50 protein-coding genes (2 of these 50 running past the window's edge) are annotated in these 57,335 nt (G+C 70.6%); 25 read left to right on the top strand and 25 right to left on the bottom strand.

Annotated elements, in window-relative coordinates:
- The 4 genes from ACN26Z_RS04825 to ACN26Z_RS04810 all read left to right on the top strand — a co-directional run.
- Positions 1-671 carry the 3' portion of a bacteriorhodopsin gene (locus ACN26Z_RS04825; RefSeq protein ID WP_421460028.1) on the top strand. It extends 25 nt beyond the left edge of the window, so the window shows 671 of its 696 coding nt (coding positions 26-696); its start codon lies beyond the left edge, outside the window; it ends in the stop codon at positions 669-671.
- On the top strand, positions 668-1,678 hold the full coding sequence (locus tag ACN26Z_RS04820) for a Brp/Blh family beta-carotene 15,15'-dioxygenase (RefSeq protein ID WP_421460027.1): 1,011 nt from the start codon (positions 668-670) through the stop codon (positions 1,676-1,678). Before ACN26Z_RS04825 ends, ACN26Z_RS04820 begins: the two co-directional genes overlap by 4 nt.
- 183 nt (positions 1,679-1,861) lie before the next feature.
- Complete coding sequence (locus ACN26Z_RS04815; protein ID WP_421460026.1) at positions 1,862-2,269, top strand: four-helix bundle copper-binding protein; 408 nt, start codon at positions 1,862-1,864, stop codon at positions 2,267-2,269.
- 84 nt (positions 2,270-2,353) lie between these two features.
- Positions 2,354-3,652 (top strand): NAD(P)/FAD-dependent oxidoreductase, encoded by a 1,299-nt coding sequence (locus tag ACN26Z_RS04810; protein ID WP_421460025.1) that lies wholly within the window; start codon positions 2,354-2,356, stop codon positions 3,650-3,652.
- Between the two features lie 57 nt (positions 3,653-3,709).
- Here the strand turns inward: ACN26Z_RS04810 and ACN26Z_RS04805 are convergent, their stop codons facing one another.
- Entirely contained in the window at positions 3,710-6,400 is a 2,691-nt protein-coding gene (locus ACN26Z_RS04805) for a LuxR C-terminal-related transcriptional regulator (RefSeq protein WP_421460022.1), read from the bottom strand.
- A gap of 139 nt (positions 6,401-6,539) precedes the next feature.
- Between ACN26Z_RS04805 and ACN26Z_RS04800 the strand changes: the two genes are divergently transcribed.
- The 6 genes from ACN26Z_RS04800 to ACN26Z_RS04775 all read left to right on the top strand — a co-directional run bounded on the left by ACN26Z_RS04800 (position 6,540) and on the right by ACN26Z_RS04775 (position 11,996).
- Positions 6,540-7,211, top strand: coding sequence for a hypothetical protein (locus ACN26Z_RS04800; RefSeq protein WP_421460020.1), 672 nt, complete (start codon positions 6,540-6,542; stop codon positions 7,209-7,211).
- Positions 7,212-7,269: 58 nt separating this feature from the next.
- On the top strand, positions 7,270-7,839 hold the full coding sequence (locus tag ACN26Z_RS04795; RefSeq protein ID WP_282240161.1) for an SdpA family antimicrobial peptide system protein: 570 nt from the start codon (positions 7,270-7,272) through the stop codon (positions 7,837-7,839).
- A complete protein-coding gene (locus ACN26Z_RS04790) occupies positions 7,833-8,855 on the top strand; it encodes a sporulation-delaying protein SdpB family protein (RefSeq protein WP_282240162.1) in 1,023 nt (340 codons plus the stop codon). Before ACN26Z_RS04795 ends, ACN26Z_RS04790 begins: the two co-directional genes overlap by 7 nt.
- 209 nt (positions 8,856-9,064) lie before the next feature.
- Positions 9,065-10,354, top strand: a complete 1,290-nt coding sequence (locus ACN26Z_RS04785) for a GAF domain-containing protein (protein WP_421460018.1) — start codon at positions 9,065-9,067, stop codon at positions 10,352-10,354.
- Between the two features lie 186 nt (positions 10,355-10,540).
- Positions 10,541-10,957 (top strand): hypothetical protein, encoded by a 417-nt coding sequence (locus ACN26Z_RS04780; RefSeq protein WP_093408461.1) that lies wholly within the window; start codon positions 10,541-10,543, stop codon positions 10,955-10,957.
- Between the two features lie 37 nt (positions 10,958-10,994).
- Entirely contained in the window at positions 10,995-11,996 is a 1,002-nt protein-coding gene (locus ACN26Z_RS04775) for a polyprenyl synthetase family protein (RefSeq protein ID WP_421460017.1), read from the top strand.
- A gap of 10 nt (positions 11,997-12,006) precedes the next feature.
- Here the strand turns inward: ACN26Z_RS04775 and ACN26Z_RS04770 are convergent, their stop codons facing one another.
- A complete protein-coding gene (locus ACN26Z_RS04770; RefSeq protein WP_198413226.1) occupies positions 12,007-13,071 on the bottom strand; it encodes a LacI family DNA-binding transcriptional regulator in 1,065 nt (354 codons plus the stop codon).
- Positions 13,072-13,558: 487 nt separating this feature from the next.
- Between ACN26Z_RS04770 and ACN26Z_RS04765 the strand changes: the two genes are divergently transcribed.
- On the top strand, positions 13,559-15,661 hold the full coding sequence (locus tag ACN26Z_RS04765) for a cellulase family glycosylhydrolase (RefSeq protein WP_421460015.1): 2,103 nt from the start codon (positions 13,559-13,561) through the stop codon (positions 15,659-15,661).
- Between the two features lie 59 nt (positions 15,662-15,720).
- On the opposite strand, the gene ACN26Z_RS04760 is transcribed toward ACN26Z_RS04765, so the two are convergent.
- From ACN26Z_RS04760 to ACN26Z_RS04750, 3 genes are read right to left on the bottom strand one after another with little or no spacing between them, the layout of a single operon-like run.
- Complete coding sequence (locus ACN26Z_RS04760) at positions 15,721-16,929, bottom strand: ABC transporter substrate-binding protein (protein WP_421460013.1); 1,209 nt, start codon at positions 16,927-16,929, stop codon at positions 15,721-15,723.
- Positions 16,926-17,330, bottom strand: a complete 405-nt coding sequence (locus ACN26Z_RS04755) for a roadblock/LC7 domain-containing protein (RefSeq protein ID WP_093408465.1) — start codon at positions 17,328-17,330, stop codon at positions 16,926-16,928. The genes ACN26Z_RS04760 and ACN26Z_RS04755 overlap by 4 nt, the downstream gene beginning before the upstream one ends.
- A 38-nt stretch (positions 17,331-17,368) precedes the next feature.
- Entirely contained in the window at positions 17,369-19,861 is a 2,493-nt protein-coding gene (locus ACN26Z_RS04750; protein WP_170863553.1) for a nitrate- and nitrite sensing domain-containing protein, read from the bottom strand.
- A gap of 323 nt (positions 19,862-20,184) precedes the next feature.
- On the opposite strand from ACN26Z_RS04750, the gene ACN26Z_RS04745 reads away from it, so the two are divergent.
- Positions 20,185-22,230, top strand: a complete 2,046-nt coding sequence (locus tag ACN26Z_RS04745) for a copper-translocating P-type ATPase (RefSeq protein ID WP_421460010.1) — start codon at positions 20,185-20,187, stop codon at positions 22,228-22,230.
- A gap of 85 nt (positions 22,231-22,315) precedes the next feature.
- Here the strand turns inward: ACN26Z_RS04745 and ACN26Z_RS04740 are convergent, their stop codons facing one another.
- From ACN26Z_RS04740 to ACN26Z_RS04710, 7 genes are all read right to left on the bottom strand, one after another.
- Positions 22,316-22,699: a hypothetical protein gene (locus tag ACN26Z_RS04740; protein ID WP_421460009.1), complete on the bottom strand. Its 384-nt coding sequence runs from the start codon at positions 22,697-22,699 to the stop codon at positions 22,316-22,318.
- 16 nt (positions 22,700-22,715) lie between these two features.
- Positions 22,716-25,187 (bottom strand): glycoside hydrolase domain-containing protein, encoded by a 2,472-nt coding sequence (locus ACN26Z_RS04735; protein ID WP_421460007.1) that lies wholly within the window; start codon positions 25,185-25,187, stop codon positions 22,716-22,718.
- An 89-nt stretch (positions 25,188-25,276) separates the two neighbouring features.
- A complete protein-coding gene (locus ACN26Z_RS04730; protein WP_421460006.1) occupies positions 25,277-26,413 on the bottom strand; it encodes an ABC transporter permease in 1,137 nt (378 codons plus the stop codon).
- A 92-nt stretch (positions 26,414-26,505) separates the two neighbouring features.
- Positions 26,506-27,171, bottom strand: coding sequence for an ABC transporter ATP-binding protein (locus ACN26Z_RS04725; protein WP_093408477.1), 666 nt, complete (start codon positions 27,169-27,171; stop codon positions 26,506-26,508).
- 3 nt (positions 27,172-27,174) lie between these two features.
- Entirely contained in the window at positions 27,175-28,362 is a 1,188-nt protein-coding gene (locus tag ACN26Z_RS04720; RefSeq protein ID WP_421460004.1) for a hypothetical protein, read from the bottom strand.
- Positions 28,359-29,288, bottom strand: a complete 930-nt coding sequence (locus tag ACN26Z_RS04715) for a hypothetical protein (RefSeq protein ID WP_282240173.1) — start codon at positions 29,286-29,288, stop codon at positions 28,359-28,361. Before ACN26Z_RS04715 ends, ACN26Z_RS04720 begins: the two co-directional genes overlap by 4 nt.
- Positions 29,289-29,350: 62 nt before the next feature.
- Positions 29,351-29,731 carry a hypothetical protein gene (locus ACN26Z_RS04710; RefSeq protein WP_093408485.1) on the bottom strand — a complete coding sequence of 127 codons (381 nt, stop codon included), beginning with the start codon at positions 29,729-29,731 and terminating at the stop codon, positions 29,351-29,353.
- 951 nt (positions 29,732-30,682) lie between these two features.
- On the opposite strand from ACN26Z_RS04710, the gene ACN26Z_RS04705 reads away from it, so the two are divergent.
- Genes ACN26Z_RS04705 through ACN26Z_RS04695 form a run of 3 tightly spaced genes read left to right on the top strand, consistent with a single transcriptional unit; the run spans position 30,683 to position 33,139 of the window.
- A complete protein-coding gene (locus tag ACN26Z_RS04705) occupies positions 30,683-31,276 on the top strand; it encodes a copper chaperone PCu(A)C (protein WP_421460002.1) in 594 nt (197 codons plus the stop codon).
- Positions 31,273-32,493, top strand: coding sequence for a Dyp-type peroxidase (locus ACN26Z_RS04700; protein ID WP_421460000.1), 1,221 nt, complete (start codon positions 31,273-31,275; stop codon positions 32,491-32,493). The genes ACN26Z_RS04705 and ACN26Z_RS04700 overlap by 4 nt, the downstream gene beginning before the upstream one ends.
- Positions 32,494-32,509: 16 nt before the next feature.
- The gene (locus tag ACN26Z_RS04695) at positions 32,510-33,139 is read left to right on the top strand and encodes a copper resistance CopC family protein (RefSeq protein WP_421459998.1); all 630 of its coding nucleotides are present in this window, start codon (positions 32,510-32,512) and stop codon (positions 33,137-33,139) included.
- 42 nt (positions 33,140-33,181) lie between these two features.
- On the opposite strand, the gene ACN26Z_RS04690 is transcribed toward ACN26Z_RS04695, so the two are convergent.
- The 3 genes from ACN26Z_RS04690 to ACN26Z_RS04680 all read right to left on the bottom strand — a co-directional run bounded on the left by ACN26Z_RS04690 (position 33,182) and on the right by ACN26Z_RS04680 (position 36,947).
- Positions 33,182-34,282, bottom strand: a complete 1,101-nt coding sequence (locus ACN26Z_RS04690; RefSeq protein ID WP_421459996.1) for an L-dopachrome tautomerase-related protein — start codon at positions 34,280-34,282, stop codon at positions 33,182-33,184.
- Between the two features lie 141 nt (positions 34,283-34,423).
- The gene (locus ACN26Z_RS04685) at positions 34,424-36,304 is read right to left on the bottom strand and encodes an ABC transporter ATP-binding protein (RefSeq protein WP_421464527.1); all 1,881 of its coding nucleotides are present in this window, start codon (positions 36,302-36,304) and stop codon (positions 34,424-34,426) included.
- 307 nt (positions 36,305-36,611) lie between these two features.
- The gene (locus ACN26Z_RS04680; protein ID WP_093408611.1) at positions 36,612-36,947 is read right to left on the bottom strand and encodes a YnfA family protein; all 336 of its coding nucleotides are present in this window, start codon (positions 36,945-36,947) and stop codon (positions 36,612-36,614) included.
- A gap of 193 nt (positions 36,948-37,140) precedes the next feature.
- On the opposite strand from ACN26Z_RS04680, the gene crcB reads away from it, so the two are divergent.
- Both crcB and ACN26Z_RS04670 read left to right on the top strand, forming a co-directional pair.
- Positions 37,141-37,623 (top strand): fluoride efflux transporter CrcB, encoded by a 483-nt coding sequence (gene crcB, locus ACN26Z_RS04675; protein ID WP_421459994.1) that lies wholly within the window; start codon positions 37,141-37,143, stop codon positions 37,621-37,623.
- The gene (locus ACN26Z_RS04670) at positions 37,620-37,994 is read left to right on the top strand and encodes a fluoride efflux transporter FluC (RefSeq protein WP_421459992.1); all 375 of its coding nucleotides are present in this window, start codon (positions 37,620-37,622) and stop codon (positions 37,992-37,994) included. Before crcB ends, ACN26Z_RS04670 begins: the two co-directional genes overlap by 4 nt.
- A gap of 45 nt (positions 37,995-38,039) precedes the next feature.
- Here ACN26Z_RS04670 and ACN26Z_RS04665 read toward each other — a convergent pair whose 3' ends face one another.
- On the bottom strand, positions 38,040-40,691 hold the full coding sequence (locus ACN26Z_RS04665; protein ID WP_421464525.1) for an HAD-IC family P-type ATPase: 2,652 nt from the start codon (positions 40,689-40,691) through the stop codon (positions 38,040-38,042).
- Between the two features lie 215 nt (positions 40,692-40,906).
- Positions 40,907-41,662 carry a potassium channel family protein gene (locus tag ACN26Z_RS04660; protein WP_282240180.1) on the bottom strand — a complete coding sequence of 252 codons (756 nt, stop codon included), beginning with the start codon at positions 41,660-41,662 and terminating at the stop codon, positions 40,907-40,909.
- A 311-nt stretch (positions 41,663-41,973) separates the two neighbouring features.
- Here ACN26Z_RS04660 and ACN26Z_RS04655 point away from each other — a divergent pair, with 311 nt between their 5' ends.
- From ACN26Z_RS04655 to ACN26Z_RS04645, 3 genes are all read left to right on the top strand, one after another.
- Positions 41,974-43,584: a potassium/proton antiporter gene (locus ACN26Z_RS04655; protein WP_282240181.1), complete on the top strand. Its 1,611-nt coding sequence runs from the start codon at positions 41,974-41,976 to the stop codon at positions 43,582-43,584.
- Positions 43,585-43,667: 83 nt separating this feature from the next.
- Complete coding sequence (locus ACN26Z_RS04650; RefSeq protein WP_421459989.1) at positions 43,668-44,609, top strand: ATP-binding cassette domain-containing protein; 942 nt, start codon at positions 43,668-43,670, stop codon at positions 44,607-44,609.
- The gene (locus tag ACN26Z_RS04645; protein ID WP_421459987.1) at positions 44,606-46,213 is read left to right on the top strand and encodes an ABC transporter permease; all 1,608 of its coding nucleotides are present in this window, start codon (positions 44,606-44,608) and stop codon (positions 46,211-46,213) included. Before ACN26Z_RS04650 ends, ACN26Z_RS04645 begins: the two co-directional genes overlap by 4 nt.
- A 223-nt stretch (positions 46,214-46,436) precedes the next feature.
- Here the strand turns inward: ACN26Z_RS04645 and ACN26Z_RS04640 are convergent, their stop codons facing one another.
- The 3 genes from ACN26Z_RS04640 to ACN26Z_RS04630 are packed head-to-tail and all read right to left on the bottom strand — an operon-like array spanning position 46,437 to position 49,121.
- Positions 46,437-47,534 (bottom strand): FUSC family protein, encoded by a 1,098-nt coding sequence (locus ACN26Z_RS04640; RefSeq protein ID WP_093408514.1) that lies wholly within the window; start codon positions 47,532-47,534, stop codon positions 46,437-46,439.
- Between the two features lie 4 nt (positions 47,535-47,538).
- Positions 47,539-47,904 (bottom strand): sensory rhodopsin transducer, encoded by a 366-nt coding sequence (locus ACN26Z_RS04635; protein WP_093408517.1) that lies wholly within the window; start codon positions 47,902-47,904, stop codon positions 47,539-47,541.
- Positions 47,904-49,121, bottom strand: coding sequence for a D-arabinono-1,4-lactone oxidase (locus ACN26Z_RS04630; protein ID WP_421459985.1), 1,218 nt, complete (start codon positions 49,119-49,121; stop codon positions 47,904-47,906). The genes ACN26Z_RS04635 and ACN26Z_RS04630 overlap by 1 nt, the downstream gene beginning before the upstream one ends.
- Before the next feature lie 122 nt (positions 49,122-49,243).
- Here ACN26Z_RS04630 and ACN26Z_RS04625 point away from each other — a divergent pair, with 122 nt between their 5' ends.
- Together ACN26Z_RS04625 and ACN26Z_RS04620 are read left to right on the top strand one after the other, a co-directional pair.
- Positions 49,244-49,870, top strand: coding sequence for a universal stress protein (locus ACN26Z_RS04625; protein ID WP_170863555.1), 627 nt, complete (start codon positions 49,244-49,246; stop codon positions 49,868-49,870).
- A gap of 109 nt (positions 49,871-49,979) precedes the next feature.
- On the top strand, positions 49,980-50,831 hold the full coding sequence (locus tag ACN26Z_RS04620; RefSeq protein WP_421459983.1) for a zf-HC2 domain-containing protein: 852 nt from the start codon (positions 49,980-49,982) through the stop codon (positions 50,829-50,831).
- Positions 50,832-50,837: 6 nt separating this feature from the next.
- Here the strand turns inward: ACN26Z_RS04620 and ACN26Z_RS04615 are convergent, their stop codons facing one another.
- Positions 50,838-51,413 carry a sigma-70 family RNA polymerase sigma factor gene (locus ACN26Z_RS04615; protein WP_282240186.1) on the bottom strand — a complete coding sequence of 192 codons (576 nt, stop codon included), beginning with the start codon at positions 51,411-51,413 and terminating at the stop codon, positions 50,838-50,840.
- A 129-nt stretch (positions 51,414-51,542) separates the two neighbouring features.
- Between ACN26Z_RS04615 and ACN26Z_RS04610 the strand changes: the two genes are divergently transcribed.
- Both ACN26Z_RS04610 and ACN26Z_RS04605 read left to right on the top strand, forming a co-directional pair.
- Positions 51,543-52,388 (top strand): MEDS domain-containing protein, encoded by an 846-nt coding sequence (locus ACN26Z_RS04610; RefSeq protein ID WP_282240187.1) that lies wholly within the window; start codon positions 51,543-51,545, stop codon positions 52,386-52,388.
- A complete protein-coding gene (locus ACN26Z_RS04605) occupies positions 52,385-53,344 on the top strand; it encodes an anti-sigma factor RsbA family regulatory protein (protein WP_421459981.1) in 960 nt (319 codons plus the stop codon). Before ACN26Z_RS04610 ends, ACN26Z_RS04605 begins: the two co-directional genes overlap by 4 nt.
- 57 nt (positions 53,345-53,401) lie before the next feature.
- On the opposite strand, the gene ACN26Z_RS04600 is transcribed toward ACN26Z_RS04605, so the two are convergent.
- From ACN26Z_RS04600 to ACN26Z_RS04585, 4 genes are all read right to left on the bottom strand, one after another.
- A complete protein-coding gene (locus ACN26Z_RS04600; RefSeq protein ID WP_093408532.1) occupies positions 53,402-53,575 on the bottom strand; it encodes a CsbD family protein in 174 nt (57 codons plus the stop codon).
- Positions 53,576-53,647: 72 nt separating this feature from the next.
- Positions 53,648-55,897 carry a heavy metal translocating P-type ATPase gene (locus ACN26Z_RS04595; protein WP_421459980.1) on the bottom strand — a complete coding sequence of 750 codons (2,250 nt, stop codon included), beginning with the start codon at positions 55,895-55,897 and terminating at the stop codon, positions 53,648-53,650.
- A gap of 11 nt (positions 55,898-55,908) precedes the next feature.
- Positions 55,909-56,901: a hypothetical protein gene (locus ACN26Z_RS04590; protein ID WP_282240190.1), complete on the bottom strand. Its 993-nt coding sequence runs from the start codon at positions 56,899-56,901 to the stop codon at positions 55,909-55,911.
- A 33-nt stretch (positions 56,902-56,934) separates the two neighbouring features.
- Positions 56,935-57,144, bottom strand: a complete 210-nt coding sequence (locus ACN26Z_RS04585; protein WP_093408540.1) for a heavy-metal-associated domain-containing protein — start codon at positions 57,142-57,144, stop codon at positions 56,935-56,937.
- 115 nt (positions 57,145-57,259) lie between these two features.
- Between ACN26Z_RS04585 and ACN26Z_RS04580 the strand changes: the two genes are divergently transcribed.
- A protein-coding gene (locus ACN26Z_RS04580; protein ID WP_093408543.1) for a metal-sensitive transcriptional regulator crosses the window boundary here: on the top strand, positions 57,260-57,335 show its beginning. Its footprint extends 221 nt past the window's final position; 76 of the gene's 297 nt are visible here — the first part of the coding sequence; the start codon lies at positions 57,260-57,262; its stop codon lies beyond the right edge, outside the window.

Raw genomic sequence — 57,335 nt, 5'->3', positions numbered from 1 at the left:
TCGCCGCCATGGCGGTCGGCGTCGTGCTCTTCCGCTACTGGCGGGCCAATCCCAAGGGCATCCCGCCGGTGGAGTACGCCATCGCCACGGCTATTCCGCTCTGGTCGGGATTCTGGTACCTGGTCATGGCGGTGGGCGGCGGTCGAATCGACGTCGCCGATCAGACGACGTGCTGGGCCAGGTACGCCGACTGGGTGGTCAGCACTCCGCTGCTGCTGATCGCCCTCTCGCTCACCGCGATGCACGCGTTGCCGCACAAGCGCTGGGGACTGGTACGCGCGCTCGTCGCCGCCGACATCATCATGATCACAAGCGGTTTCCTGGCTGATCTCATGGAGAGCCCGACCTGGCGATACGGCCTCTATCTCCTCGGGGTGGTGGCCCTGTTGGTGGTCTTCGGGCTGATCTGGGGGCCGCTGCGGGCCACCGCAGCCCGTCAACCGGCCCCCATGTCGAGGGTCTTCACGCAGGTGGCGCTCCTGCTCAGCGTGCTCTGGGTCGGCTACCCGCTGATCTGGATTCTGGGGCCGTCCGGGTTCGGGCTGTTCGGGGACACCACCGACACCGCCCTGTTCGTGGTCCTGCCGATCCTGTCCAAGGTCGTGTGGAGCGCGGTCGACCTGGCTCTGCTGCGGCGTCTGTCCGACCGCGGCCTGCTCACCGTCGCGTGACGCCAGCCTCCCGTCAGGTCGTCCGGCCGGTTCACCCTCCACCCGGCGACTGGCTGCTGCGCCGGGTCGGCCGTTCGGGCCCGATCGCACTGGCTGGGCTCACCTGTCTGGCCCTGCTGCTACCGGGGGTGGCGGCCTGGGCGGGAACCCTCCCGCTGCTCGTGGGCCTGCTGATCGGCCTTCCGCACGGCGCCGTCGATCACCTGGTACCGGCCTGGATCTCCGCCAAGGCACGGCCGCTGCGGCGCACCGTCGGGCTGCTGCTCGCGTACATCTTGACGGCCACCGCCACGGTTGCGCTGTTCCTCTGGGCGCCCGTCCCCGCCTTGACCGGATTCCTGATCCTCGCGGTGCTGCACTTCGGCACCGGTGACGTGGCGTACCACGCCGAGCGGGACGGGCGGCCACCGGTCCGTCCCGTGCTCGCCGTCCTGGCGTACGGCGGGCCGCCGGTGGTGCTGCCGATCGCGCTGTGGCCCGGTACGGTCGACCCGCTGCTGGACGCGGTTGCCCCGGGCGCCTCAGCCGCGTTCGCGCCGACCGGACGGCTGATCGCCTTGTCCGTCGTACTCCTGGCGGCCCTGGTGACCGGACTCCGCGACCTGGCCGCCCGCCGGGGTGGGGATGTGGCGACGCTCGGGGCCCTCGTCGCAGCCTTCGCGGTGGTGCCGCCGCCGCTGGCGTTCGGCGGGTACTTCGCGATGTGGCACTCCGCCCGGCATGTCGCCCGGTTGTTGCGCGCCGACCCGGGCAACCGCCACCACCTAGCGGCCGGACGGCTGGGCGGTCCGATCCGCCGGTTCACCCGGCAGGCGACGTTGCCCACCATCGCCGCCTTCGCCGGCCTGCTCGTCCTGGTATGTGTCGACGCATCGCCGACCTTCAGCCCGGCGGCCGCAGGTCCGTACCAGGAAGCCCCGTTACAGCTGGTCTTCGCGGTACTCGCCGGGCTCACCGTGCCGCACGCGGCAGTGGTCGCCCGGCTCGATGTACGGACGGCCCGGTGAGAAGTGCAGACGATGTCACTCGACGCGCATCGGGATTGGGGCGTCGACCGCCGGCGGGCGCGGGAGTTGGCTCACCCCGTCGAGGGTTTGCACCGGCCGAGCGGGGAAAGTTGACGAAACGGCAGTCGACACGGCGATCGGCTCATCCGAGCACCACCAGGAACCGACAGAGAGGAGTGCCCGATGCCGAGCACCACGATGCCCATGCTGGAGACGTACCCGAAGTCGATCAACCTGGACCGGACGAAGCTGGCGGCCACGATCGATGCCCTCAATGACTGCGCGCAGGCCTGCACCGCGTGCGCGGACGCCTGCCTCAGCGAGGACATGGTCGCCGAATTGACCAAGTGCGTCCGGACGAACCTGGACTGCGCCGACATCTGCGCGGCCACCGCCCGGGTGCTCTCCCGACACACCGGCTACGACGCCAACATCAGCCGCACCCTGCTGGAGGCGTGCGTCACGGCCTGCGCGTCGTGCGGGGACGAGTGCGCCGCGCATGCCGAGAAGCATGAGCACTGCCGGATCTGCGCCGACGCGTGTCGCGCCTGCGAGCGAGCCTGCCGCGACCTGCTGGCCATCATCAACTGAGGGGGTCGGGCGTTTCCCCCGGCACCACGGGGTTACCTCTTGAACGGGACGAGAAACGACAGCCGACCGTCGAGGGGACCCGTCATGGCCCGACCCAGGATCGTCATCATCGGCGCAGGATTCGCCGGTTTTCACGCCGCACGTCGCCTGACCCGCATCTCGCGCGGCGCCGCCGACGTGGTGTTGGTCAACCCGACCGACTATTTCCTCTACCTGCCGCTGCTGCCCGAGGTTTCCGGTGGGGTGCTCGACCCGCGTCGGGTCACCGTGCCGCTGGCCGACACCCTGCCCGGAGTGCAGGTGGTGCTCGGCGAGGTCGATGGCATCGACGTCGACGGCCGCGCCGTCTCCTACGTGGACCCCGAGGGGCGCACCGGCCGGTTGCCCTACCACCGCCTGGTCCTCGCCGCGGGCAGCGTCAACAAGCTGCTGCCGATCCCCGGCGTCGCCGACCACGCTCACGGCTTCCGCGGCATCCCCGAGGCGCTGCACCTACGGGAACGGCTGATCCAGCAACTTGAGATGGCCGACGCCACCGACGACCCGGCCGAGCGGGAGGCGCGCTGCACCTTTGTGGTCGTCGGCGCCGGCTACACCGGCACCGAGGTAGCCGCCCAGGGCCAACTCTTCACCGACGAGATGGTCCGCCGTCACCCGCGGCTCGACGGGGTCCGGCCGCGCTGGCTGCTGCTGGACACCGCCGACCGGGTCCTGCCCGGCCTCGCCGAACGCATGTCGGCCGTCGCCGGGCGCGTGCTGCGCCAGCGCGGGATCGAGGTGTGCCTGGGTACGTCCGTCACCGAGGCCACCGCCGACGGGGTCCATCTCTCCGACGGCCGGTTCGTGGCGTCTCGCACCCTGGTGTGGTGCGTCGGCGTACGACCCGACCCACTCGTCGAGGCCACCGGCCTGCCCACCACCAAGGGACGGATCACCGTGGACGAGCACCTGGCCGTGCCCGGTCATCCCGAGATCCTCGCCTGCGGCGACGCCGCCGCCGTGCCCGACCACGCCCGCCCCGGTGAGATCACCCCGATGACCGCCCAGCACGCCGTCCGGCAGGGCCGCCTCGCCGCCGACAACATCGCCGCCTCGTACGGTGTCGGCAGGCTTCGCCCGTACCGGCACCGCGACCTCGGCTTCGTGGTCGACCTCGGCGGCTGGCAGGCCACCGCGAATCCCTTGCACGTGCCGCTGTCCGGCCTGCCGGCCCGAGTCGTGGCGCGTGGCTACCACCTGCTGTCGCTACCCGCGAACCGCGCCCGCACCGCCGCCGACTGGATCTTCGCCGCGGTCGGTTCACGGCCAAGCGTCCAACTCAGCCTCGTGCCTGGCGCCGCCGTGCCGCTGGACACCGCGGCCCCGGAACTGATTCGCCGCTGATGCCGCCTGCGGCCACCGTGGCTCGTCACGTCGGCGGGCGGTCGACTGGGACAGGTGTCACCCGGTCCCCGGGGTGCCGCCCGGCGGCACCGCCCCACCCCCGTCGCGAAGCAGAGCGGCCAGGGCGGCCCGCGAGTTGACCCCCAGCTTGCGGTACACCCTGGTCAGGTGAGCCTCGACGGTCCGCTCGGTCACGTAGAGCCGCATCGCGACGGCGCGGTTGGTGAGGCCCTCGGCGACCAGGGCGGCGACCCGCCTCTCGGCCTGGGTGAGATCGGGTCCGGTGACCACGGCCCAGCGCCGCTGTCCGGCCCCGTGTCTGCGCTGGGCGTTCACCACCTGCTGACGTAGCCACGCGGAGGGCGTGCGTTCGGCGATCACCCGGGCGAGGTGAATGTGATTCCGGGCGGCACCGGATTCGCGTAAGGCGTCGAGACAGCCGGCCACTGCGAGGTGGGCCTCCCCGAGCGACAGGTCGGCCTGCCGATCGGTGAAGAGTCGGATGGAGTCCTGGGCGGCGGCCAGCGCGCCGACGGGGTCCCGGCGGGCGAGCAGCACCTGTGCGGTGGCCAGGCGTGCCTCGGCCCGCCGGATCTCCAGACCGAGCGCGGCGGCGGCGGCCTCAGCCCGCTGGGACCAGGCGTACGCCTCGTCGAGCAGGCCACCGGCGACCAGAAACTCGGCGTGCCCGGCGAGCCACTTGGGCTGAAGATCCCGTCGGCGGGGCTGTCCCCGGCCAGGCTGCACCAGCGTGCCGGTCAGGTGTCGCGCCTCGGTGTGCCGGCCCTGGGCGAACCGGATGTGGGACAGGACCGCCAGCGCGGTGTCGTGCAGCGCTGGTTCGTGCCGAGCCTCCTGAACGGCTTCCTCACCGACCGGGGCGGCGGCCTGCGGGCCGGCGCGCCAGAGCAGCGCCATCGCCCGGTAGGTCAACGCGATCGTCACCGCCTGCCGGGCACCGACCGAGCGTCCGGCCCGTTCCGCCTCGATCGCCACACTTATCGCTTCGTCGAGTCGACCGCTGCCGGCGGCGATCCGCGCCTGACCTGCGAGAAGTCCGGGCAGCACGTGCGCCTGGCCGTGTTCCCGGGCCAGCGCCACCGCCCGGGTGACGTGGCGCAGGGCGTCGGCCTTCTCCAGAACGACGCCCTGCACCCAGGCCAGCCATTCGGGGACATCGAGGCAGCCGGCGAGTGCGCGATCCGACATGGCGTCGACGAGTGCCTCGGCGGCGCGCAACTCGTCGGCGGCTATGTCGGTGGACCCATGTGCGGCAGCGCGGGCGGCGAGGGTGGTCCGGGCCACCGCCACCAACGGTGGGTCCGTCTCCGCTCCGATCGCCGCCTGGATTTCGGTGACCAGCGGGCCCAGCTCGCCCCACCGGCCGTCCCTGGCGGCGAGTCTGCCCTGCGCCACGGACAGCCGGGGTCGTAGCCGCCGCACCGTCGTGGTGTGCTCCCGCGCCAGCCTGGCCCGCACCGGGACGTTGGGTCCGAGCCGGTCTGCCAGTTCGGCGCGCAGGACAGTCGCGGCGAGCCGGGTGTCGGGACCAGGCAACGTGTCGAGTGACGCCTGCGCAAGACCGAGCGCATCGGTGAGATCGCCGGACGCGGCCGTTGCCCGGGCCCTGGTCAGCAGCGCGTCACCGAGCGCCACCGGATCGTCCGGCGGGGCCAGGGTGACCGCGAGGCGACTCAGCCGGGCCGCCAAGGGCGGGTCGAGGGTCACCAGCTCCCGGGCGATCTCATGGACACGGGCGAACCGGGAGGCGGTCGCGCCGGCCCGCAGCAGGTGCCAACCGCAGGTACGCGGGTCGGCGCGGCGCTGGCGCAGTGCCGCGTCGGCCCGCAGGTGCGCCCCGGCCCGCCAACCGGCGGGCGCATCCTGGTAGGCCGCAGCCCGGACCAGGGCGTGCCGCGGGCGCAGGATGATGTCGTCGGCCGCGTACCGGAGCAGATCCATGCGGACCAGCTGGTCCAGCGCCTCGACGGTCGCCGTGCACCGGAGCTGGCCGACCTCTGCCACCAAACCAGGGTCGGCCACCTCGCCGAGCACGGCCACGGTGTGCAGGATCCGCCGGGTCGGCTCGTCCGCCAGGTCGATCTCCGGGCCGAGGAGCCCTGCCAGGCAGCGGGACGAGCCGAGTTCCACGACCCGTTCGAGCACGACGATGCCGTCTGCGTCGACCAGTTCCGGGTGAGCGCCGAGGACGGCGAGCAGACCGGGCAGTCGTTCACCGGCGGCCGCCAGCGTCGCACGCCGGGTCGCCGGCAGTACGCGCGGAAGCAGCGCTTCCGCCGCCGCTTCGGGGAGCGCGCCCAGTGGCACGGCCAGTTGTCGTATCCCCGCGCCGGTGCCCGTGACCAGGCGGAGCAGGCCTCGGGGCGCCTGCCGCGGCCGGTAGGCGCAGAGCACCGCCAGCCGTCCGGGGGGTGGCGCGTCGACCAGCAGGTGCCGCAGGGCGGCCAGCGCCGGTTCGGCCCGGTGGGCGTCGTCGAGGACGGCGACGACGGGCCTGACCCGACTGAGCCGACCGAGCCGGGCGAGAGCTGCGGGCGTCCAGCGGTGGGCGGCCAGGTCGACATGGAACACGCTCGGCAGTTGACGGAGCAGGTGGGTCAGGAAGGCGGTCTTGCCGGCACCGGGATCACCGGTGATCTCGACGATCGTCGGCTGCCTCGGCACGAGCGCGGCCAGGCCGGTGCGGACCGCAGCGAACTCCTCGTCCCGACCCACCAACATGGACATTCGCTCACGATAGGTGATCCGGACGGGTGATCTACGTAAGGGCTTTCCCCAATGCTCCTGTCGGTACCGGCCCGCGAACATGTGCCGGGTCCCGCCGCCTGGCGGGACTCCCAGCACAGGCGAGGGTGAGGAGAACTGAGTGCCCAGAAATCGATGGCGCCGACTGATGGCGCCGGCGCTCGTGATGTCGTTGGTGGTGTCCGGGCTCGCGGGGCAGGGCGTGGCCAGCGCCCGACCGACCGAGGACCGGACCCCGGCAACCGCGGCGACGACGCCGACCGTGGGTACGACGGCGGACGGCGCGGCGCTGATGCGTGGTGTCTTCTTCCTGCAGGGCGAGGTGGGCCAGAAACTGGAGCGCCTGCCGTACGTCTTCATGGACGCCGAGAACCTGCGCAAGAACCGGTCTGCCGAGGCGGTGCAGGCGGTGACCCGGCTGATCGAGGAGGCCGAGGCGGACCGGCCCGGACTGCTCGCCAGCTTCTCCACCGGCATGCGCAGCGGCGATCCGTACCAGGTCGAGACCGCGCTTACCGAAGCCGGCTCGGCGTTGGAGGCGGCGTTGGGAGATCGGCCGATCCTGTTCAGCGATGAAGGTGAAGAGGGCACCGACACGGCGGTCATGGTGGAAACCACCATCGCGGTGGTGAACGTCGGAACCGTCGCGGTTTCCCTGGCCGTGGCGGTCACGGTGGCCGCCGTACTCGTCGTGGTGGCGCTCCTCGACAGCCGGGAGCGGCCCCTGGGCGGCCGCGACCTGGAGACCGAACGGCTCATGGCCCTGTTCGCCACCGAGCTGCGCACCATCTGAACCGGTGCGGGTGGGACTTCCGTGCCCACCCGCGCCCCTTCTTCCGTGAGGAGATGACATGGCGGACAACCGGAACCAGGTGGTCGTATCCCGCCGCCCGGTGTTCTGGATCGGGCTGCTGGTGGGCCTGGTCGCCCTGTTCGACCTGCAGACGTTCCTACCGGGCAACGCGGTCACGCTGCCCGGCCAGCAGCAGGCCGCCCCGGTGTTCCGGAAGCTACTGCCGCAGGGGTGGGCGTTCTTCACCAAGTCGCCCCGCTCCCCCGACCTCTCCGTGCACGCGATCCGCCCCGACGGTCGGTTGGACGACATCACCACCGACGCGTACGCCGAGCCGCGGTACGCCTTCGGGCTCGACCGGTCGGCCCGCGCGCAGGCCACCGAACTGGCCCTGGTGATTTCCCGGATCCCCGGATCGGTCTGGCAGCAGTGCCGGCAACCGACAGCTGCCTGCCTCGTCGAGGCGATGTCGACGTCGGCCACACCGGTCCGCAGCGGTGACGACACACCCTCGGTCTGCGGCCCGGTCGTCATCGCCCGTACCGAGCCGGTGCCGTGGGCGTACCGGGACCTGGTCGCCGGCGAGTTCCGGTACACCCACGTCGTTCGCTTGGAGGTGTCATGCTGACCAGCCGCCCGTCGAGCATTTCCGTTGCGGTGCCCTGGGGGTCCTGGCTGGGGCTCGCCCGTACGCTGCTCGCCACCGCGACCGCCGCGACACTTGTGTTCACTGACGCCGACACGCTGTTCACGCCACTTCTCGGCCGGGGACCCGGACCACACTGCACCGGCCTGTCCGACATCGGCGCCTTCTGTCTGGCCGGGCCGGAGCACGCGGACCTGGTGCGGTGGGCGTGTGTCGCGGTACTGCTGGTGGTGGCGAGCGGGTGGCGACCCCGGTTCACCGCCCTGCCGCACTGGTGGATCGCCTTCAGCGTGAGCACCAGCGTGTCCATCCCGGACGGCGGCGAGCAGGTCAACCAGGTACTCACCCTGCTGCTGGTACCGGTCCTGCTGGCCGACCCCCGCCGCTGGCACTGGCAGCCGTCGCCCCCGGGGGACCGGGTGGTGCGCCCCGGCGGTCGGGGCATGGTGCTGGTCGCCACGGCGGTCGTCCTGCTCTTCGCGATCCGTCTCCAGGTCGCCGGCATCTACTTCCAGGCGTCGGTGGCCAAGCTCAGCAAGGCGGAGTGGGCCGACGGCACGGTGATGTACTACTGGCTCAACCATCACAGCTTCGGCTCCCCCGGCTGGTTGCAACCGGTGACGGACGCCCTGGTGAACCAGCCGGTGTCGGTCGCCCTGCTGACCTGGACTCCGCTGGCGATCGAGTTCGCCCTGGCCGTCAGCCTGCTGCTGCGTCCGGCCGTACGGTGGTGGCTGCTGCCGTTCGGTGTGCTGCTGCACGTCGGCATCGCGGTGCTGATGGGGTTGTGGAGCTTCTCGCTGGCCATGATGGCCGCCCAGGTGCTGTTGCTCGTGCCGATGGGGGCGAACCTGCCCGGCTCCTGGCGGGCAGTCCGGGAACTGGTCGGTCGTCGAGGTGCCCAGGAGCCGGGCGAGGGTGCCCCGGGCGCGGTTGCGGAGCCCACCGAGCGGCCGAAGAAGGACGAACCGGTGCTGGCGGGCCAACTGTCGCACTGAACACGCGGTGTCCGTACGACGAGGGCGAGCCCGGGTCCGCTGCCGGATCGCCCGCACCGATGCGCCGGCTGCATCGCTGCCGGACACATCGACTGCCGGTACGCTGCATCGGCGGCATCGGCTCGTTCCCGCGTGCCGTGGCCACCGTCGTCCAATGGGCGAATTACCCATCGATCCCCGCACGGGCAGCTGAAAGGTGAACCGACACCATGACGGCGGTACCAGGTGAACTGCCCGCTGCTGCGGATCCGGCGAGCACCGGTCAAGCAGCGGAGGACCTACGGACGCTGTTCGGGCAGTCCATTGCCGTCTTTGCCGCACTGGCGGGGCCGGAGCACCTGGTGGAGGCGGCCAACCCGGCGTTCTTCGCCGCCATCGGCGAGCAACGGGCCAGCACCGGCGTACCGCTCGTGGAGGTGATGCCCGAGCTGGCAGCTCAGGGCTTCATCGCCCTGCTGGACGAGGTCTACCGCACGGGTGAGCCCTACACCGGCCGGGACGTCCGGGTCGTGCTGGGCACCGAGCCGCACGCGCGGGAGGCGTACTTCGACTTCACCTACGAGCCGCGCCGCGACGCCGACGGCCGCGTGGTCGGCATCGGTGTGATCGGCGTGGAGACCACCCAGGTCAAGCAGGCCCAACGGCTGATGGCCGAGCACCACGCCCTGCTGGAGCAGATCGCCCGTCAGGCACCGTTGACCGAGGTGCTCGACGGGATGGCGCGCAGTATCGAAAATCTCGCGCCGCAGGAGATACTCGTCTCCGTACTGCTCGCCGACCCCGATGGTCGGCATCTGCGGCACGGTGCCGCGCCCAGCCTGCCGGACTTCTACAACCAGGCCATCGACGGGATCGCCACCGGTGAGGGCGTCGGATCCTGCGGCACCGCCGCGCACCGGCGGGAGTCGGTGATCGTCACCGACATCGCCGCCGATCCGTTCTGGGTGGACTTCCGCGACCTGGCCGGGCGGGCCGGACTTGCCGCCTGCTGGTCCACGCCGATCCTGGCCCGTGACGGCAGCCTGCTGGGCACGTTCGCCATGTACCACCGCACCCCGCGCGTGCCGCAGGACACCGATCTGGCTCTCGCCCGGATCTTCGCCGGCACTGCGGCGCTGGCCATCGAGCGCCACCACATCGAGCAGGCGAAACTCGCCGCCGAGGCGCGCGCCAAGGCAGCCCACGACGAACTCGCCAAGGCGGTACGCGCGGAGCGGGGACTTCGTGCCGAGGCCGAGCAGCGGGCCGCCGCCGCCGCGGAACTCAATGCCCAGATGCGGGCCGCCGCAGCCGCGCAGGCCGCCTCGCCGCACCCGGAGACCTGCCAACTCGGCGGGCCCCAGGAATGCACCGCACCGGCCGAGATCAAGATCGCCGACTCGTGGGGCGACTCGGCATGGGGCTGTCCCCGCCATGTCGAGGAAGCCATCCTCAACGTACGGGCGGTCTTCATCGCCAGCGAGGAACTCGGCGGCCTGGCCGCCTACCTCAACCGCTGACCCGCCATTCTGCGACCCTCGTCATCGAAGGTCACCTACCGGCGGTCGGGTCGCTGCTCGCGGTGGCCACGATCGATGTGGTCCTTTGCGCTGGCCACGGGCCCTGCACGCCTTGTCATATCACCGTGAGTCACCATCTCGACACACCTCTACCCGGTCGGGCGGCGGGTCACCAACACTCCTCTCATGGAGAGCAGTGGGCGTGAGCGCAGTGACGAGCGTTTTGAGAAGGTGGCCGAGGAGACCTCCGAGACGGTGACCCATGCGGCCAGCGTGCTGGAGGAGGAACTCGCGGCGGGCATCGCCAGCGCGCGGCGGCTGGAGGAGAGGCTGAGCGCCGACCGCAGGGTGGACCCGGAGGCGTTCGACGAGCTGGTGACGCGGGTCCGCACCGACGGGCACGCACTGATCGACACCGTGGTCGCGCAGTTGAAGACCTCCGACGACCGGCGTGGTGAGGTCATCCGCCGGTACACGTCGGACGCGCACGACGCCCTCGACGGCGTGCTCAACCTCGCGCGGCTGGTGCCGGACATGGCGAACGGGCTGGTCGACCGGCTCAAGCCGGAGGCCACGCAGCAGCCCGCGCCCTCGGACCGGTAGCCGGACCACCGGCGTGGCCGGCGGTCATGTCACGCAGATGCTGGAGCGCTATCGCTCTCTCGCGATCGACGCGCTCCTCGCTGGCGTGCCGTCGGGCGGCCCGCATTACCTCTACGACCTGGTGAGCGAGTACCCGCGGCGTTGGGGCAAGGGGCTGCGTGCCGCCCTCTGCCTCGCGGCCTGCCGAACTTTCGGCGGCACGCTGTCGGTGGGACTCAACGCCGCGGTGACCGTGGAACTGTTTCACAACGCGTTCCTCATTCATGACGACATCCAGGACGAGAGCGAGCAGCGGCGCGGAGCAGAGACCCTGCACGGCGAGTACGGGGTCGCTGTCGCGCTCAACGTGGGGAACATGACGAACCTGCTCGCGTTGCAGCGGCTCGCCGCCAACCGTCGGGCCCTCGGCTCCGGGATCGCCTGGCGGCTGTTCGAAGAGACCCAACTCATGCTGCGTCACTCGTTGGAGGGGCAGGCGATCGAGGTCGGTTGGATCCGGGACAACGTCTGCGACCTCGACGCGGACGACTACTACCGGATGTGTCTGAAGAAGACCTCCTGGTACACCTGCATCTACCCGTGCCGTACCGGCATCCTGGTCGCCACCGGTCAGCATGACGCGGTCGACGTCCTCGACCGGTACGGCTGGTATCTCGGTGCCGCCTTCCAGATCCAGGACGACGCGCTCAACCTCGTCGGGGACTTCGCCCGGTACGGCAAGGAGATCGCGGGTGACCTCTGGGAGGGCAAACGGACGCTGATCCTCATCGACTTCATGCGGCGGTGCACCGGGGACGAACGCGAGCGGCTCGTCGCGTTCCTGCGCCGGACCCGGGCGCAGCGCACGGCGGCCGAGGTGCGTTGGCTGCACGGGCGACTGCTCGCCTACGAGTGTGTCGAGTCTGCCCGCCGCAGCGCCCGTGACCTGGCCGCCGCCGCTTTCCGGGAAGGACAGCGGGCGTTGGGACCGGCGGCCGAGACCGAGGACGGACGATTCCTGCTTGGCCTACCGGAGTACGTCGTGGAGCGCAGCCGGTAGCGACAGGTGCTCAACCTGAGGCCCCGGGCGGTGCCGTGCTCCGACGGACCTTGAGGGTGGTGCCCAACTCCAGGCCGACCTGCGACGCCCGCTCCCCCCGACCGAGGGCGAGCGCCAGTTCGGTGGCGGTGACGGCCATCTCGGTCAGCGGCTGGTGGATGGTGGTCAGCGGCGGGTCGACCAGGTCCGCCAGGGGCAGATCGTCGAAGCCCACCACGCTCAGGTCGATCGGGATCCGCATCCCCAACCGCCGTGCCGCCTGGTAGACGCCGAACGCCTGCAAGTCGTTGGCCGCGAAGATCGCCGTCGGACGGTCGGGGCGGTTCAGCAGGTCGAGCGCGGCCGTCTCGCCACCTTCCCGGGACAGTTCGGCACGAACGATCAGGTCGCCGCTCAGGCCGGCGGCGTCGCACGCGGCACGGTAACCGTCCAGCCGGGCCCGGCAGCACAGGATCCCTTCGGGCGCGGCGATCATCGCAATCCGCCGGTGGCCCAGTCCGATCAGGTGACGGGCCGCAGACCGACCTCCGGCCCAGTTCGTCGCTCCCACGAAGGGAACGTCGTCCGGCAGTTCGACGGTGGGGTCGAAGACCACGAACGGGATACCACGAGCGCGAAGCTGGTTGCGCTGCTCCTCATCCAACTGCGCCACCGTCACGAGGCAGTCCGGACGGCGGGAAAGAGTGTCGTCGATCCAGTAGCGGATCGCGCTGCGCTGCGGGCCGAACTCCGTCAGGATGACGCCCACACCGTGCTGTCGCGCGACGCGCTCCACCCCTCGGATGATCTGCACGCCCCACATGTCCTCGATCTCGTCGAAGACAAGCTCCATCATGTTGGACCGGGCGGCCGGCGACGACCTGCGATAGCCGTGTTGGTTGATCGCGGCTTCGACGCGCGCCCGGGTCTGTGCCGCCACACCGGACCGACCATTTATGACCTTGGAAACGGTCGGCACCGATACACCGGCGGACTCGGCGATGGCGGCGATCGTCACCGGTCGCAACGGATCGCCGAGTTGCGGCTCCAGGTCAACGGACTGCTCGCTCGACTCGGCGCGCGTCAACCTGGCCACCTTCTCACCGATCCCTAGTGGCCGCGGGGCCCGCGTCGGCCATCGCCGAGCGGCCGATGGCCGCTACACCGTTCAGGGCGCAAGGATAACCGTTCAGTCCGGCGTCGGGGGTGACGCCGCCGGGCACACCACGCCGGCATCAGCCCGGACCCGAGGCAGCCGCACCCGGCACTCTCATTGACGTCGATCGAAGAAAGTTGTAACGTCTCGCCCGGAAACTTTCTGGGCTTCGATGTCGAAAGTTTCCTCGCGGGAGTTCCAGGGCTCGTCGCGGACGTCAGGGCAGCGTCCGCATATTCCCTCACCCTTCGTTGCGCGCGGCCGGGCACCCATCGGTACGCCAACCACCGCGCATCCCGGCCGTGACGGCTAGAAGGCCCGAGTCTTCGTACGCCAAGCCCCTGTGCTGGTAGCCCGTCCGCCGAAAGCACGAACCGGCGGAACGGCCGGTCCACGACACGGGCGCCACTATGGCGAGGAGTTGCTGATGAGTTCGCAGAACAGACGAAGGACCCCCTGGCGGGCCGGCCTGGTCGCCGGCTCGGTCGCCGCGCTGATGTTGGCGGGGACGATGGTGACCGGCAGCGCCCAGGCTGCGGCCGGCTGCCGGGTGACATACGACGTCTCGTCCCAGTGGCCGGGCGGTTTCACCGCCAATGTGAACGTGACGAATCTCGGTGACCCGATCAACGGCTGGGAGCTGGCGTGGACGTTCCCCTCCGGCCAGCGGGTGACCCATGCCTGGAACGCGACGGTCGCCGCGTCGGGTAGCCAGGTCACCGCTACGAACATGAGCTATAACGCCGCCGTCGGCACGAACGCCACGGTCTCGTTCGGCTTCAACGGATCCTGGACGGGGAGCAACACCGCACCGACCCCGTTCACGTTGAACGGGGTCGCATGCACCGGGAATGTCGGCCCCTCGCCGACGCCCAGCGTCTCCCCGACCGTCCCCCCGACCGCGTCACCCACGGTCTCGCCGACGGTGACCCCACCTCCCGGGAACCGGATGCAGATGGTGGCGGCGATGCAGCCCGGCTGGAACCTGGGCAACACCCTTGATGCCATTCCCGACGAGACCGCCTGGGGCAACCCGCTGACCACCCGGGAGATGCTGCGCCACATCAGGTCACAGGGCTACAAGAGCATCCGGCTGCCGATCACCTGGAGCAACCACCACGGGCCGGCACCGGACTACACCATCGACCCGGCCTGGCTGGACCGCGTCCGCGAGATCGTCGACTGGTCCCTGGCGGAGAACCTCTACGTGATGATCAACCTGCATCATGACTCCTGGCAGTGGATCAACGCCTACCCCACCGACCGTACGAACGTGATGGCTCGGTACCAGGCGCTGTGGAGTCAGCTCGCCGACACGTTCCGCGGCCACTCGTCGAAGCTGGTCTTCGAGAGCATCAACGAGCCCCAGTTCACCGGCACGTCCTCCGACGCCGAGAGCGACCAGGTCCTGCACGAGCTGAATCTGGCATTCGTCCGCCTGGTACGCCAGTCCGGTGGAAACAACGCCACCCGTCTGCTGGTGCTGCCCACCTTGCACACCAGCGGTGAGCAGGCCCGGATGGACGCGTTGCTGACCACGTTCGACGAGCTTGACGACCCCAACCTCGTCGCCACCATCCACTTCTACGGCTGGTGGCCGTTCAGCGTCAACATCGCCGGCGGCACCCGCTACGACAGCAACGTCGAGCAGGACATCATCGGCACCTTCGACCGGGCGTACAACACGTTCGTGTCCCGCGACATCCCGGTGATCATCGGCGAGTGGGCCCTGCTCAGCTACGACTACACCCGGCCGGGCATCATCCAACGGGGCGAACTGCTGAAGTTCTTCGAGGCCGTCGGCCACCACGCCCGCATCCGGAAGCTCACCACCATGCTGTGGGACGCGGGTTCATTCCTGCACCGACCCGAGCTGCGCTGGCGGGACCAGGGCATATACGAGTTGATGATGGCGAGCCTGACGACCCGCTCCGCCACCGCTTCCACCGATCAGATCTACGTACCCCGCACCGGCGACATCACCAGCAGATCGCTCACCCTCAACCTGAACGGTGCCTCGTTCCAGAGCCTCTGGCACGGCAGCACCCGACTGACCAGCGGCACCGACTACTCCGTCTCCGGCAGCACCCTCACGCTGACCCGGGCGGCCGTCACCCGGTTGGCCGGCAACCGGGCCACCGGCGTCAACGCCACCATCGAGGCCCGCTTCTCCCAGGGCGTGCCGTGGCGGATCAGCATCATCAGCTACGACCCGCCCACCCAGACCGCAGCCACCGGCACGACCAGCGGGTTCACAATTCCCACCCAGTTCCGCGGTGATCAACTCGCCACCATGGAAGCCGAGTACGCCGACGGCAGCGCCGCCGGACCGGCCAACTGGACCACGTACAAGGAGTTCTGGAGCAGCTTCCGGCCCGACTACAGCGCCAACACCATCCTCCTGACGCCCGAGTTCTTCGCCGAGGTCAACGACGGCGCTGTCACCCTCACCTTCCACTTCTGGAGCGGCACGCAGATCACGTACCGGCTGACGAAGTCCGGCAACTCGATCACCGGCAGCCCGGCCTGACCATTGCGCGGTGTGGCCGGTGCGGAGTCCCGCACCGGCCACGCCGGGCACCGCCGAGGTCAACCGCCGAGAGTGGCAAGTTCCGAGACGACGACGTTGGTCAGGGCCCGCCCGTCCCGGCGGACCTGACGGAGATACCACTTCTGGATCGGTGCGTGCGTGGACTTCGCGAACTGCCAGGGCCCACGAGGGCTGTTGAGCTGCCCGAGGCCGGCGATCGCGGCGTTGATCTGCTGCGGGGTGGGGTTCGTGCCCGCCGCGGCGATCGCCCGGTCCAGCACGGCTGCCGCGTCGTACGACGCCATCACGATCGACGTGGGCACCCGGCCCGGGTAGGCCGCGTTCCAGGCGGCGACGAATTCCCGGTTGGCCGCGTTGTCGAGGTCGGGCGAGTAGTTCAACCCGTTGTAGATGCCCTCGGCCGCGTCGCCCTGCTCGACCAGGCTCGCCGGCTCGGTGACGAAACCCGCCGCGTAGAGCGGCAGGTCGGCGACGGGGGATTCGGCGTACTGCTTGACGAAGGTGATGGCGTTCTGCGCGTCGAAGAAGCAGTAGACCGCCTCGGCGCCGGACTCGGCGATCTCGTCCAGGTACGGCCCGAAGTCCTCGGTGACCGGGAACGGGCTGAAGACGGCCTTGCCGCCTGGGTTGGCCAGTCGGCCACCGAGGTCGGTGAAGGTGTCGACGAACCCGCGCAACTCGTCGCGACCGCTCTGGAAGTCCGGCCCGATGGCGTAGACGCTGCCCTCCCCCACCTCCTGCTTGACGAACGGGGCCATTGCCACACCGGGCTCGACGGAGATCAGGTTGGTGTGCCAGACGTACGTCACGTCGGTCAACGCCGGCCGCCCCAGCGCACCTACCAGCGGAACCTTGTGCTGATCGATGAGCGGAAGGATGGCGGCGACGCTACCGCCGTTGATGATGCCGGTGATCGCCGAGACTCGATCCTGCTCCAGCAGCTTCGTCGCGGATTCGACGGTCACGTCCCGTTCGTATCCCTCGTCGGCGACGATCAGCTCGGCCGGGTGACCGCCCAACTGCCCGCCACGCATGTCGAGGTAGAGCTGGAAGCCGTCCCGCAGCTCGGAGCCCGGCGCCTCAAGCGACCCGGCCAGGGCGGTGATCATCCCGATCCGGATGGTCTGCCGTTGCGGCTCCGATCCGCCGTCACAGCCGGCGCTGACGGCGACCAGCACACCGGTCAGCAGGGCTGCGCCGAGCCGTCGGGCGGTTGTGGCGCGTCGGGTGGGGTGGCTGGCGTTCACAGCATCCCCAGCAACTGGGACCGCACCGCCGGGGTCAGCACCTCGCCCATCCGGTTCGCCAGGTCGGTCATCTCGTACGAGACCTGGCCCACGTCGCAGACCGGGGACGCCAGCACGAGCAGTGAGGCCCCGTCGCTGAACGACATGCAGAACATGAAGCCGCCGTCCATCTGAGTCACGTTCGAGATCACCGTTCCGGCCTGGAAGAACCGGGCGGCCCCGACCAGCAGGGCGATCAGACCACTGCCGGTGGCGGCGAGCTGATCCGCCCGATCGCGGGGCAGGCCGTGATTGTGTGCCAGGACCAGCCCGTCGGTGGAGATGGCCAGGGCATGACTGACCTCAGGAGTACGGCTCACGAAGTTCTGCAACAGCCAGCTCAGGTCGTTCGGGCTTGTCACGACGTCACTCCAGATCGGGGAGGGGTGGACAGTCAGCGTCAGAAGGAGTTGGGGGACCGGCGTCCGGCGACGCCCTTGGCGTAGGCCGACATGGCCGCCGCCACAGTTGCCGGATCCAGCTTCCGCTGCGGGTCCGCGCTCGGTTGCGGCGTATCGGGCACCAGATGGGGCTGCGGCACCCGGCGTGGCAACCCGACCTGGGTGGACGGCGCTGGAGTGGCGGTCGCCCATTTCTCACCGGCATCGACCGGCCAGATGACGGCCACCGAGTCGCCGTCGAGGGCGGTCTTGAACCAGCCGTTCACCGTCGGTCCGGCCGGCAGCCCCACCGCGGGTTGCGGCTGAGCTGCTGGCTGGAACAGCGGTGCGGGTACGGGAGGCGCGGCGACGGAGCTGGGTGGCGCCGGCGTGCTCGCGCGTACCGCGCCGGCACCGACCGGGACCCGTCCGGCATTCGGCACGGGGTTGCCGGAGCCGGCCACGGGGAGGCTGGCGCGTGTCCCGGAGGTCATGGCCGGACGCCCCCCGGCGGCGGAGGGTCGGCCCCGGCCCAGTTCGGACTCCACAGGTTGCGGCTGCTGGACCGGCCGGCGTACCACGATCGATGCCGGCAGCGTGATCTCTGCGACCGTTCCGCCCGTCGGCCCGGGGCGCAGCTCGACCCGGACGGCGTGCCGGGCGGCGAGCCGGGCAACCACGGTCAGGCCCATGGCCCGCACGCCCGACACGTCGATCGACGACGGATTGGCGAGCGCCATGTTCAGCTGCTCGCACCGCTGGGTGGAGAGCCCGACGCCCTGGTCCACCACCTGCACGATCGCCCGGTCGGAGAGGGCGTGCCCGGTGACCAGCACCTCGGCCTCCGGCGGGGAGTACCCGGTCGCGTTGTCCAGCAGCTCGGCGACCAAGTGCACGATCTCGTCGACCGCCGTACCGGCGATCGCCAATTCCTTGTCCACGGTGCCGATCCGGACCCGGGTGTAGTGCTCGATCTGGGACAGCGCGGCCTGGATCACGTGGTCGAGCGGAACCGGCTCCTGGCGTACCCGGGAGATGCCCGAACCACCGAGCACCAGCAGGCTCTGGTTGATCCGGGCCATCCGGGTCGCGAGATGGTCCAGTTGGTACAGCTGCTGGAGACGTTCGGGGTCGGCCTCGTCGCGCTCCACCTCGTCGACCTGGGCGAGCATCGCGTCCACCAGCCGCTGCTCACGTCGAGAGAGATGGACGAAGATCTCCGCGATGTTGGCCCGCATCACCGCCTGTTCGCCCGCGATCCGGACCGCTTCCCGGTGCAGTGCCCGGGTCGCGGTGGCCACTTCGGCGATCTCGTCGGAACCGGTGATCCGGAATTCCGAAACGGAACGGTCCGCCACCTCGTTGGGCTGCACGCTGCCGGGAGGGGCCGCGGTGAGCTCCCGGACGACGGCCGGTAGCCGGTCGTACGCCACCTTGGTCACCGTGTTGCGCAGCGACCGCAGCCGGCGGGTGATCCGCCGCGCCACCACACCGGTCAGTACGGCGGTGAGCGCCAGGACCAGGAAGATGCCGACGCCCTGTAGCAGCGCGTTACGCAGCAGTTGCCCACGCTCGGTCGACACCCGGTCGGCCACGGCGGCATCCAGGTCGCTCTGGATCCGGAACATCTGGCTGACCCAACCGTCGGTGGCCTCGACCCAGGCGTCCGGATCGACGGCGAGCCGCCCGCCGGGCAGCGTCCGGCCCACCTGGTCCTGAAGCCGTTGTGCGGCGACGACCTGGGGATCGGTACCGATCTGTTCCCAGCTGGCTGCCCAACCCGGTTCGGCGAGGGCCAGGAAGGCGTTGGTGGCCTCGGCGTATCGGGCCTGGGCACCGACGATCTCCTGCTGTCCGGCCGGGGTCAGCTCGCCCCCGGCGAGGCTGCGCAGCACGATGACCTGAAGCTGACCGATCGCCTCGCCCGCCTCGGAGACCGCCACCGCAGCCCGGACGTCGTCGGCGATGTTCGTCGAGGTGTCGGTGGCCACGGAAGCGCGGAAGGTCAGCAGGTCCGCGACGAGAATTCGGTAGCTGAAGGCGATCGCGGAAAGGGTGGCGCGAGGGCTCGATCGGACCTGCTCGCGTACCGAGCCGAGCGCCGCCAGACCGGCGTCGATCCGTTGCAGGGCGGAATTTCCGGTCGCCACCTCGTCCCTGCGTTGTTGGAACTCGACGATCTCGGCGTCGGTCCGGGCAACCTGGTCGTCGAAGGTGGCGCTGGCCGCCTGGCTCTGGGTGGTCACCTCGACCGCGGCGATCACCCGTTCGGCCTGTAGCGCACGGGCGAGCGCGCCGGCCTGGGTGGAAAGTGTGACGACGTCGTGCACGGTGCCCGCGTTGAGCACCTGCCGGACCGTGCCCTCAAGGGCCAGGCCGGCGAAGGCCACGACTGCGATAAGTGGTACGGCGACCAGCAGCCGGAGCAGACGGACGATGCTGCCCCGGGCCAGCCATCCCCGGCGCGCTTCGGCATGGGTACGCACTGCGGCTGCCGCTGTAGCACGTGTCACCGGCGTACTCCGCCCCCTTGCCTCATCGACGTTGATCTCAGCAGAAACCGACACATACGTCGGTTACATGGTGGAGGGTGGGCGTGCCTGCCCACGTCAGAGCGCCATTCCTACCACGATGTATCGGTTCACCTCTAGATCCCTACTCGCCCGCTCGTGGGTTGACTGACGTCTCGGACATGAACCCGAAGCGCGACAGCGAAACTTGTTCAACCAATCGGCGCGAACGAATGGCGGAACGGGCGAGGCCCAACCTGGCTCGATCTTGTTATGCCTCGACCTATACCCCGTGGGGGTATATGGTGATGTCCGGAGGCGATGACATGTCCCACGGCGACACCCAGCACCACCCGAAGCAGCACGGGCACGACAAGCACGCCGGGCACGACCCTGCGGCGTTCCGCCGCAAGTTCTGGCTGAGCCTGGCACTGACCGTGCCGATCGTGGCCACCAGTCACATGGTGATGGACTGGCTCGGCTACGAACTGGACTTTCCCGGGATCAGCCTGGTGGGGCCGGTGCTCGGCACGGTGGTCTTCGGCTACGGCGGCTGGCCCTTTCTCCAGGGCGCGGTGCGCGAGATCCGGGATCGGGCGCCGGGCATGATGCTGCTGATCGCGATGGCGATCACGGTTGCCTACGTGGCCTCGCTGGCCACCTCGTTCGGTGCCTTCGACCTGGACTTCTGGTGGGAACTCGCGGCACTGGTGACGATCATGCTGCTCGGCCACTGGCAGGAGATGAAGGCGATCGGCCAGGCCCGGGGCGCTCTGTCGGCGCTTGCCGCGCTGCTGCCCGACGACGCCGAGCGGCTCGACCCGGACGGAGCGCCGCACCGGGTGACAGTGGCCGAACTGGGCGTCGGCGATGTGGTCCTGGTCCGTCCGGGTGCCCGGGTTCCGGCGGACGGCACCGTGGTGGACGGTCGCGCCGAGATGGACGAGTCGATGATCACGGGCGAGTCGCGCCCGGTGTCGCGCGCCACCGGCGACCGGGTGGTGGCCGGCACGGTGGCCACCGACGCGGCACTGCGGGTCCGGATCGAGGCGGTCGGGGACGACACAGCGTTGGCCGGCATCCAGCGGCTGGTGAGCGAGGCCCAGCAGTCAAGCGGCCGGGCACAGGTGCTGGCCGACCGGTTCGCCGCCTGGTTGTTCTACATCGCCACCGCGACCGCCGTGCTGACCCTCGTGGTCTGGTCGCTGCTGGGCAATGTGGACGAGGCGGTCGTGCGGACGGTGACGGTGCTGGTCATCGCCTGCCCGCACGCGCTCGGACTGGCCATCCCGCTGGTCATCGCGCTGTCCACGGCGGTGGCCGCCAAGGGCGGCATCCTGGTCAAGGACCGACTGGCCCTGGAGCGGATGCGCACGGTGGACGCGGTGCTGTTCGACAAGACCGGCACGTTGACCCGGGGCGAGCACGTCCTCACCGATGTCGCCGCCACCACCGGCACGACCGAACGGGACGTCCTCGCCATCGCGGCGGCGGTGGAGGCCGACAGCGAGCACCCCCTCGCCCGGGCGATCGCGACCGCCGCCGCCGACCGGAGCGACAAGCGGACGGCGTCCGGGTTCCACGCGATGACCGGCCGCGGGGTACGCGCCGAGGTGGACGGGGTGAGCTACGCCGTCGGCGGTCCGGCGTTGCTGCGGGAGCTCGACGTGAGCGTGCCGGAGGACCTCGACGAGCACCGGCAGGACTGGTCGCGTCGTGGCGCCGCAGTGCTCTACCTGCTGCGGCTCAGTGACGACGGCGGCGCCGTCGTCCTCGGTGCCCTCGCGTTGGCCGATCAGGTGCGACCGGAGGCCCGGCAGGCCGTCGCCGATCTGCGCAGGCAGGGCATCCGCAAGATCATGATGATTACCGGGGACGCGCGTCCGGTCGCCGAGGCGGTCGCCGCCGACCTCGGATTCCGCGCCGGCGAGGACGAGGTCTTCGCCGAGGTGCTACCGGCGGAGAAGGACGACACGGTGACCGGGCTCCAGCAGCGTGGGCTGCGGGTCGCCATGGTGGGCGACGGGGTCAACGACGCACCTGCCCTGGCCCGCGCGAACGTCGGCATCGCGATCGGCGCCGGCACCGACGTGGCCATCGAGTCCGCCGGGGTGGTGCTCGCCTCCTCCGACCCGCGCGGGGTGAGCGGCGTGATCCGGTTGTCCCGGGCCGCGTACCGGAAAATGCTCCAGAACCTGGCCTGGGCCGCTGGCTACAACGTGGTCGCGCTGCCACTCGCCGCCGGGGTCCTGGCCTGGGCCGGCGTGGCGCTGAGCCCGGCGGTCGCCGCCGTGCTGATGTCGGCCTCCACCATCGTGGTCGCGCTCAACGCCCAACTGCTGCGCCGCGTCGAACTGCGCCCAACGGATTGAGCACCCGTCAGGGCAGCTTTGTAGCCCGTAGGCTTCGACACCGAGATAGCAGTCCTGCTCCGCAACGACCGTCCTTTCGCCGCCGTCAGAAGAACGGGGGAACGGTACGGTCCGTAAAGAGCAGGAAACCGGCGAATGGCAGCAACTGGACGACGATCGTGGCCAGGGCGCCGACGAGCCGGGTCTCCCGCCGTGCGGGAAACCCGGCCCGCCGGGCCTGCCGCCTGTTGAACAGCACGGAGCAGCCGACGAGGACGGCGGACGCGAACGCGATCAGGACCGCGACCCCGATCGCGCCGTCCTGTCCGTACAACGGGACGACGTCGTTCCAGATCCTTGCGCGGAGGTAGAAGACGAGGCCGTCCACCGCCCCCAGCGGAAAGATCCAGAAGTACCCGATGAGGGCGTTACCGGCCAGCCAGGTGAGGGCCACCCTGAGTCGGCTGGGGTGGCCCGCCACGGTCGTCACCTCGTCGTCGCTCCCCTCAGTTACGGATCAATGCGTTCGTCGCCTCGAAGCAACGGTAGACACCCATGGTCTCCCGGCCGTACACCACCGAGTTACTGCCGTCGCCCTGGTACGACGCCAGCATCTGTTCGATTTCCTGATCGGTGTAGGTCAGCCGTTGTCCGCTGATGCCGGCCCGACGGTGACCCCCCTCGAACAGGATCAGCGGCACCGTGCTGATGTTGTAGTTGTCGTTCTCGTTGAGCGATCGCCAGGTATCCCACATGACATGCCAGTCGCTCGCGTCCTGTGCGGCCCCCGGCACCAGACCTCGCCCCTTGGCCCAGTTACGAGCCCGGATCGCGCTGGCAGCGAAGATCTGCGACACGCCGGTGCTGGAGTCGGGCCGCTCCGGCATCGGGGTGGGCGGCGTGCCCAGGTGGCCGCTGTTCTCCCAGGCTTCCAACTGCTGCCGGTAGACGTACCAGAGGCGGACCGCAGCGTCGGCGACCGACTCCTCCAGAGTCTGCTTCCAGTACTCCCAGAAGGGGTTCGTCTGCAACAGCGCCTTTCGGACGTTGTAGCCCCGCGAGAGGTTGGTGATCAGCTCGTCGTGTGCGAGCACCTTGTCGAGGGTCTCCTCGATGCTGTGGATCAGGCCCACCTTCGGTGTGTCCAGCGGATTGAGATAGTTGCGCAGGGCCGTCAGCAGAGCCGATCGGTAGGACATGTCGAAACGGACATCAGGCTTCGCGGAGGTGTCCCGTACGCGGCTCTGGCCGGGATCCCGACCCGAGTAGATGTTGTTGTCGATCTCGATCTGACCGGCTCCGGAGCCGACGGTGATCGTGGTGATCTGGTCGAAGGCCCAGTCGTACGGCAGCGGGAAACCGAGGTTGCCGCTGAAGCCGGTGGAGAGGTCGGCGACGAAACTCGACGTGGTCAGGCCCAGGGCGGCCAACCGGCTGCACACGTTACGCGCGCCGTAGACGCCGATCCGGTACGGGTGGCCGAGTAGCTCCATCGTGTTCTGGATCGCCCGGAAATGTGGGATGACGTAATCGGTGATGTCCGTGTTCAAGGCATCGAAGTCAACCGCGTGGTAAATGATGGTGCCGCGTTCGAATCCGTACCCACTCGCCGCCTGAACGCACAGGCTTGCGTCCAGGTGCCCCTGCTGAGGGCTGAAGTAGGATGCCTCGCCGCCCCAGGTCTGGTAGATCGGAAAGCAGCGCAGCCCGGCGTTGAACATGGTCTGCAACTCGCCCGGCTTGATGTTCTTGTCCAGACTCGTGTTCGGCACGTTTGTCAGATACCTACCGATGACCCGATAACCCAGGTCGTAGAGGGTCTGGGCGCGGGCGGCGGTGATCGTGGTGACACAGTCCACCGCATTGCCACGGCGATCGGTGTCCCCGGTGCTTACCAGCAGCGAGCACCAGGTCTGGAAGTCGCCCTTGCCGGTCACCGGCAGCGCCACGAACTGCTGGAACAGCCGCGCCTGATCGCTGACGGACTGGCTGAAGACACCGTCGAAACTCACCGGGTACCGGTTAAAGATCATGCCCGCCTGGAAGAGGCGGATGAAGTTTGACGACCCGGAATCGTGCTGACCGACAGAGATCGCGCCACGAGCCCTGAGGGCCGACCGCGTACCCGGCCCGAAGTTGCCGTTGGCTCCGGCCACGTTCAACTCGATCTGCAACGCCCAGATCAGTGCCTTCGCCACGTCGCGCGATGGGTGCCCGTCCGCCGGCACGATGTAGAACCAGGACTGGTCGATGAAGCTACGGTTCATCCACTGTTGCACCGATCGCACGGCAGGCGAACCGTTCTCGACCACCACGTACGCGTCCATGGTCAGCAGCGCCTTGAACTCTTTCGGGCTCAGGTGGTAGTTGACATCGGTGAACCCCATGTTGCGCCGCAACTGGTGAATCGACTCGGTGGTCACCTCACCCCATGTCCCGCTGATGTCCTCGCCGTAGTAGCCCTTGCAGTACAGGCCGCACTGCATGATCTTGATGATGTTCGTTGGTGATCCGTTCGTCGTCGCGCCGACCCGACTCAACGTCGTGGGTCCGAACGAGTCGGACGTCGCGGTGATACCCAGTTCGAGTTGCAGGGCGCGGGTCAGTGCGAACATGGTCGGCCATCCTGTACGCCCGTCCTCCGGCGCGGGCACGTAGCCGGCCCGGTTGCCGTAGGTCGCATTGACCCACTGCTGCGCTCGGAGAACCCATTCGTCGACGGAGGCCGCAAGCAGGCCGGTGGAGCGGATGTTGGCCTCGAGCAGCCGCATGTCGCCCTGCATCCTGGCCAGCGGCGGGGCCGGTTTGGGGGTGACAGCGGCGGAATCGGCCAACGGCTTGCCCGGTGGCACCTTCCGCGGCCCTGCGGGATCGGCGGGGGCCGCCGAGGCAGGGCTCGCCACGGTCGCGCCTGCACCGGCGGCGGCAGCACCGACTCCGAGAATTTGCAGCAGCTTCCTGCGGTCGATGTTCGTCATGACACCCCGTTTCTTAGAAGGGTTTCTCTACTGTGGATCACGATGACGATTGACGTTCATGGGTGACGCGAGGACGTGGGTCGACTAATTCATTTCTGAAGTGCGGTGACCGGGGACAGGCGAGCCGCTCGGGCGGCCGGTAGTAGTCCGGCGAGCAGGCCGGACATGGCACTGATCGCGCAGGCGATCAGAGCAACTCGGATCTCGATGACAGGAGTCCATCCATTGGCGACGGACGCCACCGAGGTGGTCAGGACGCCGAGCAACGCGCCGGTGACGCCGCCGAGAAAACCAAGGGCGGCGGTCTCGAGAACCAACTGGAGGAAGATGTGACTGCTGCGGGCTCCCACAGCTCGCCGCAGTCCGATCTCGCCGGTGCGGCCGGCGATTCCGGCGGTGGTGGCGTTGCCGATCGAGATGGTGCCGATCAATAGTGCGATTACGCTGATCATGAGCGTGGAGCGTGTGGTGTTGTCTTCGATTTCCCGCCGGAGGGTGGCAGGGTCGGGCGGTGCGATGGCGCGAAGCTCCGTCGGTGCTTCGGGGCGCAGCGCCAGGGGTGCCTGTCGCCCGATGAGCTGGGCCGCCCCGGGGAAGGTCTCGATCAGTACGTCCTGCTTGGTGCCCCGGCCGCCGACGGGCGATCCGAGCCGATGGGCTACCGAATACGGGATGATGGCCGCCGCCAGTGCTTCCGGTCTCCGCGTCACGTCATGGTAGATGCCTATCACTGTGAATGGTCTGCCGGCGATGAACACAGCCACCCCAACGCGGTGCACTCCGAGTTGTCTGGCAACGACTTCGGAGAGCATCACGACAGGCGCTTGCGCATCTTCCTGGAAACTGTCGAAGTACCGCCCGGTCGTCAGCGCCGGAGCGATGACCCGGAGTGCGGAGGGGTCTGTTCCCAGGACGGGAGCGCCGACGACCCCGTGCCTGGGATCCGACGTTCGGTGCAGGGGTTGTTCTGGCAGGGCGACGCGCCGCCCGGCAGCGACGACACCGTTGAGCCGGGTCAGCCGCTGCAGGGCCGGCTCCGCGAGCCACGGCTCTCGGTCATCGGACACCTCCGGCTGGACGACGACCTCGGTCGCCCGCCGGACGTCGAAGGAGGAGGTGACCTGCTGGTTGAGGGTCGAGCCGAGGCCGAGGCTCGCGACAAAGGCCGCCGCACCGACGATCGTGCCGACGACGGTGGCGAGGGACCGGCCAGGGTGGCTGAGCACCGCCAGCGCGGCTTCACCGGCCAGATCACCGAGGCGCAGTCGGGACGGGCGGATGCTCAGGTCGGTCGGCCTGCTACGGCGCCTGGGAAGCCTCATCGTGACTCGTTCAGGAGGCCGTCGATGACCTGGATCTTCCTGCGCGCCTCGGCCGCAACGTCGGCGTCGTGCGTCACCACCACCACGGTGAGACCGTTGGCGTTCAGCTCCCGCAGCATCGCGACGACGATCGCGGTGTTGGTGCTGTCGAGATTCCCGGTGGGCTCGTCGCAGAAGAGCACCTGCGGCTGAGCGGCCACCGCGCGGGCGATCGCCACCCGCTGCTTCTCACCTCCGGACAGTTGACGGGGATCGGCGGCTGCGCGGCGCCCCAGGCCGACCCGCTCCAACGCATCGACGGCCAACCGGCGGCGCCGACCGCGCCGGTACCCCCCGTACAACATGCCGAGCTCGACGTTCTCCAGGGCCGTTCGCCCCGGCAGGAGATGAAACGCCTGGAAGACGAAGCCGAACAGACGGCATCGGATCGCCCCCCGCATCGCCGCGCTGCAGGTGCTTGTCTCCATGTCGCGGATTCGATACGAACCAGCGGTGGGCACGTCGAGCAGCCCGAGCAGGTTCAGCAGAGTCGACTTTCCAGCCCCCGAAGGGCCGGTGATCGACACATAGTCGCCGGAGTCGATGTGAAGATCGACGGCACGCAGGGCATGGACGGGCTGACCCTCGTGATACACCCTCTCGACGCCCTCAAGTGTCAGCATGGCTCACCGGTCCGAGTGAAGTTCGCCGACCATTACCTGCACGCCCTCGGTGAGGCCGGGTCCGGTGGGCTCCCTCAACTCGACCCATCCACCTGCGGACCGCCCAGCGGTCATGTCGATGTCGTTCGTCCTGGAACTGCCGTCGACCACCGTGACGAATGTCGAGCCGTCCGGTCGTGAATAGACGGCCGAGACCGGCACGGCCAGAACCTCCTCCGCCGTGGCGACACGGATCTCCAGTCGAAGTGAGCCACTCGCCCCTTCCAGGGGCGCCTCGGTGAACCGGCAGCGGACCTGGAAACCAACCTGTCCGTCCGCACCTTCCTGCGGTTGACTGCCGACCGAGGCCACCTCCGCCGTCCTCGTTTCCCCGGTCAGGTCATCGGTGACCTGCACTTCCTGGCCGGTGTTCACCAGGTCCCGCTGATCGAGGGCGATGGCGGCCGAGATGGTCGGGGCCTGCTGGTCAAGCTCGAACAGGAGGAGCTTCGGATCGTCGAGAACCTTGCCGACACGGACGCCGACCTTGCTTATCCGGCGGCCGCTCTTGTCGATCAGAAGAGCGGCGGACTGCGGGAGCCAGACGGCCGATGGCGAGGAATCGTTGGCATTGCCGGAGCCGGTCTGCCAGTCCATGTCCTCAATGCGGTAGCCGCGATCGTGGTAGAAGCGGCTCAAGTGTCTGCGGGTCTGTCCGTCGAGGGCTCCGCTCACTGCGACGGGGTAACCCACTCGACGCAACATCCGCTGCACAGCTGTCACGTCCGGTCCTCGGGCATCCGTCGTGATGTCCCGATAAAGCGGAAAGGGCAGTTTCATGGCGAACATGGGTTTCCCTGAGCTCTCCAGGAGAGCCCGACCCTCCGCCACCGAATCTCCCGGTTTGACGAACAGCCTCGTCACGACGCTGTTTGCGCCGACAGCGGCGACCGGAAGAGTGATCGCTCTGCTGCGGCCGGCGGTGAGGCGTCCACGGAGCACGACCGGTTCGGCCAACGACCGACGCTCCACCGTGGCAGTGACCAACGAGGGTGAGGGCGGCGCCGCGTCCGCCGCCACCTGCTGCGGAGTCCGCAGCGTCGGGCCGAGGAAGATCGCACCCCCGGTGACGACCACCACCGCCAGGAAGAAGGAGCAGACGAGCAGCAGAAAACGACGGCGGCCGGCCATGATCGGATGACGTGACGTCATGCCGCACCAATGAGGTCGGCCGACTGCTTGGCCAGGTCGATGACCTTCGGGTTCAGCTCGACAAAAAGATGCTCATTTTTCTCGATCAGGTCACGCTGCACCTCGACCGCCACCCGCAACTGTTCGCGAGCCATACCGGTATCGCGTCGACACTGAAACCAGGCGACCGCCAGACGGCTTTCGGCGGGACCGGCGCGGTATTCGCTCGCAGGCACCGCTGGACCGATCTCGATCGTCCCTGGCATGCGCTTGGGCTCCCAGAAGTCCAAGCCTGCTGCGGCGTCAGTGCCAACCGGTACGTCGAACAGAGCGGGATTCGGCGATTTCAGGAAAGCGGCCTCGTCTTTCGGCCCATGCCCTTTCGATGCCAGACAGGAGAGCAGCTTCTGCGGCCATTGGGAACCCATGCCCTCATCGATAAGTGGCATCAGCGGCTCGGAGAGCTTGTTCCCAAGCTCGAAGTAGGCGTAGTAGACGTCCTGACTGTCGTCCGAGAGCGCCCGCCACGCCTCCGCGGTGCACCGATCGTAGGCGTCGTCGTAGCTGGGGTCGGAGCTGACCACGGAGGGCGGAGCCGAGAGCGAGTCGCGGCCGAAACCGATCCGGCGAGCCTCAGCCTCCGATGCCGGCCCGAACGACGACTCGGTGATGCGGAGATGTCGGAACGGATTCCTCGGCTCCCCCAGCATGATGTTCAGATTCTGTGGGTACCCCTCCCCGGCGAGGCACTTGTTGCGCACCTTCAGCTGCGCATAGTCGATCTGGCCCAGCTCCTCGCCCAGGAATAGCGAAAATGGCTGATCCGATTCTGCTGCGGAAAGATCAGCCGCAGGAAGGCGCTCGTCCTGCCAGCAGCCCCCGGAGGAAAGCAGGACCGCCGCTGCGACGACGAGGGCGGCAAATTGTTGACGAGTTGCTGGCATCATGCCCCTCTCGGGCGAGACCGGGCAGTTGGGGTGCCTCCGATATCAGAGACACCCCAACTGCCTCAGGCGCAACGCTTGTGCGAGTTGTTCCGCGCGCTGATCGGGCTCCGGAAGTCACGTGGGAACGTGGTGTACGGCGTGCGGTAGCTGGACAGGTCGTACACCGTCACCGCGCACTCGGTGTCCCGGTTCCAGAGGCCCCCGGCGGTGTTGGCCACCCACAGGCTGGTGTTCCCGTCGGGAACGTTGCCCCAGATGTCGTTCGAGTGGTCAGCGTCGTTGTACCAGAAATGACGCTGGAAGGAGCTCGTCATGAAGTCGTCCCAGGCGAAGTCAAAGCAGATCTCAGCCCGGTTGCACGCTGCCTTACCATCCCCCTTGTCCGCCTGGGCGGCGGTTCCGCCCAAGGCGGCGGCGGCAATGCCAACCAGGGTTGCCGCCATGATGCTTTTTGCTTTCATACACCGCTCCTCGGATATGTGAGGCTCCGAGAGAGGCGCCCACGAAACGGGCACGACTCTGAGGCCAAGTGGCCGTGGTCGCGGGCGTAAAAAGGCCCCAGATAGGGAAAGTTGGGCGCTCGGCGAATAACGCAGTGAGCGACCAAGAACCTCGAACCTTGAAACCCCGTGTGGCCTACACAGATGGATTACTGTGTGGCACCAACATCCTGGCCGATGTGCGTCGATCTCCGCAACCCCATAGTGGCGACGGCCTATACCAGAACAGCGTTGATCTTCAGACGGCCGGTGGGGGCACTCGGCGACAGTGCGGTCCGGCAGCAATCCCGAAGTCGCCCGCGCCGAGCAGCGAATATGCCGGGAAACCGACTCCGTGGACGGCCGGGCCGACGGGCAGAAAAGCTGCGATCGGCGGCTTCTGCGCGTTTCATGGCATCTGTGGTTCTCGCCGGTCGAGATCATCGAGGCGTACCAGCACTGTCCGTACTCGACAGCCTTCTCTCGACGCGCTTCCCTCCAGCGTCACCCAGGGTGAGTCAAGAGGCCATCGAAGGCGATGCCAGCCGCACAGTTACCAGCCAGAGGGTTTCCGGCCGGGTTCACCCATGGTCACGACTCCGGTTTACCGGCCAGGCGGCAGCTTCTGTTGGTGGCTCGGGTTGTGGGCACTCCTCACGAAGCGTGAATCCGCAATCGTGGCGCAGTCCGCACTCCCGCACTCCATTCGTGCACCGCTCCGGCTCGTAGAAGTTTTTCGAGCGCCCGCTCCCACTCCTCTGACCGGCGAATTTCGGAACATCTTCGAATAATGGCCGGAGGTTCCGCCGGGGATCCCACCACCCGGGGCGACGACGGTCGGCGCCCGGCGGTGGGCGGAACTTCCAGGCGTCCTCGGCCGACAAACCTCATGACATCGATCTTCGAGGGGAAGTCATGCCCAGCCTCCTGCCCCGTCGGGCCCTGCGCCCAGCGGTCCTGTTCACCGGGGCCGCACTCGTCGTGTCCCTGGCCGCCTGCAAGTCGTCGTCCGGGGAGTCGTCGACCACCCCCACGCCGTCCGCCACGGCCTCCGTCGAAGCCACCGTCGAGGCCGGTGTGCTGGGCGTACGCGATCCGTGGGTGAAGGCCGCCGACGAGGGGATGACGGCGGCGTTCGCCACGTTTGTCAACGACAGCGACACCGATGTCACGATCACCGGTGCCGCCACGGAGATCTCCCCGATGGAGCTGCACGAGATGGCGATGGCGGACGGGAAGATGGTGATGCGGGCCAAGCAGGGTGGCGTGGTGATCAAGGCGAAAAGCGAGTACAAGCTGGAACCGGGCGGCGACCACCTGATGTTGATGGACCTCGCCAAGCCGGTGCGGGCCGGTGACGAGCTGTCCTTCACCCTCAGCTTCGCCGACGGGCGGACCCAGACGTTCCGCGCGGTGGCCAAGCCGTTCACCGGGGCGCAGGAGAGCTACGCACCCGGGCACGGGGAGCCGATGCCGGACATGCCGACGAGCCACAGCCCGGCGCCGTGACGCCCACCAGCCGGCCGGTGAGCCGGCGCGGCCTGCTCACCGGCGGCGCGCTGGCCGCCGGTGGCACGGTGGTCGGGGCCGCCGCGGTAGCCACCACCCGCGGCGAGCCAGCGGGACGCCCGCCGGAGCGGCCGCCGACGGCGGGGGTCGGCGAGGCGGTCGAACCGTTCCACGGGGTACGGCAGGCGGGGATCGCCACCGAACCGCAGGCACACGCCGCATTCGTCGCCTTCACCCTGCGCCCCGGCACCGACCGCGGCGCCCTCGGGCGGCTGCTGCGGCTGCTCTCCGACGACGCCGCCCGGCTCACCCAGGGCCGACCCGCGCTCGCCGACACCGAACCCGAGTTGGGGCTGCTACCGGCCCGGCTCACCGTCACCTTCGGCTTCGGCCCGGGCCTGTTCACCGCCGCCGGTCTCGACGACCGCCGCCCACCCTCGGTGGTCGACCTGCCCGCGTTTCCGATCGACCGGCTGCAATCCCGCTGGTCCGGCGGGGATCTGCTGGTGCAGCTCTGCGCCGACGACCCGCTCACCGTCGCGCACGCGCAACGGGTCCTGGTCAAGGACACTCGGCCCTTCGCCACGGTGCGTTGGGTGCAGCAGGGTTTCCGGCGGGCGGCCGGCGCCGAGCCGGGCCGGACCCAACGCAACCTCTTCGGCCAGCTCGACGGCACCGCCAATCCGAAGCCGGGTACGCCGGTGGAGACGGCGGTCTGGATCGCCGACGGGCCGGACTGGTTACGCGACGGCACCACGCTGGTGGTGCGGCGGATCAGCATGAACCTGGAGACCTGGGACCTGCTCGGTCGCACCGACCGGGAACTGGCCGTCGGTCGGCGGCTGGGCAGCGGTGCCCCACTGACCGGCACCCGCGAACACGACGAGCCCGACTTCGCCGCTCTCGGCCCGGACGGGCTGACGGTCATCCCGGATTTCTCGCACCTCACCCGGGCGCACGTCACCGACGACCGGTTCCGGATCCTGCGCCGTCCCTACAACTACGACGGCGTACCCGCCGCCGACGGCACCGCGGACAGTGGGCTCATCTTCGCGGCGTACCAGGCCGACATCGCCACCCAGTTCCTGCCCATCCAGCGGCGGCTCGCCCAGCGGGACCTGCTCAACGAGTGGACCACCCCGATCGGTTCCGCCGTCTTCGCCGTCCCGCCCGGCTGCCCGGAGGGTGGTTGGGTCGGTCAGCAACTGCTCGACTGACGAGGAGAATGACCGCATGTCTCGCCGCATTCACCGGCCGCTCGCCGCCGCCCTCGCCGCCACGCTGGCCGCCACCGCGCTGCTGCTCGGGCCGGTTGCCCCCGCGTACGCGCACAACGTGCTGCGCAAGGCCACTCCTGCGCAGGACGCCGAGCTGAAGAAGGCACCGACCCGGATCACCCTGGAGTTCCTCCAGAAGCTGAACCCGTCGTTCACCACCATCACCCTCAGCGACGCCGACAAGCAGCAGGTGACCACCGGCGAGCCGGAGGTCAGCGGCACCAAGGGCACGATCACCATCGAGCCGCCGCTGGCCAACGGCGTCTACACCGTCGCGTACCGGGTGGTCTCCACCGACGGGCACCCGGTGCAGGGGTCGTACAAGTTCACCGTCGCCGACCCGACGGCCACCGCCGAACCGAGCCCCAGCCCCACGGTGAGCGAGCCGGCACCGACGTCGGCGCCCCCGAGCGCCGAACCGACCGCCTCCGCCGCAGCCGCCAGCCCGGCCGCGAGCAGTTCCTCCGGCGGTCCCGGCACGGCGGCGCTGCTGGCCGGCGGCGGAATCGTGCTGGCGCTGGTGGCCGCCGCAGCGGTGCTCCTGCTGCGCCGCCGGTCCACCACTGGAGGCAACCCGGCGCGGTGAGCATCGCCGGGGCGGCACCCCAGCGGTCAGCACCGGCGGGCCTCAGCGCAGCAGCACCGGTCCCGCGTCGATCGGGGTCCGGAACAGCGCGTACGGCTTGCGGCGCAGATCCCTGCCCTGCTGGAAACCGGGTTGCCGGTGCAATTGGTTCGCGGTGACGTAAAGGTGCCCGTCCACCGCCACCGACAGGGTGTCCGGCCAGAGCAGCCGAGGGTCGTGGACGACACTCTCGTACTCGCCGTCCGGACGCCGCCGCAGCACCGCGTTGTGCTCGTACGCGGTGAGGTAGATCCGTCCGGCGTCGTCGGTCTCCAGGCCGTCGGAGCCGGTGCCCTTGTCGCCCTCGTGGACCACCGTCGCGACGACCTCGTCCGCGCTGGCCGAGACGTCGGCGAGCGCGTCGGTGGCGACGCTGTACCACTGGCGCGAGGCCAGCGGACAGTAGTAGAGCCGGGAACCATCGGCGGAGATGGCTATCCCGTCCGCGCCGATCGTCAGCGGTGTCGGCGGCCCGTCGGCCGACCGTTGCAGGAGGGGTCTCCCCTCCACCACCGGCCGGAACCGAGCCAGTGGCTCCGCCTTGGTCGAGGGATGATCGTGCAGTCGTCGCCAGGAGGCACCGCTGGCCAGGTCGACCACGATGATCCCGTTCGGCCCGGCGACCGCGGAGTCGGTGATGTACGCGACGCCCGCCTCGCCGCGCCGCAGGTCGAAGCGCACATCGTTGAGGTACGTGGTGGGCAGCGCCACGTCCGGCGGAAAGGTGATCACCTGGGCAACGGTGTCGCTGCCCAGGTCGATCCGGACCAGTTTGGGGCCGCCCGGTCGAGTCGGTTGGAACTTCGGGCTGCCGGTGTCGAGCACCCAGAGCCGGTCGACGGGGTCGACCACGACGCTCTGCACCGAGACGAAGGCACCCGGATCGTCGTCGTCTCGCGGCTGGTTCCACCGCTCGTCCGGGTACGGCACCTCGGCGCCGTCGCGCAGCTCGACCACGGTGGCGGGCACCTCGTCGCCCCAGCGGGGGAAGTTGACGAAGATCCGGCCGGTGTGCGAGACGCTGACCCCGGTCGGCATCGGCCCGGTGAAGGCATGGATCAGTTCCAGCTCGCCGACGGGCTCGTCGGACACGGGCTCGCTCATCCGCTGCTCCTGCCGTCGGGCCGCGTCTGTCCCGACCCGTGCCCGGGTCTCAGCCGAGGCGGCCTGGGCAACACCCGTTCCCGTCGTCGGATGACGCAAACGTGACGGCGCGGCTTCTTCGCCCGGCGCGCCGGCGGGGTGTCAGCCGGCGGCAGGGTGCCGATGTTGCCGGGGCGCGGGCAGGCGGTCGGTGTCCGCGTAGCCGGCGGCCTGGAGAGTGAACAGCTCGGCGTACCGACCACCGGCGGCGACGAGTTCGTCGTGGGTGCCCTGCTCGATCAGACGACCGTGATGCAGCACGAAGATCCGGTCGGCGTGCCGGACGTTGGCCAGCCGGTGCGTGATCAGGATGGTGGTGGCCCGGCCGCGCCGGTCGCGGATGGCCTGGAACAGCGCGTCCTCGGCCCGCGGGTCGAGCGCCGAGGACGGCTCGTCCATCACCAGCAGTTCGGCGTCGCGCAGGAAACCGCGAGCCGCGGTGATCCGCTGCCACTGCCCGCCGGAGAGGTCCTGCCCCTTGGCGAACGTACGGTCGAGCAGCGTCTCGTACCCGTGCGGCAACTCACGGATCATCTCGTCGGCGACCGCCCGGGCGGCGGCGGCCTCGATCCGGTCCTGCCGGGCCTCGGTGTCGATGTCCCCGATGGCGATGTTCGTGGCGGCGGTGAACGGCCACTTGTGGTACTCCTGGGTCACCACGGCGATACGACCACGCAACTCGTCGCGGTCCAACTCGGACAGGGGCCGCCCGTTCCAGCGGATCACGCCGTCGCTGGGCGTACGCAGGGCCGCGATCATCGCGGCCAGGCTGCTCTTGCCGGATCCGTTCTCCCCGACGAAGGCCACCGTCTGCCCCGCCTCGACGGTCAACGTCACACGATCCACCGCCGGGGTGTCGCGATCCGGGTAACGCAGGCTCACCGCCTCCACGGTCAGCTCCCGCAGCCGGTCGGGTGCCGTTGCCACCGCCTGCTCCGGCAGGTAGGTGGCGGCGCGGGTCATGAACCCCGTGTAGTCGCGGAAGTGCTGGCCCTCGGTGTAGACGCGGTCCATCTGAAAGGTCACCACGGCCAGCGAACGTTGCGCCGCCTGTACCGCGATCACACAGGTCGCCGCCGCCGCAAGCGGGATCTGTCCGTCGATGAGCAGCAGACCGAGCAGCGCGTAGACCACGGCGGTGGCGACGCCTCCGATCATCGAGCCCACCGTGACCGTCGTGGTCACCCGACGCGCCAGGGCCAGCTCGATGTCGGTCTCCACCGCCATCACCCGGTCGTACTGGTCCAGCAGGAACCGGCGCAGGCCGTACGAGCGCAGTTCCGGTGCCGACGCCCGTTCGGCCATCAGCCGGTGCAGCAACCACATCCGACGTCGCCGGACCGAGCCGGCGATGTAGGTCTGGTACCGCAGGTGCCCCGCCCGCAGCGACGCCCACGCGTTCGGCACGGTCGCGACCAGCAGCGCCGGCAGCAGCAGCGGATGAATCACCACGACTGCCACGGTCACCGCGACCACCCCGACCAGCCCGGCGAGCAGGTTCATCGACGCGGGAACCAGATCCACGGCGGAATCGGTGCCCCGGGAGGCACGCTCCATGTCGTCGGCGAAAGCGTCCGCGTCGAAGGCCTCCAGTCGCACGGCCGTGGTCATCTCGAACAACCCTCGCTCCACCTCCCGGCTGACCCTGGGCGTCAGTCCGTTCAGGGCGTAACCGGTGGCGATCGCCATGCCGGACCGCGTCGCGGTCGCCGCGGCCAGCACCGCGAGCGCCGGCAGCGCGGCGACCACCTTCTCCCCGGTCGGCCCACCGGCGAACAACTCCACAAGCACCCGCTGCGTCGCGAGCAGCCCGAACGCCGACATCACGCCGGCACCGACCGTCGCGACGGCGACCACCGAGGTACGCAGCCGGTCGGCCCGCCAGCTGATCCGCAGGGCCGCCCAGATCAGCCGGGGCAGTTCGGCGAAGACGGCGAGCAGACCGGCCTGGGTCCGCGCCCGCATGCCCGTCTCCCACCACATGGCCCGCATCTCGGGGAGCACCGACTCCCCGGCCGACGGCTCGGCCTGTTCCGCTCGGTCACGACGTCGGGTCGACGTGGCGGCCATGCAAACACCTCCAGGGGTCGGCGACACGCGGCGATCGCCTCTGCCCGCTGGATGGCGCCGCCGGGACGCGAACCAACGAGATAGCCAAAGGCGATCGACCAGCTACTTATCGTCACCGTCGATACGGTGGTGGTCCAGCCCTGTCGGCGCGCCGAACCGCCCGACCCGGACGCCGGGCTCCGGTCACCGCCGCTCGGCGCACCCCGGCAGCCGAGCGGGGTCAGGCACCGCGCGGGGCGTACATGATTACGGCGACGCCGAGCAGGCAGATCGCGGCACCGGTGAGGTCCCACCGGTCCGGACGGAAGCCGTCGAAGATCATCCCCCAGGCGAGCGAGCCGGCGACAAAAACCCCGCCGTACGCGGCCAGGATGCGGCCGAAGTTCGGGTCGGGCTGGAAGGTGGCGACGAAGCCGTACGCGCCGAGGGCGAGCACCCCGGCTGCGACGAACCAGAGCCCCCGGTGCTCCCGCCAGCCCTGCCACACCAGCCAGGCCCCGCCGATCTCGGCGATCGCGGCCAGGACGAACAGCAGGACGGAACGCAGCACGGTCACCCGCCGCACCCTACCGACAGCGGCTGGCCGCACCCCGGGTCGGCGTCCAGCGAGCGGCGTTATCCTCTGCACGGGGCATCCCGCCGGAGGTGCCCGTGGCGGTGGGGCCCGCCACCCCGCCGGTGCGGGACAACCGCGGCGCTCGCCGCCAACGGTCCCTGCCAGGGCAGACGCGTACTGGTAGGTGGTGACCGTGGGGGCGCAGCGACCGCCCGTCGATCCCGATGTCGATCTCAGTGTGCCGCGGCAGCGCGCGGAGCTGCGGGGCGGGACCGCCAGTCTGCTCGCCGCGATCTCCGTCGGCGGGATGGTCGGCGCGCTGGCGCGATACGGGCTGACGGTGACCTTTCCGCATCCGCCGTCCGGCTTCCCCTGGGCCACCTTTGCCGTCAACGTCTCCGGCTGTCTGCTCATCGGGACGCTGATGGTGCTGATCACCGAGGTGTGGGCCGCGCACCGACTGGTCCGGCCCTTCCTCGGCGTCGGCGTGCTCGGCGGCTACACGACCTTCTCGACGTACGCCGTCGAGGTGCAGCAGGCGGTGGCGGCCGGCGCGGCCCGGACCGGCCTGCTGTATCTCGCCGGTACCCTCGTCGCCGCCCTCGCCGCCGTCCGGCTGGGCGTGACCCTGACCCGGCTGGCGACCGGCGTGAACCGGAAGCGGAGCGCCGGATGACCATCATCCTGGTGGCGCTCGGTGCCGCTGTCGGCGCACCGTTGCGCTACCTCGTCGACCGGGCGGTGCAGGGACGTCACGACTCCGTCTTTCCGTGGGGCACCTTAGCGGCCAACGTGGTCGGCTCCCTCCTCCTTGGTGTCCTGATCGGCGGGGCCGCGGTGGGTGCGGTGCCCGGTTCCCTGGTCAACCTGCTCGGCCTCGGTCTGTGCGGTGCGCTTACCACCTACTCGACCTTCGGCTACGAGACGATCCGGCTCCTCGAGGACGGTGCCCGTTTTCCCGCGCTGGTCAACGCTGGCGTCAGCGTCGTCGCCGCGCTGGGCGCCGCGTTCGTCGGGGTCGCCCTCGCCGAGGCGCTGTGGGCCTGACCGTCGCGCGTTCTCGGTGACCGGGCTCCTCGGCGTGCCGGCCGTTCAGCCGAGATCGTGGCGCAGCCGCTTGTCGATGGCGACCACGACTGCGGAAACCGCCCCGACGGCCAGGATGCGCAACCACACGTCCGGCCCGATCGGTGCCGTGCCGAAGATGGTGTTCATCGGTGGCAGGTACGTGATGGCGAGTTGGCACAGCGCCTGCGCGGCGACGCCGAGCAACAGCAGGCGGTTGGTGAAGAAGCCGAGCCGCCATGCCGAACGGGTCAGCGACCGGCAGCTGAACAGGTAGAACGTCTCGACCACGACGAAGACGTTCATGGCGGCGGTACGCGCCTGTGCGACATCGGCGCCGTTGGAGTACTCCCACTGGAACACCCACCACGCGCCGGCCACCAGCAACGTGGCCACCAGCACGATCCGGATCACCAGAGCGCCGGTCAGCAGCGGCCGGGCCGGGTCGCGGGGCGGCCGTCGCATGATGCCGCGCTCCTTCGGCTCGAAGGCCAGCATCAGGCCGAGCAGGACGGCGGTGGTCATGTTGATCCAGAGGATCTGCGTGGGCAGCAACGGCAGCGTGGCACCCAGCACGATGGCGACCAGCACCACCAGCCCTTCACCGAGGTTCGTCGGCAGCGTCCAGACGATGAACTTTGTGATGTTGTCGAAGACCCCGCGGCCCTCCTCCACCGCGGCCTCGATGGTGGCGAAGTCGTCATCGGTGAGGACCATGTCGGCCGCTTCCTTGGCCACCTCGGTCCCGGACCGGGCCATCGCGATGCCGATGTTCGCCTGCCGCAACGCGGGGGCGTCGTTGACCCCGTCGCCGGTCACCGCGACCACGTGGCCTCGTTGCTGAAGGGTCTCGACCAGCCGGAGTTTCTGTTCCGGGGAGACCCGGGCGAAGACGGCGGCCCGGTCCACCGCCTCGCCGAACCCCTCGGCGGGCAACTCTTCGAGATCCGTGCCGGTGACCACCCGGTCCGGACGTTCGGCGTCGAGCAGCCCGAGTTGGCCGGCGATGGCACCGGCGGTCGCCGCATGGTCGCCTGTGATCATCTTGACGTTGATGCCCGCCGAGTGGCAGGCCCGTACCGCCGGGGCGGCGGCGCTGCGGGGTGGGTCGAGCATCGCCTGCAACCCGGTGAGGACCAGGGTGCCGGGCAGCGCGACCTCGTCGAAACCGTCGTCCGGACCGTCCGGTGGTCGTACGGCGGTGGCCAGCACCCGCAGCCCGCGACCGGCCAGTTCCTCGGCCGCCCGGAGCGCGGCGTCGGCCCGGAGCGGGCGGATCTGACCGTTGGCACCCATCTCGCCCCGGCACATCGACACGATCCGCTCGACGCCCCCCTTGGCCAGGACCACCGTCCGGCCCGTGGCGCGCTCGTCGTGCAACGTCGCCATGTACTGCCGCTTCGAGTCGAAGGGGATGGTGTCCCGGCGTGGATAGTCGGCGGACAGCCGACCGTGGTCGATGCCCACCTTGGCCGCTACCACCTGCATCGCGCCCTCGGTCGGATCCCCGGCCAGCAGCCACTCGCCGTCCTGCTCGCGTACCCGCGCGTCGTTGCATCCGGCACCGGCCAGCAGCGACCAGCGCAGGGCCTCGCCGCCCCGGCCTTCGTCGCGGACCTCCCCTTCCGGCCGGTAGCCGGCGCCGGTCACCTCGAACTCGGCGTCCGGGGTCCACAGCGCCCGGACCGTCATCTGGTTCTCGGTGAGCGTGCCGGTCTTGTCGGAGCAGACGACAGTAGTGCTGCCCAACGTCTCGATCGCCGGCAGACGACGGATCACCGCCCGTCGACGGGCCATCCGGGTCACCCCGATCGCCAGGGTGATGGTGACCGCCGCCGGCAGCCCTTCGGGGATCGCGCCGACGGCGAGCGCCACGGCCGCCGTGAACGTCTCGACCGCGTCCTGGCCGCGGAGCAGACCGACGGCGAAGGTCACCGCCGCCAGCACCAGGATGATCACGGTCAGCACCTTGCTGAACCGGGCCAGCTTGCGGGTCAGCGGGGTGGCCAGCGCCTCCGCCGCACCGACCAGTCGGTGGATCTGGCCGAGTTCCGTCTCGGCCCCGGTGGCCACCGCGATGCCGGCGCCGCCGCCGGCCGCGACGAGCGTGCCCGACCAGACCATGTTGCGCCGGTCGGCGACCGGTGTGCCCACCGGCAGCTCCGCCTCCAGCTTGTCCACCGGTACGGATTCGCCCGTCAGCGCCGACTCGTCGACCCGCAGCTCGGCCAGCCGGACCAACCGCAGATCCACCGGCACCTTGTCGCCGGCCTCCAGCACTACCAGGTCACCGGGGACCAGGTCGTCGGAGGAGATCGCCCGCAGCTCGCCGTCGCGGATCACGCGCGCCTCGGTACGCACCATCGAGCGCAGGCTGTCCAGGGCCGCCTCGGCCCGCGACTCCTGGGCGTAGCCGATCCCGGCGTTGATCAGCACCACCGCGAGGATCACGGCCGAGTCGACGTACTCGCCGAGGACCGCGGTGACCACGCCTGCCGCGATCAGCACGTAGATGAGCGGGTTGTGGAACTGCCGCAGGATCCGACGCAGCAGGCCGCCACCACCGGCGGCGGGCAGCACGTTGGGCCCGTACCGGTCCAGCCGCCGGGCGGCCTCGGCGTCGCTCAGGCCGCGCTGCGGGTCCGTCTCCAGCAGCAGCACCACCTCGTGGGTGGACATGCCGTGGTGTTCGTCGGATCGCGACGTCCCCGCTGACTGTTCGAGCGTCACCGTCACCCCGCCGACGAAGAGAACCGGACCCGCGCCGCCGACCCGGGTCGCCGCCTTCCGCCCCGGCGGCGGGCCGGACACCGCATCCACCATCTTCCGGGACAAACTCGACCGAGCAGGCCGGAACGCCCGATCACGGCCGACGCGCTGTCGGCCGTCGCCGTTCAGCCGCTGGTGCGCTCGGCCGAATCGGGGTCGAGGTGCCGCCGCAGGGCGGCGATCTCGGCACGCAGGGCCGCCACGTCGTCGCTGGTGGCCGCCGCCGGCTTGTCGGCGCCAGCCGCGACGCGCTCGACGATCCAGGTCGCCAGCGAACCCGTGACGAAACCGATCAGGCCGATTCCACCGATCATCAGACCGAGGGCGACGAATCGCCCCGCGGTGGTCACCGGGTAGAAGTCGCCGTAACCGACGGTGGTGATGGTGACCGTCGACCACCACAACGCGTCGTCGAAGGCGGTGATGTTGGCGTCCGGCGCGAGTCGTTCGGCGTCCAGCACCGCCAGCGCGGAGACCAGCACCAGCAGTGCCGTGGTGGCGGCGACGTAGACGGCCAGCCGGCCGCGGGCCCACACCTCGGTGCGGCGATTGATGGTCAGCACCACCATGACCAGGCGTACCGCGCGCAGTGGTCGCAGCATCGGCAGCGTCAGCACCACGAGGTCGAACAGGTGTTCTCGGAGGAACTTCCGCCGGTCCGTGGCCAGCCGCAGCCGAACGAGGATGTCCGCCCAGAACAGCGCCCAGACGATGACCGTCGTGGCGGAACAGGCGGCCCGCCAGGCCGGGCTGAGGTCCGGACGCAGGATCGGTGCCGCGTACACCACCAGGAACACCACGGACAGCACGGTGAGCGGTGCGGCGCTGACCCGCTCCCATGCCTCCAGTCGATCGGTCCGCTGTGCTGTCCCGCCGCCCATGAGCCGGCTCCCGTCTGCTCCGTCGTCGTACGCGTGACCGGGCCATGGTCGCGCAGCCGGACACGAGACCCCACAGGCGGTCCGCAGATCGTCCGGACAGTGCGTCACCGTCACGCTCGGCATTCGGTGGCTGCTCGCCCGGTAACGTGAGCGCGGGGACACACCGTGGCACGGGTCGCCGCCCGGCTGGCAGAGCCGGGCGTGCCGGCTGTGCGGCCCGTGGGGGCGGGGGTCGGCGTTGTACCCCCACAGCGGGCGCGAGCGTGAGGGAGCGGATGCATGGGTCGACTGCGGCTGGGACGGGTTCCGGGATGACCCTGCAACAGGTCTACCTGCTGATGATCGCCGCGGCGGCGACCGTGCTGGTAAGCGTCACCGCCGCACGGCTGGCCACCCGGGTCGGCGTACCGATGCTGCTGGCGTACCTCGGCATCGGGCTGCTGCTCGGCGAGAACGGACTCGGCCTGCGCTTCGACGACGCCGCCCTGGCGCAGGCCCTGGGCACTGCGGCGCTTGCGGTGATCCTGGTGGAGGGTGGCCTGACCACCCGGTTCTCCGACATTCGACCGGTACTGGCACCGGCGACCGCGCTCGCCACCGTCGGTGTGCTGATCAGCGTCGGGGTCACCGCCCTCGGCGCGCACCTGCTGCTCGACGTCTCGTGGCAGCTGGCTCTGCTGCTGGGCGCGGTGGTGTCCTCCACCGACGCGGCGGCGGTCTTCTCGGTGCTGCGCACCCTGCCGTTGCCCCGGCGACTGGCCGGGCTGGTGGAGGCAGAGTCGGGGCTGAACGACGCACCCACAGTCATCCTGGTACTCGCCTTCAGCGCCACCGGACTGACCTCGACCAGCCCGGTGGAACTGCTGGTCCAGATGGTCTACCAGCTCGGCATCGGTGGCGCGGTCGGCGTCGCGATCGGCCTCGCCGGAGTGTGGTTCCTGCGCCGGCTCACCCTGCCCGCATCGGGCCTCTATCCGATCGCCACCTTCTCCTGTGGCATCTTCGCCTTCGCCGCCGCCGGGCTCGTCCAGGCCAGCGGTTTCCTCGCCGCGTACCTCGCCGCGCTGATCCTGGGCAACGCCCGGCTGGCGCACCGCCGCGCCACGGTCTCGGTGGCCGAGGGGCTCGGCTGGATCGCGCAGATCGGCCTGTTCGTCATGCTCGGTCTGTTGGCCAATCCCAGCGAACTGCCCGCCGCGATCCTGCCCGCCCTCGCCGTGGGTCTGGTACTGCTGCTGCTCGCTCGCCCGATGTCGGTGCTGGTCACCCTGTTGCCGTTCCGGATTCCGCTGCGCGAACAGGTGCTGCTGTCCTGGGCTGGGCTGCGGGGCGCGGTGCCCATCGTGCTGGCCACCATTCCCGTCGTGGCCGGCGTCGGCGCCAGCGAACAGCTGTTCAACATCGTCTTCGTGCTGGTCGTGGTCTTCACACTGGTGCAGGCTCCGACGCTGCCGTGGCTGGCCAAACGCCTGCGGCTCAGCTCGGCCGGGATCGGTCCGGACCTGCAGGTCGAGTCCGCGCCGCTGGACGCCATCGACGCGGACCTGCTGCACCTCACCGTCGAGCCCGACTCCCAAATGCACGGCGTGCACATCCGCGAGCTGCGGCTGCCGCCACCGGCCGCGGTCACCCTCGTGGTCCGCGACGGGACCGCCTTCGTACCCGAGCCGGACGCCCGGTTGCGCCACGGTGATCAGCTGCTCGTGGTCACCACCCCACACGTCCGGGACCGGGCGGAACGCCGTCTGCGGGCGGTCGCCCGGGCCGGCCGGCTCGCCCACTGGCGCGGCGAGACCGGCGACCCGGAGCGGCCGGCCAGGATCCGGCGTCCCCCGGAGACCCCGACGATCCCGCCGCGCGCGGCACCATCGCCGGACACCGGTGACGAGTCGCCGTCGGCCCTCGTCCCGTCGGCGGGCTGACCCGCACGGCGAGTGGCCGGCCGTCGCCTGGGCCCGACGCGGGCCGGCCAGGTACTCGACACAGGGCCTAAGGTGAGGCTGGTGTGCCGGGAAGCCTGGTCGGCGGTCGTGTCCTCAACAACCTCTCGGAGGCCGCCGTGCACCCGCCCGCCATCCGCACCGAGCACCTGAGCAAGCGGTACGGTTCCCTGCTCGCCCTCGACGATCTCGACCTGACCGTCGACGCCGGTGAGGTGTTCGGCTTCCTGGGGCCCAACGGCGCCGGCAAGTCCACCACCATCCGGCTGCTGCTCGGCCTGGCCCGCCCGACCGCCGGCCAGGCGTGGATCTTCGGTACCGCCGCCGCCGAGGTGGCCACGGCACACCAGCGGCTCGCCTACGTGCCGGCCGATGTGACGCTCTGGCCGCAGCTCACCGGCGCGGAGATCCTGGAGTTGCTCGGCGCCACCGGGCCAGGCGTCGACGTCGCCTACCGGGACGAACTGGTGGACCGGTTCGCCCTCGACCTGTCGAAGCCGGGACGGGCCTACTCCACCGGCAACCGACAGAAGGTGGCCCTGATCGCCGCGTTCGCCACCCGGGCGCCGCTGCTCGTCCTGGACGAGCCGACCGCCGGCCTGGACCCGCTGATGGAACGCGAGTTCCGCCGCGCGGTGAACGAGGCCCGCGACACCGGGAGCACGGTGTTCCTCTCCTCCCATCAGCTGGCGGAGGTGGAAGCTGTCTGCGACCGGGTGGGCATCCTGCGCGCCGGGCGCCTCGTCGACGTCGCCACCATCCCGGAGTTGCGGCGGCTGCACCGCACCGAGGTGCTGGTGCGGTTCGCCGGCCCGGTACCGGAGTTGACCGGCGTGGCGGGCATCGACGGCGTCCAGGTCGACGGGGCCGCGCTGCGATTCACCCTCACCGGGCCGCCCGGCCCGGCCCTGCGGGCACTGGCGGGGGCCGACCTCACCACCCTCACCATGCGCGAGCCCACGCTGGAGGAGATCTTCCTCGCCTACTACGGGGAGGGGAGTCGGTGACCGCCATCGGAGGCGGAGGCGCCGCCAGGGCCGCCGTCACCCGGCTCGCCCTGCGCCAGGTCCGTCGGCCCGCGCTCGTCGTGTCCGCGGTGACGGGAGGCATCACCGCCGTCGTCGTCGCCGGGTACGAGAGCACGGCCGGCACCACACTCGATGCCGCCGCGTTGGCCGCCCTCGCTGAGAACCCGGCGGTCCGCACCCTGTTCGGTGAACCGTTCGCGCTGGACACCCCGGGTGGCTTCACCGTCTGGCGGACCGGCACCGTACTTGCCGTCCTGCTCTCGGTTTGGGGGGTGCTCGCCACTACCCGGGTCACCCGGGGCGAGGAGGAGAGCGGCCGGTGGGACCTCCTGCTGGCTGGCCGGCTGACGGTGCCGGCCGTGCTCGGTCGGCACCTCGCCGTCCTGAATGCCGCAGTGGTGATCGCCGGAGCCGCGGCCGGGATCGTGCTCGTCGCGGCCGGCACGCCACTGGGCGGCGCCCTTCGGTACGCGGCGGGTCTCGTGCTGGTCGCCCTCTTCGCCGTGGCGACGGCGCTGTTGACTGCGCAGGTGATGCCGACCCGGGCCGGGGCGAGCGGGTCGGCCCTGGCCGTGCTCGGCGTCGGACTGCTGGCCCGGATGGTCGGGGACGGCGTCGCCGCGCTGGGGTGGTTGCGCTGGCTGTCGCCGTACGGGCTGCTCGCCCTCGTCCGTCCCTACCGCGACGACCGGCTGCTGCCCCTGCTCGTGCTGGCCGGTGCGGCGCTCCTGGTCGGCGCGGCGGCGACAGCGCTGGGCGGGCGTCGTGACGTGCGGGCCGGGCTGGTCGCCGCACCGGCCGGCCGGCCGCCCCGCAAATGGCTGCTCGGCACGGTCGACGGGTTCGCGGTACGCCGGATGTCGCGCCCGCTGGCCGGCTGGTCCGCCGGGATCGGCGCGTACTTCCTGCTGATCGGTCTGCTGGCGACGTCGATGACCGACTTCCTGGCGGACAATCCGCGCTTCGCCGAACTCGCCGCGCAGGCCGGCTTCACCGAACTGGGCAGCGTACGCGGCTACACCGCGTCCCTGTTCGTCCTGCTCGCCGTGCCGGTCGGGGTCTTCGCCGCGTCCCGGCTCGCCGAGTTCGTGGCCGCCGAGACGGACGGCCGGCTGACGTCGCTGTACGCACAGCCGGTCAGCCGTAACCGGCTGCTGACCGCCGAGACGCTGGCCGCCCTCGGCGGGGTGGCGGTGCTCGTCACCGTGGCGGCGACGGCGACCTGGCTCGGCGCCTATCTGGTGGACGCCCCACTGCCGCTGGCCGCCGCCCTGGCCGGCACCTGGCACGTGCTGCCGGTCGTGCTGCTCTGCCTCGGCGCGGCGATCCTCGCCCTCGGTTGGCTGCCCCGGGCCACCGCGGCCGTCGGTGTCCTACCCGCGATCGGCGGGTTCCTGCTCCAGGTGCTCGCCGACAGCGCCGACCTTCCGGGGTGGGTGTCCGCGATCTCACCGTTCACCCATCTGGCGGCGGTCCCGGCCGAGTCGCCCGCCTGGCCGGCGTGGTGGATCATGGTCGGGATCGCGGTGCTCGCCGCCGCCCTCGGCAGGCTCGGCCACCGGCGTCGCGACCTGCTGGGATGAACAACGCCCGTCGTCGCCGGGGAGCGTCGCGACCGGTGTCGAGCGGCAGGTAAGGGCCTAGGCCCTGCGTCGAAGTCCTCGGTCGAGCCGAGGCGGAGTCCAGGCGGCGGTCCGGCAAGGCGGGGATTGGTCCGGATACCGGTGTTGTATCCGGACCAATGCCTAACGCGGCCGGCCGTCGCCTGGGCCCGCCGTAGGCCGGCCAGGGACTTCGACACAGGGCCTAACCGGCGGCGGCCCGCCGGACCAACCGGCGGGCCTCGTCGCCCGGCACGCCGGTGGCCCGCAGCATGTCGTTGGCGACAGTCCGCAGTTGGGAAACCACGATGGTGCCGGAGAAGCCGATCTCCTGCCGGCATGCCTCACCAGCGTCCTGCACGGCCCGCAGCACCCGCTCCCGCGTCCGGACCGGCTCCTGCATCGACAGGAACTCCTCGTGCATCAGGCGCACGCCCTGCCCCACCTGCTCGACGGCGGTGGACAGGCAGACCGGCACCGGTTCGTGGTCACGCAGTGCCGTGAAGATGCGGCGGACCAGCGTCCGGCTGTTGCGGAAAGCTCGGTCCAGGTGCTCGGCCCCGGCGCCGTACGCGGCCAGCGCCCGGCGCCGCCGCCACTGCAGCGGAGAGAAGCGGACCACCTCCTCGGCAGCGGTCACCACGTCACCGACCTCCCGCAGTTGTCCTTCGGCGGACCGCATCTCGTCCAGCACCTCCCTCGCCCGACGCGCATCCCCTCGGGCCAGCGCCTCCGCGGCCGACGTCAACTGCCGGGCGAAGGTGTCCAGCGCCGGCCCGGCGATGCGGCGCACGCTGCGGGTCGGGTTCATCGGGGCGAGGACCAGCACCACCAGCAGCCCGGTCGCGCCGCCGACCAGGGCATTCACCGTCCGCGGCAGGACGATGTCCGGCGTGCCCGGGGCGAGGGTGGCGATCAGTGCCGCCGCGCCGCCGGCCTGGGTGACCAGGGCACCGGTGCCCCGCACGGCCACCGCGACAAGCAGCGCACCGAACACGATCACGAACGTCTGCCAGGCACCGGTGCCGACCGTACCCACCAGCAGGTCGCCGATCAGGACCCCGACGATCACGCCGACGATCAGTTCGACGGCCCGGCGGGCTCGCCGGCCGATCGAGGTGGCAATGACGGCGACCGCGGCGATCGGGGCAAAGGTCGGGTCCGGGTTGCCGAGCACCTGCTCGGCGACCAACCAGGCCAGCGACGCGGCCAGACCGCCCTGGAAGGCCAGCAGCAGATGCTGTCGCAGCCGGCCGTAACTGCGCCTGCCGGCGGCTGCGAAGCGTCCCCGGAGGCTGCTCATCGGGTCATCCGACGGGGTGGGCCATGGTCCCGGTGAGTGCCACGGTGCCCGGCAACCGGGTGTCCTGCCGGAGGAACTGCACCACCACCGGCACTGGCGAACTGAGCACACAGCCGTACGGGCGGTCGAGGCGGACGGCCTCCGGATCGATCAGGTCGTTGACCCGTACGTGCCGGATGCGTCGGGCACCGACGGCGAACCGGTACGGCCCGACCGGTTCGGTGTCCTCGTAGTAGAAGTGGAGCAGCACCTCCGCCTCGGAGTCGGTGGTGTTCAGCACACACAACTGGTCGAAACTGGTGAACTGCGGCTCGCCGCCGGTGCCGCCGAACGGCACGTGCCCGCCCGGCACCGCCCACACCTGCGCCATCACGCCTCCTCCAGCAGTCGGGCCAGGTCCGGGGTGAGGAACACCCCGTCCGGGTCGAGGCGGCGGCGGGCCGCCTGAAAGTCGTCCCAGCGGGGAAAGAGCGGTCGCAGGTCCTCGGCGGTCAACCAGTGCTTCTTGCCCCAGTGCGGCCGTCCGCCGTAGCGCCGGAAGACGGCCTCCATGTCGCGGAAGTACTCCTCGTACGGCAACGAGGCGTTCTGCAGGCAGGCGATGGCGGTGGTGGGGCGACCGTACGCGTTGCTGAGCCAGATGTCGTCGGCGGCGATGCTGCGGACCAACACCCGCCAGCCCACGGTGCGCCGGTGCCGGCTCAGGATCCGTCGCCGGATCTCCGCGAAGCAGGCCGGGAACGCCTCTGACGGGAGCATGTACTCGATCTCCTCGAAACGCAGATCGCGATGCTGAGGGATGGTGTCGTGGGTCGGCCCGATCTCCAGTTCCCTGGGCTCCTGCCACCCGTTCCACTCCGGCACCCGGCGGGCCGGCCACGTGGAACGCGCGGCCACCCCGTCGATTCGGTTCATGGTGCGGATCTGGGTCAGGTCGCTGCGCGGGTACCAGTAGAAGTCCATGTTGCGGTTGGTGTGCTGCAACTCGGCCAGATGGTCGAGGGTCCACTCGATCGGGGCGCACCAGGACCGTCGACGCAACTCGTAGCTGGGCTCCAGGTCGAGGGTGAGCTGGGTCACCACTCCCAGGACACCGAGGGAGAGCCGGGCGGCGGGCAGCAACTCCTGGTTGCTGGTCGCGGAGACGTCCAGCACCTCACCGGTGCCCGTGACGAGGCGTACCTCGGACACCTGGGTCGACAGGTTACCGAAGCCGAGGCCGGTGCCGTGGGTGCCGGTGGCGATGGCGCCCGCGATGGACTGGTAGTCCACGTCGCCTAGGTTCTCCATGGCCAGCCCGGCCTCGTAGAGGCCCGCACCCAGCTCTCTGAGCCGGCTACCGCCCCGGACCGTGGCCCGGTCACCGGCCTTGTCGATCACACCGGCCATCCGGTGCAGGCTGACCAGGGTGCCGTCGGTGCGTACCAGCGGGCTCGACGAGTGGCCCGAGCCCACCGGGCGCAGGCTGGTTCCCGCCTCACGGGCCCGCAGCACCAGTTCCCGCACCTCGTCCTCGTCGGCCGGCTCGGCGTAGCCGGACGGGGTGAAGGCGAGACTGCCGGACCAGTTCACGAACGGACGGGACACCCCCGGCAACCTCCTCTCGACGGACGAACCGTGCGCTTACCCCCGGCCTGGCGGGGTAGTCGCTGGCATGGCCGAACCCGTCCCTTCCACGTCGAAGGCCCGACCCACCAGCGGGACACGTCGTGTCTGAGTGGTGGTACGCGGCGCTGGTGGCAGTGCTGTGGCTGGCCATCGGCCTGGGCACGGCAGCGGTTTTCGTCACCCGTGGCGGTCACCGCAGCCCGCTCTGGTACCTGGTGGGCGCACTGCTCGGGCCGCTGTTCGTGCCGATCGCGGTCGAGCGGGGCCGGGCCCGCCCACAGCTGGTCGACGTACGCCACCGACCAGCCCGACCGGTCGGCAACGGGTTGCGCGTGCTGGTCGGGGTGGACGGCTCCGCGCACTCCGACCGCGCGCTGCGTGCCATCGCCCGCGCCCTCACCGGAAGCACAAGTGAACTCGTCCTGGTCACCGTGACCAGCGCCGACCTGACCGACGCGGAGTCCCGGCAGGAGCACCAGCGGGCCCGCCGCATGATCGACGAGCGGGCCGCCGGACTGCCCGAGGGGCTGCCCCGGCCCACCACCGTGGTCGTCACCGGTCACCCCGTCGATGCCTTGCTGACGGTCGCCGACGACCGGGATGTGGACCTGCTGGTGGTCGGCCGGCACGGACACGGGATCGGCGACCGCTTGCTGGGCAGCGTCGCCGAGGGCCTCACCCACCGGTCGAGGCGGGCCGTTCTGCTCGGCAGCCTGCCCGGCCGCTGACCGCCCGCGACCCTCGCCACCGTCCGGCACCCCGGCCCTGACCTCGGTGTCGGCCGGTCCGGCGGTGCCGACCGGGAACCATGCCAGCCCAGGAAGCGACTATAGGTACATGCGGTGTGAGCAGTGGCGGGAGATCCTGTCGGCGCAGTTGGACGGTGAGGTCACGGCGGACGAGCAGCGCAACGTCGGTGCGCACCTGGAGACCTGCGCCGGTTGCCGGGCCTGGCTGGACGCGGCGGCGAAGGTGACCCGCCGGGCGCGTACCCAGGTGGTGACCTCGCTGCCGGATCTGACCGAGGCGATTCTCGCCGCCGCACCGCCGCCGCGTCGGCGCTGGCGCACGCTCGTCGCCGCCGCGATGCCGAGTCGTTGGTGGCCGGCGACCGGTGCGCAACCCAGCCTGGTCAACGGGCTGCGCGCCGCGCTGGGTCTGCTGGGCGCCGTGCAACTGGTGCTCGGGCTGGCGCAGATCGGCCGAACCGAGGTCGCCGAGCACCTCCACGCCAACGGCCAGCACCTGTGGCACGAATCCGCCGCCTGGAATGTCGCCGTGGGTGCGGGCTTCCTCTTCGTCGCGCTGCGTCGGACCTCGCCGTCGGGGCTGCTGCCGATGCTCGGCGCCTTCGTGGTCACCCTGGTGTTGCTGTCGGTCAACGACCTCGTCGCCTCGCAGGTCGCGGTGGAGCGGCTGGTGAGTCACGGCTTCCTGGTGGTCGGCTACCTGATCACCGTGCTGCTGGCGCGAAGCTCCCGCCAGCCCGGCGAACCGGGCGACCGGCGCCAGCCGGAGCGGTCCCGTTGGCGGTTGCGCCTCGACGAGGCCGACGAGCCCGCCCCGCTGCGGCTGTTGCCGCCCTACTCGGCCCAGGCCCGGCACTCCGCCCACCTGGGTTCCGCCCCGGCCCGCCGGCGTGCCGCTCACGGCGACGACCGGAACCGTGACCGGCGGCGGGTCGCCTGACGGGCCTCATCCGGCGGCGCCGGGCCGGTCCGCCGGACAGTCGGCCGACCGCATCGCCGCGACCAGATCCTCACGGGCCCGGGCCACCCGGGATCGGATGGTGCCGACCGGCACGTCACAAACCTGCGCGGCCTCGACGTATGACAGGCCGAGCAGTTGGGTCGCCACGAACGCCTCACGCCGCTCGGGGGCGAGACCGTCGAGCATTCCCCGGAGCACCACCTGCTCGTCCACCCCGGCACGCACTCCGGCCGGTGTGCTCTCCGCGGCGGTCTGCCAGTCGCTGAGGTTCGCGGTCCGTGGCCGGCAGGTGGCGGCGCGTACCTGGTCCACGGCGACCCGCCGGGCGATGGCGAGCAGCCAGGTCCGGGCCGTGGAGCGGCCGGCGAACGACGGCAGTGCCCGCCAGGCTCGCAGGTACGTCTCCTGGACCAGGTCATCGACCTCCCGCACCCCGGGCAAATGGGTCAGGAACCGCCGTACGTCCTGCTGGGTGGCCCGCACGAACGCGGCTGCGGCGGCATGGTCGCCCCGGCCCGCCGCGAGCGCGTACCCGCTGATGTCGTCGGTCACGGCTGTCATCGCCGTATTGGTCGGTGGAAACCGTCGGTTGGTTCCCTGGCGGGCCGGCAATCGGGCCGGCAATCGGAGGACCTGGCTAGCCGGACCGCTCCGGGCGACGCCGTAGACTGCACTGATGGGGCACCTCACGTGAGCGAGCGGAGTGCCGTGCTGACTGACCAGCCGCCGCGGTACGGGCACCTGTGCTGGGCGTACGACGACCCGGCCGGGTTCATGACCCATGCCGTGGAGTTCCTGCGCGCCGGCTTGGCGGCCGGCGAGCGGGTCTGGTTCGTCGTCTCCGGTCCCGCCGAACCGGTCCGGGACCACCTGCTCGGTGTCCGGAACTTCGCCGACGCGCTGCTGACGGGTGCCGCCCAGGTCCGCTCCCTCGACGGCGCGTACGGCAGCACAGCGGTGATCGATCCGGCGAGTCAGGTGGCGTCCTACCGCCGGGCCACCCGGGAAGCCGTCGCCGCCGGATACAGCGGCCTGCGGGTGGCCGCCGACGCCACCGAGCTGGTCCGTACCGCCGCGCAACGCGACGCGTTCGCCCGTTACGAGCAGCGTGTGAACGAGATGATGCGCACCGAGCCGTTCCAGGCCATGTGCGCGTACGACCGCTCGCAGCTGGGCGAGCCGGCGGTCGCCGAGCTGGCCTGCCTGCACCCGGAACACAACCTCGGCCAGCTGCTGTTCCGGCTGTACGCGGTACCGCTGCGTCAGGGGCAGGCCGCCCTCGCCGGTGAGCTGGACCCGTCCAACCACGACCTGTTCCGCACCGCGCTGGACCGCGCGGATCTGCAACCCGTCGATGACGAACTGGTGCTGGACGCGGATGGGCTCCGTTTCCTCGACCACCGGGCGCTCATCCACCTGAACGAGTACGCCCGGGACCGGCAGGTGACGGTGGTGCTGCGGGCCGCCCGCTCCGGGGTGGCCCGGCTCGCCGCCCTGCTGGACCTGCCCGACCTGCGGGTGGAGGTGACCCGGTGAGGACCGGTGCGGCCGCCGGGCGCACCGGCTACTTCCACGAGGCTCTCTGTTACGGCTCCGACGAGGAACTGCTCGCCGTCGTGGTGCCTTTCCTGGTCGGTGGTGTGGAGGTGAACGAGCCCACCTTCGTCGCGCTCGGCGAGCGCACCGGCAACCTGGTGCGCGCCGCGTTGCCCGCCGACACAAAGGTCGAGTTCCTGTCGGGCGGCGACGTCTACGCCCGGCCCACCGCCGCCATCCGGATGTACCGCCAGCTCCTCGCCGATCTGGTCGCCGACGGTGCCACCCAGATCCGGATCATCGGCGAGGTGCCGCCGGTCGGTCTCGGCCCCACCTGGGACTGGTGGGCCCGGTACGAGTCGGCGATCAACCACGCGTACGACGACTGGCCGTTGTGGAGCATGTGCGCGTACGACACCCGGACCAGCGCACCCGGGGTGCTGGCGGACGTCGCCGCCACGCACCCGTGCTTCGCCGCAGTCGACGGGCGGCACCTGCCGAGTGTCGACTACGTCGCGCCGGAGACCTTCCTGCGCCAGACGCGCCCGATGCCGCCCGACCCGATGCAGACGACCCCGCCCCTGGTTGACCTGCTCGGCCCGACGGCGGCGCAGGCCCGCGCGGCCGTGCACCAGGTGGGCCAGGGCGGGCTCCGGGACGACGAGTTCGACGACTTCGTCGTCGCCGTCAGCGAGACCGTCACCAACGGGCTGCGGCACGGCAGTCCCCCGGTCCGGTTCCGGCTGTGGGCGGGCGCGGAACGCATCGTCGCCACCGTCAGTGACGCCGGCCCCGGCCCCCAGAATCCGTACGCCGGGCTGCTGCCGTCGGCTAACGGGGTGCCGGGCGGGCTGGGCTTGTGGATCACCCATCAGTCGTGCAACCACGTCACCTACCACCGCGACGACCAGGGGTTCACCCTACGACTCACCGCCGGCCGACCGCTGGGCGCCTGAGCACACACGAGTCGCCGGGCCGGCGTTCACCGGCCCGGCGACTCGTGGCGTACCGCACTACTTGCGGAACGCGTCCTTGATCTTCTCGCCGGCCTGCTTGAGGTTGGCGCGCATCTGGTCGCCGCGACCTTCCGCCGCCAGGCGCTCGTCGTCGGTGGCGTGACCCACGCCTTCCTTGATCTTGCCGCCGGTGTTCTCGGCGGTGTTGTTGAACTTGTCCTCGACGCCCATGTCGCCCTCCCGGGGGATCCTGTCGCTACGTCCAGTCAGGTACCCAGTCCGGCATCGACCAACCGGAAAAGTTCAAGAAACGGGGCGGAACCGGCGCAGCCGGAGGCTGTTGGCCACCACGAACACCGACGAGAACGCCATCGCCGCCCCCGCGATCATCGGGTTGAGCAGCCCGGCGGCTGCCAGCGGCAGGGCGGCCACGTTGTACGCGAACGCCCAGAACAGGTTGCCCTTGATGGTGCCGAGGGTGGCGCGGGCCAGCCTGATGGCGTCTACCGCAGCCAGCAGGTCGTCCCGGACGAGAGTCAGGTCGGACGCCTCGATCGCCACGTCGGTGCCGGTGCCCATCGCCAGTCCGAGGTCCGCCTGGGCCAGCGCGGCGGCGTCGTTGACGCCGTCGCCCACCATCGCCACCACCCGGCCCTCCCCCTGCAACCGGGCGACCACCTCGACCTTCTCCGTGGGCAGCACCTCCGCGATCACCTCGTCGATGCCCACCTCAGCGGCCACCGCCCGGGCGACCGTGGCGTTGTCACCGGTGAGCAGCACCGGCTTCAGGCCGAGCGCGCGCAGCCGCCGTACCGCCTCCCGGCTGGTCGGCTTCACCTGGTCGGCCACGGCGAGCAGGCCACGGGCCTGGCCGTCCCAGCCGACCAGCACGGCCGTGCGCCCCGCCGCCTCCGCGTCGGTCGCTGCCCGGGCGAGATCATCCGGTACGACCAGACCCCGCTCATTCAACAGCCGGGCCCGGCCGAGCAGCACCTGGCGGCCGTCCACGGTGCCGCTGACCCCCAGCCCGGCCACGTTCGCGAAATCGGTGACCGGCGGCAGCACGCCGACCTCGGCGGCACCGGCCACCACCGCTCGGGCGACCGGGTGCTCCGAGCCGTTCTCCAGGGCGGCAGCCAGGCGCAGCACCTCGTCGCGTCGCTCACCTCCGGCGGGGGTCACCGCGAGCAGGCTCATCCGGCCGGTGGTCACGGTGCCGGTCTTGTCGAGCACCACGGTGTCCACCCGCCGGGTGGACTCCAGCGCCTCCGGCCCCTTGATCAGGACGCCGAGCTGTGCGCCCCGCCCGGTGCCGACAAGCAGCGCGGTCGGGGTGGCCAGGCCGAGGGCGCACGGGCAGGCGATGATCAGCACCGCCACGGCGGCGGTGAAGGCGGCGGCCGGGCCGGCGCCGTTCCCCAGCCACCAGCCCAGGGTGCCGGCAGCCAGGGCGATCACGATCGGCACGAAGACTCCGGAGATGCGGTCGGCGAGCCGCTGGGCGGCGGCCTTGCCGCTCTGCGCCTGCTCGACCAGCCGGGCCATCTGGGCGAGCTGGGTGTCGGCGCCGACCCGGGTCGCGGAGACCACCAGTCGGCCACCGGCGTTGACGCAGCCCCCGATCACCGCGTCACCCGTTCCCACTTCGACAGGTACCGACTCGCCGGTGACCAGGCTGGCGTCGACCGCCGAGGAGCCCTCCTCCACCGTCCCGTCGGTGGCGATCTTCTCGCCGGGCCGCACCACGAAGCGATCGCCCACCGCGAGCTGGTCGACCGGGACCCGGGTCTCCACCCCGTCCCGCAGCACTGACACGTCCCTGGCGCCCAGTTCCAGCAGGGCCCGCAGGGCCGACCCGGCGGTGCGCTTCGCGCGCGCCTCGAAGTAGCGACCGGCGAGGATGAAGGTGGTCACCCCGGCGGCCGCCTCCAGATAGATGTTGCCGGCGCCGTCGGTACGACCGATGGAGAAGCTGAACGGGTGGGTCATGCCGGGGGTACCGGCGGTGCCGAGGAACAACGCCCACACCGACCAGCCGAGAGCGGCCAACGTGCCCAGCGACACCAGGGTGTCCATGGTCGCGGCACCGTGCCGCAGGTTGACAAGCGCGGCCCGGTGGAAGGGCAGCCCGCCGTAGACCACCACCGGGGCGGCCAGGGTCAGCGACAGCCACTGCCAGTAGGTGAACTGCCAGGCCGGCACCATGGCCAGCGCGATCACCGGCAGGCTCAGTGCCACCGACACCCACAGCCGGGTACGCAGGGAATGCAGCGGATCCGCCGGCTCGGCGGCAGCCGGTCCGGCCGGGGTGGGCGGCGGCGGCAGGCTGGCCTGGTAACCGGTCTTCTCGACGGTGGCGACGAGATCGTCCGGAGTGATCGGGTCGGCGTACGAGACCGTCGCCTTCTCGGTGGCGTAGTTGACGGTGGCCTGCACGCCGTCGATCCGGTTGAGCTTCTTCTCGATCCGGGCGGCGCAGGACGCGCAGGTCATCCCGCCGATGGCCAGCTCGATCAGGTGCGGCGCGGTGGTCAGGGGTCGGCTCGTACTCATTGCGGGTCCTGTCAGTCGTGTCCGTGCCCGGGGGTCCCGTGCCCGTCCTCGGGCGCGGTGGTGGGGTGCCCGTCGGCCGGTCCGGTGGTGCCGCCCGGGTCACCGACGTGCACCGTGAACTCGGCGGTACGCACCACTCCCCGGTGGCGGAAGTCGAGATAGAGCCGGTACGCGCCGGCCGAGGGGAACTCGGTGGCGAAGCTGACCTGTGGGCCGGGGGCGGTGCGTCCGTCTCCCGGGCTGCCCTCGGGGTGTACGTGGAGATAGGCCAGGTCACCACGGCGCAGCGCGACCAGGTGACCGTACGCGCCGAGGTACGGCTCCAGGTCGGTGACAGGCGTGCCGTCGCGGCTGACGGTGAGCGTCAGCGTCGTGGTGCGCCCCGGCTGCGGGGCTCCGGTGAGGGCGACGGTGTAGCCGTCGACGGTGGCGTTGCTCGCCGGGGCGGGCAGCGGTCGCTCGGCCAGCGTGCCGGGGACGGTCACGTCGACGCCGAGCGTCAGGGGGTCGCCGCCGGTCGGGGTGAAGTCGGCGAAGGCCCGCCACACCCCGGGAGAGTCCAGCGGTGAGGCGATCCGCCAGGTGCCGTCCCCGGCCAGCTCCGGATGGACGTGCCGGAAGCCGGAGAGGTCGCGGCGGGCCACGATGAGGTGCATCCGTTCGTCGTGGGTGACGTCGTACCCGGTCACCGGACGGCCATCGGGACCGGTGATCCGGAACGCGAACTCACCCGGCGGCGCGTCGACCGGCACCAGGGTGTAGCCACGGTCGGCAACGAGCAGGCCGCCGGGCAGGTGCCCGGCTGCCCCTTCCTCGTGCCCGGCCGCCTCCTCATGCCCGGCGTCACCCTCGTCGCGGGCGTCACCGCCGTGGCCGGCGCCCTCGCTGTCGTGGCCGGCGGCGACCACGGTCACCGGGCCGGTCAGCTGCCCCACCCCGTACGCCGCGCCGAACACCGCCGCCAGGCCGAGCACGAAGCCGCTCAGCTTCGTCGCCGTGTTCATGGTTGACCCCTCGGTTTCCGCGCGCCGGCCGGCTCAGGCGCCGGCCAGCTCGTATCCGGCCTCGTCCACGGCGGCACGCACCGCGTCGTCGGAGAGCGGCTGGTCGCTGGTGACGGTGACCCGACCGGCGGCCAGATCCACCTGAACGTCCTTGACGCCCTCGATCGCACCGATCTCGGTGCTGACCGCGTTGACGCAGTGCCCGCAGGTCATGCCCTGCACCTGGTACGTCGTGCTGACCATGGAACTCTCCTCACCACTTCGAAAGGGTGGGCCGAACACCCACCCGGATACCCGCAGGGGGTATCCGTCGCACCGACCGTACCATACCCCCTGGGGGTAGGTTATTCTTGCCGGCATGAGCACACCCGCGCCGATCCGCGGCTACACCGCCAGCAAGGACCAGCTCCTCGCCCGCCTGCGCCGGGTGGAGG

The sequence above is a fragment of the Verrucosispora sp. WMMD703 genome, from assembly GCF_049178935.1.
Taxonomy (GTDB): domain Bacteria; phylum Actinomycetota; class Actinomycetes; order Mycobacteriales; family Micromonosporaceae; genus Micromonospora; species Micromonospora sediminimaris.
This window is presented reverse-complemented; position numbering and strand designations above follow the sequence as displayed.

Bases quoted from the DNA above. Each gene is read 5' to 3' on its own strand.
- ACN26Z_RS04640 (WP_093408514.1), bottom strand. From the start codon at position 47,534: ATGAGCAGCCTCCGGGGACGCTTCGCAGCCGCCGGCAGGCGCAGTTAC.
- ACN26Z_RS04785 (WP_421460018.1), top strand. From the start codon at position 9,065: ATGACGGCGGTACCAGGTGAACTGCCCGCTGCTGCGGATCCGGCGAGC.
- ACN26Z_RS04690 (WP_421459996.1), bottom strand. From the start codon at position 34,282: ATGAGCGAGCCCGTGTCCGACGAGCCCGTCGGCGAGCTGGAACTGATC.
- ACN26Z_RS04705 (WP_421460002.1), top strand. From the start codon at position 30,683: ATGCCCAGCCTCCTGCCCCGTCGGGCCCTGCGCCCAGCGGTCCTGTTC.
- ACN26Z_RS04815 (WP_421460026.1), top strand. From the start codon at position 1,862: ATGCCGAGCACCACGATGCCCATGCTGGAGACGTACCCGAAGTCGATC.
- ACN26Z_RS04585 (WP_093408540.1), bottom strand. From the start codon at position 57,144: ATGGTCAGCACGACGTACCAGGTGCAGGGCATGACCTGCGGGCACTGC.
- ACN26Z_RS04720 (WP_421460004.1), bottom strand. From the start codon at position 28,362: ATGACGTCACGTCATCCGATCATGGCCGGCCGCCGTCGTTTTCTGCTG.
- ACN26Z_RS04590 (WP_282240190.1), bottom strand. From the start codon at position 56,901: ATGAACACGGCGACGAAGCTGAGCGGCTTCGTGCTCGGCCTGGCGGCG.
- ACN26Z_RS04715 (WP_282240173.1), bottom strand. From the start codon at position 29,288: ATGATGCCAGCAACTCGTCAACAATTTGCCGCCCTCGTCGTCGCAGCG.
- ACN26Z_RS04745 (WP_421460010.1), top strand. From the start codon at position 20,185: ATGTCCCACGGCGACACCCAGCACCACCCGAAGCAGCACGGGCACGAC.
- ACN26Z_RS04620 (WP_421459983.1), top strand. From the start codon at position 49,980: ATGCGGTGTGAGCAGTGGCGGGAGATCCTGTCGGCGCAGTTGGACGGT.
- ACN26Z_RS04655 (WP_282240181.1), top strand. From the start codon at position 41,974: ATGACCCTGCAACAGGTCTACCTGCTGATGATCGCCGCGGCGGCGACC.
- ACN26Z_RS04595 (WP_421459980.1), bottom strand. From the start codon at position 55,897: ATGAGTACGAGCCGACCCCTGACCACCGCGCCGCACCTGATCGAGCTG.
- ACN26Z_RS04600 (WP_093408532.1), bottom strand. From the start codon at position 53,575: ATGGGCGTCGAGGACAAGTTCAACAACACCGCCGAGAACACCGGCGGC.
- ACN26Z_RS04615 (WP_282240186.1), bottom strand. From the start codon at position 51,413: ATGACAGCCGTGACCGACGACATCAGCGGGTACGCGCTCGCGGCGGGC.
- ACN26Z_RS04725 (WP_093408477.1), bottom strand. From the start codon at position 27,171: ATGCTGACACTTGAGGGCGTCGAGAGGGTGTATCACGAGGGTCAGCCC.
- ACN26Z_RS04635 (WP_093408517.1), bottom strand. From the start codon at position 47,904: ATGGCGCAGGTGTGGGCGGTGCCGGGCGGGCACGTGCCGTTCGGCGGC.
- ACN26Z_RS04810 (WP_421460025.1), top strand. From the start codon at position 2,354: ATGGCCCGACCCAGGATCGTCATCATCGGCGCAGGATTCGCCGGTTTT.
- ACN26Z_RS04695 (WP_421459998.1), top strand. From the start codon at position 32,510: ATGTCTCGCCGCATTCACCGGCCGCTCGCCGCCGCCCTCGCCGCCACG.
- ACN26Z_RS04685 (WP_421464527.1), bottom strand. From the start codon at position 36,304: ATGTGGTGGGAGACGGGCATGCGGGCGCGGACCCAGGCCGGTCTGCTC.
- ACN26Z_RS04735 (WP_421460007.1), bottom strand. From the start codon at position 25,187: ATGACGAACATCGACCGCAGGAAGCTGCTGCAAATTCTCGGAGTCGGT.
- ACN26Z_RS04795 (WP_282240161.1), top strand. From the start codon at position 7,270: ATGGCGGACAACCGGAACCAGGTGGTCGTATCCCGCCGCCCGGTGTTC.
- ACN26Z_RS04790 (WP_282240162.1), top strand. From the start codon at position 7,833: ATGCTGACCAGCCGCCCGTCGAGCATTTCCGTTGCGGTGCCCTGGGGG.
- ACN26Z_RS04660 (WP_282240180.1), bottom strand. From the start codon at position 41,662: ATGGGCGGCGGGACAGCACAGCGGACCGATCGACTGGAGGCATGGGAG.
- ACN26Z_RS04710 (WP_093408485.1), bottom strand. From the start codon at position 29,731: ATGGCGGCAACCCTGGTTGGCATTGCCGCCGCCGCCTTGGGCGGAACC.
- ACN26Z_RS04780 (WP_093408461.1), top strand. From the start codon at position 10,541: ATGGAGAGCAGTGGGCGTGAGCGCAGTGACGAGCGTTTTGAGAAGGTG.
- ACN26Z_RS04805 (WP_421460022.1), bottom strand. From the start codon at position 6,400: ATGTCCATGTTGGTGGGTCGGGACGAGGAGTTCGCTGCGGTCCGCACC.
- ACN26Z_RS04670 (WP_421459992.1), top strand. From the start codon at position 37,620: ATGACCATCATCCTGGTGGCGCTCGGTGCCGCTGTCGGCGCACCGTTG.
- ACN26Z_RS04775 (WP_421460017.1), top strand. From the start codon at position 10,995: ATGCTGGAGCGCTATCGCTCTCTCGCGATCGACGCGCTCCTCGCTGGC.
- ACN26Z_RS04765 (WP_421460015.1), top strand. From the start codon at position 13,559: ATGAGTTCGCAGAACAGACGAAGGACCCCCTGGCGGGCCGGCCTGGTC.
- ACN26Z_RS04665 (WP_421464525.1), bottom strand. From the start codon at position 40,691: ATGTCCACCCACGAGGTGGTGCTGCTGCTGGAGACGGACCCGCAGCGC.